At 54.7% G+C, this 57,671-nt stretch carries 50 protein-coding genes and 1 pseudogene (1 of these 51 running past the window's edge); 32 read left to right on the forward strand and 19 right to left on the reverse strand.

The features are described 5' to 3' along the window. Window positions 1-175: 175 nt before the first annotated feature. Both HQL52_08040 and HQL52_08045 read right to left on the reverse strand, forming a co-directional pair. Window positions 176-1,573, reverse strand: coding sequence for a sigma-54-dependent Fis family transcriptional regulator (locus HQL52_08040; GenBank protein ID MBF0369389.1), 1,398 nt, complete (start codon window positions 1,571-1,573; stop codon window positions 176-178). Window positions 1,574-1,600: 27 nt separating this feature from the next. After that, window positions 1,601-3,331 carry a HAMP domain-containing histidine kinase gene (locus HQL52_08045; protein ID MBF0369390.1) on the reverse strand — a complete coding sequence of 577 codons (1,731 nt, stop codon included), beginning with the start codon at window positions 3,329-3,331 and terminating at the stop codon, window positions 1,601-1,603. A gap of 321 nt (window positions 3,332-3,652) precedes the next feature. Here HQL52_08045 and HQL52_08050 point away from each other — a divergent pair, with 321 nt between their 5' ends. The 6 genes from HQL52_08050 to HQL52_08075 all read left to right on the forward strand — a co-directional run bounded on the left by HQL52_08050 (window position 3,653) and on the right by HQL52_08075 (window position 10,082). Beyond that, window positions 3,653-4,057 (forward strand): hypothetical protein, encoded by a 405-nt coding sequence (locus HQL52_08050; GenBank protein MBF0369391.1) that lies wholly within the window; start codon window positions 3,653-3,655, stop codon window positions 4,055-4,057. Then, the gene (locus HQL52_08055; protein MBF0369392.1) at window positions 4,054-5,349 is read left to right on the forward strand and encodes an SDR family oxidoreductase; all 1,296 of its coding nucleotides are present in this window, start codon (window positions 4,054-4,056) and stop codon (window positions 5,347-5,349) included. The genes HQL52_08050 and HQL52_08055 overlap by 4 nt, the downstream gene beginning before the upstream one ends. A 4-nt stretch (window positions 5,350-5,353) precedes the next feature. Beyond that, on the forward strand, window positions 5,354-5,827 hold the full coding sequence (locus HQL52_08060; GenBank protein MBF0369393.1) for a DUF2269 domain-containing protein: 474 nt from the start codon (window positions 5,354-5,356) through the stop codon (window positions 5,825-5,827). Between the two features lie 11 nt (window positions 5,828-5,838). Beyond that, window positions 5,839-6,798 carry an NAD(P)-dependent oxidoreductase gene (locus HQL52_08065; GenBank protein ID MBF0369394.1) on the forward strand — a complete coding sequence of 320 codons (960 nt, stop codon included), beginning with the start codon at window positions 5,839-5,841 and terminating at the stop codon, window positions 6,796-6,798. Window positions 6,799-7,101: 303 nt separating this feature from the next. After that, the gene (gene fdhF, locus HQL52_08070) at window positions 7,102-9,819 is read left to right on the forward strand and encodes a formate dehydrogenase subunit alpha (GenBank protein ID MBF0369395.1); all 2,718 of its coding nucleotides are present in this window, start codon (window positions 7,102-7,104) and stop codon (window positions 9,817-9,819) included. Window positions 9,820-9,839: 20 nt separating this feature from the next. Then, window positions 9,840-10,082, forward strand: a complete 243-nt coding sequence (locus HQL52_08075; protein MBF0369396.1) for a hypothetical protein — start codon at window positions 9,840-9,842, stop codon at window positions 10,080-10,082. Window positions 10,083-10,107: 25 nt separating this feature from the next. On the opposite strand, the gene HQL52_08080 is transcribed toward HQL52_08075, so the two are convergent. The 3 genes from HQL52_08080 to HQL52_08090 all read right to left on the reverse strand — a co-directional run bounded on the left by HQL52_08080 (window position 10,108) and on the right by HQL52_08090 (window position 12,324). After that, window positions 10,108-10,365 carry a type II toxin-antitoxin system RelE/ParE family toxin gene (locus tag HQL52_08080; GenBank protein MBF0369397.1) on the reverse strand — a complete coding sequence of 86 codons (258 nt, stop codon included), beginning with the start codon at window positions 10,363-10,365 and terminating at the stop codon, window positions 10,108-10,110. Next, a complete protein-coding gene (locus HQL52_08085) occupies window positions 10,355-10,594 on the reverse strand; it encodes a hypothetical protein (protein ID MBF0369398.1) in 240 nt (79 codons plus the stop codon). Before HQL52_08085 ends, HQL52_08080 begins: the two co-directional genes overlap by 11 nt. 503 nt (window positions 10,595-11,097) lie before the next feature. Further along, complete coding sequence (locus HQL52_08090) at window positions 11,098-12,324, reverse strand: HlyC/CorC family transporter (GenBank protein ID MBF0369399.1); 1,227 nt, start codon at window positions 12,322-12,324, stop codon at window positions 11,098-11,100. Window positions 12,325-12,582: 258 nt separating this feature from the next. Between HQL52_08090 and HQL52_08095 the strand changes: the two genes are divergently transcribed. Then, the gene (locus HQL52_08095) at window positions 12,583-13,350 is read left to right on the forward strand and encodes a competence/damage-inducible protein A (GenBank protein ID MBF0369400.1); all 768 of its coding nucleotides are present in this window, start codon (window positions 12,583-12,585) and stop codon (window positions 13,348-13,350) included. A gap of 108 nt (window positions 13,351-13,458) precedes the next feature. On the opposite strand, the gene HQL52_08100 is transcribed toward HQL52_08095, so the two are convergent. From HQL52_08100 to HQL52_08110, 3 genes and pseudogenes are all read right to left on the reverse strand, one after another. Then, window positions 13,459-14,946 carry a rubredoxin gene (locus HQL52_08100; GenBank protein ID MBF0369401.1) on the reverse strand — a complete coding sequence of 496 codons (1,488 nt, stop codon included), beginning with the start codon at window positions 14,944-14,946 and terminating at the stop codon, window positions 13,459-13,461. A gap of 84 nt (window positions 14,947-15,030) precedes the next feature. Beyond that, window positions 15,031-15,189 (reverse strand): annotated as a pseudogene (locus tag HQL52_08105) (rubredoxin). 84 nt (window positions 15,190-15,273) lie between these two features. Next, entirely contained in the window at window positions 15,274-15,774 is a 501-nt protein-coding gene (locus HQL52_08110) for a rubrerythrin family protein (GenBank protein ID MBF0369402.1), read from the reverse strand. Window positions 15,775-16,288: 514 nt separating this feature from the next. Here HQL52_08110 and HQL52_08115 point away from each other — a divergent pair. From HQL52_08115 to HQL52_08140, 6 genes are all read left to right on the forward strand, one after another. Then, window positions 16,289-17,755 carry an NADH-quinone oxidoreductase subunit M gene (locus HQL52_08115; GenBank protein MBF0369403.1) on the forward strand — a complete coding sequence of 489 codons (1,467 nt, stop codon included), beginning with the start codon at window positions 16,289-16,291 and terminating at the stop codon, window positions 17,753-17,755. Between the two features lie 3 nt (window positions 17,756-17,758). Further along, window positions 17,759-21,058: a DUF2309 domain-containing protein gene (locus tag HQL52_08120; GenBank protein MBF0369404.1), complete on the forward strand. Its 3,300-nt coding sequence runs from the start codon at window positions 17,759-17,761 to the stop codon at window positions 21,056-21,058. After that, complete coding sequence (locus HQL52_08125) at window positions 21,051-22,616, forward strand: hypothetical protein (protein MBF0369405.1); 1,566 nt, start codon at window positions 21,051-21,053, stop codon at window positions 22,614-22,616. Before HQL52_08120 ends, HQL52_08125 begins: the two co-directional genes overlap by 8 nt. Window positions 22,617-22,626: 10 nt before the next feature. Next, window positions 22,627-24,141 carry an NADH-quinone oxidoreductase subunit M gene (locus HQL52_08130; GenBank protein MBF0369406.1) on the forward strand — a complete coding sequence of 505 codons (1,515 nt, stop codon included), beginning with the start codon at window positions 22,627-22,629 and terminating at the stop codon, window positions 24,139-24,141. A gap of 107 nt (window positions 24,142-24,248) precedes the next feature. After that, on the forward strand, window positions 24,249-25,748 hold the full coding sequence (locus HQL52_08135; GenBank protein ID MBF0369407.1) for an NADH-quinone oxidoreductase subunit M: 1,500 nt from the start codon (window positions 24,249-24,251) through the stop codon (window positions 25,746-25,748). 206 nt (window positions 25,749-25,954) lie between these two features. Further along, the gene (locus HQL52_08140; protein ID MBF0369408.1) at window positions 25,955-27,748 is read left to right on the forward strand and encodes an SUMF1/EgtB/PvdO family nonheme iron enzyme; all 1,794 of its coding nucleotides are present in this window, start codon (window positions 25,955-25,957) and stop codon (window positions 27,746-27,748) included. A 72-nt stretch (window positions 27,749-27,820) separates the two neighbouring features. Here HQL52_08140 and HQL52_08145 read toward each other — a convergent pair whose 3' ends face one another. Beyond that, window positions 27,821-28,051, reverse strand: a complete 231-nt coding sequence (locus tag HQL52_08145) for a DUF4351 domain-containing protein (GenBank protein ID MBF0369409.1) — start codon at window positions 28,049-28,051, stop codon at window positions 27,821-27,823. A gap of 61 nt (window positions 28,052-28,112) precedes the next feature. After that, complete coding sequence (locus tag HQL52_08150) at window positions 28,113-29,096, reverse strand: Rpn family recombination-promoting nuclease/putative transposase (GenBank protein ID MBF0369410.1); 984 nt, start codon at window positions 29,094-29,096, stop codon at window positions 28,113-28,115. Between the two features lie 434 nt (window positions 29,097-29,530). On the opposite strand from HQL52_08150, the gene HQL52_08155 reads away from it, so the two are divergent. Continuing rightward, window positions 29,531-30,580 carry an agmatine deiminase family protein gene (locus HQL52_08155; protein MBF0369411.1) on the forward strand — a complete coding sequence of 350 codons (1,050 nt, stop codon included), beginning with the start codon at window positions 29,531-29,533 and terminating at the stop codon, window positions 30,578-30,580. Between the two features lie 33 nt (window positions 30,581-30,613). On the opposite strand, the gene HQL52_08160 is transcribed toward HQL52_08155, so the two are convergent. Further along, the gene (locus tag HQL52_08160) at window positions 30,614-30,838 is read right to left on the reverse strand and encodes a type II toxin-antitoxin system prevent-host-death family antitoxin (protein ID MBF0369412.1); all 225 of its coding nucleotides are present in this window, start codon (window positions 30,836-30,838) and stop codon (window positions 30,614-30,616) included. Window positions 30,839-31,043: 205 nt separating this feature from the next. Between HQL52_08160 and HQL52_08165 the strand changes: the two genes are divergently transcribed. Both HQL52_08165 and HQL52_08170 read left to right on the forward strand, forming a co-directional pair. Next, entirely contained in the window at window positions 31,044-31,547 is a 504-nt protein-coding gene (locus HQL52_08165; GenBank protein MBF0369413.1) for a hypothetical protein, read from the forward strand. Window positions 31,548-31,895: 348 nt separating this feature from the next. Next, on the forward strand, window positions 31,896-32,138 hold the full coding sequence (locus tag HQL52_08170; GenBank protein ID MBF0369414.1) for a hypothetical protein: 243 nt from the start codon (window positions 31,896-31,898) through the stop codon (window positions 32,136-32,138). Window positions 32,139-32,220: 82 nt separating this feature from the next. Here the strand turns inward: HQL52_08170 and HQL52_08175 are convergent, their stop codons facing one another. Further along, on the reverse strand, window positions 32,221-33,483 hold the full coding sequence (locus HQL52_08175) for an outer membrane protein transport protein (protein ID MBF0369415.1): 1,263 nt from the start codon (window positions 33,481-33,483) through the stop codon (window positions 32,221-32,223). 361 nt (window positions 33,484-33,844) lie between these two features. Between HQL52_08175 and HQL52_08180 the strand changes: the two genes are divergently transcribed. The 5 genes from HQL52_08180 (at window position 33,845) to HQL52_08200 (ending at window position 38,744) form a co-directional block, all read left to right on the forward strand. After that, window positions 33,845-35,203, forward strand: coding sequence for a sensor histidine kinase (locus HQL52_08180; GenBank protein MBF0369416.1), 1,359 nt, complete (start codon window positions 33,845-33,847; stop codon window positions 35,201-35,203). Beyond that, the gene (locus tag HQL52_08185) at window positions 35,200-35,835 is read left to right on the forward strand and encodes a response regulator transcription factor (protein MBF0369417.1); all 636 of its coding nucleotides are present in this window, start codon (window positions 35,200-35,202) and stop codon (window positions 35,833-35,835) included. Before HQL52_08180 ends, HQL52_08185 begins: the two co-directional genes overlap by 4 nt. Window positions 35,836-36,477: 642 nt before the next feature. Continuing rightward, entirely contained in the window at window positions 36,478-36,666 is a 189-nt protein-coding gene (locus HQL52_08190; GenBank protein ID MBF0369418.1) for a hypothetical protein, read from the forward strand. A 188-nt stretch (window positions 36,667-36,854) separates the two neighbouring features. After that, window positions 36,855-37,163, forward strand: coding sequence for a hypothetical protein (locus HQL52_08195; GenBank protein ID MBF0369419.1), 309 nt, complete (start codon window positions 36,855-36,857; stop codon window positions 37,161-37,163). A gap of 63 nt (window positions 37,164-37,226) precedes the next feature. Then, window positions 37,227-38,744: a hypothetical protein gene (locus tag HQL52_08200; protein ID MBF0369420.1), complete on the forward strand. Its 1,518-nt coding sequence runs from the start codon at window positions 37,227-37,229 to the stop codon at window positions 38,742-38,744. 224 nt (window positions 38,745-38,968) lie between these two features. On the opposite strand, the gene HQL52_08205 is transcribed toward HQL52_08200, so the two are convergent. Together HQL52_08205 and HQL52_08210 are read right to left on the reverse strand one after the other, a co-directional pair. Beyond that, window positions 38,969-39,637 carry a hypothetical protein gene (locus HQL52_08205; protein ID MBF0369421.1) on the reverse strand — a complete coding sequence of 223 codons (669 nt, stop codon included), beginning with the start codon at window positions 39,635-39,637 and terminating at the stop codon, window positions 38,969-38,971. A gap of 542 nt (window positions 39,638-40,179) precedes the next feature. Next, window positions 40,180-42,219, reverse strand: coding sequence for a PAS domain S-box protein (locus HQL52_08210; GenBank protein ID MBF0369422.1), 2,040 nt, complete (start codon window positions 42,217-42,219; stop codon window positions 40,180-40,182). An 862-nt stretch (window positions 42,220-43,081) separates the two neighbouring features. Here HQL52_08210 and rfbG point away from each other — a divergent pair. Then, on the forward strand, window positions 43,082-44,167 hold the full coding sequence (gene rfbG, locus HQL52_08215) for a CDP-glucose 4,6-dehydratase (GenBank protein ID MBF0369423.1): 1,086 nt from the start codon (window positions 43,082-43,084) through the stop codon (window positions 44,165-44,167). 73 nt (window positions 44,168-44,240) lie between these two features. Here the strand turns inward: rfbG and HQL52_08220 are convergent, their stop codons facing one another. Beyond that, complete coding sequence (locus HQL52_08220; GenBank protein MBF0369424.1) at window positions 44,241-45,251, reverse strand: methyltransferase domain-containing protein; 1,011 nt, start codon at window positions 45,249-45,251, stop codon at window positions 44,241-44,243. Between the two features lie 106 nt (window positions 45,252-45,357). Continuing rightward, complete coding sequence (locus tag HQL52_08225) at window positions 45,358-46,185, reverse strand: class I SAM-dependent methyltransferase (GenBank protein MBF0369425.1); 828 nt, start codon at window positions 46,183-46,185, stop codon at window positions 45,358-45,360. Window positions 46,186-46,806: 621 nt separating this feature from the next. Between HQL52_08225 and HQL52_08230 the strand changes: the two genes are divergently transcribed. The 9 genes from HQL52_08230 (at window position 46,807) to HQL52_08270 (ending at window position 54,361) form a co-directional block, all read left to right on the forward strand. Then, window positions 46,807-48,117 (forward strand): hypothetical protein, encoded by a 1,311-nt coding sequence (locus tag HQL52_08230; GenBank protein MBF0369426.1) that lies wholly within the window; start codon window positions 46,807-46,809, stop codon window positions 48,115-48,117. 70 nt (window positions 48,118-48,187) lie between these two features. Then, on the forward strand, window positions 48,188-49,045 hold the full coding sequence (locus tag HQL52_08235; GenBank protein ID MBF0369427.1) for an N-acetylneuraminate synthase family protein: 858 nt from the start codon (window positions 48,188-48,190) through the stop codon (window positions 49,043-49,045). 13 nt (window positions 49,046-49,058) lie between these two features. Beyond that, entirely contained in the window at window positions 49,059-49,820 is a 762-nt protein-coding gene (locus HQL52_08240; GenBank protein ID MBF0369428.1) for an NTP transferase domain-containing protein, read from the forward strand. A gap of 510 nt (window positions 49,821-50,330) precedes the next feature. Beyond that, entirely contained in the window at window positions 50,331-51,254 is a 924-nt protein-coding gene (locus HQL52_08245; protein ID MBF0369429.1) for an aminotransferase class IV, read from the forward strand. A 6-nt stretch (window positions 51,255-51,260) separates the two neighbouring features. Then, a complete protein-coding gene (locus HQL52_08250) occupies window positions 51,261-52,094 on the forward strand; it encodes a sugar phosphate isomerase/epimerase (GenBank protein MBF0369430.1) in 834 nt (277 codons plus the stop codon). Between the two features lie 2 nt (window positions 52,095-52,096). Continuing rightward, window positions 52,097-52,852, forward strand: a complete 756-nt coding sequence (locus HQL52_08255; GenBank protein ID MBF0369431.1) for an SDR family oxidoreductase — start codon at window positions 52,097-52,099, stop codon at window positions 52,850-52,852. An 8-nt stretch (window positions 52,853-52,860) separates the two neighbouring features. Beyond that, window positions 52,861-53,736, forward strand: a complete 876-nt coding sequence (locus HQL52_08260; GenBank protein MBF0369432.1) for an SDR family oxidoreductase — start codon at window positions 52,861-52,863, stop codon at window positions 53,734-53,736. A 103-nt stretch (window positions 53,737-53,839) separates the two neighbouring features. Continuing rightward, complete coding sequence (locus tag HQL52_08265) at window positions 53,840-54,103, forward strand: type II toxin-antitoxin system RelB/DinJ family antitoxin (GenBank protein ID MBF0369433.1); 264 nt, start codon at window positions 53,840-53,842, stop codon at window positions 54,101-54,103. Window positions 54,104-54,106: 3 nt separating this feature from the next. After that, the gene (locus HQL52_08270) at window positions 54,107-54,361 is read left to right on the forward strand and encodes a type II toxin-antitoxin system YafQ family toxin (GenBank protein MBF0369434.1); all 255 of its coding nucleotides are present in this window, start codon (window positions 54,107-54,109) and stop codon (window positions 54,359-54,361) included. A gap of 124 nt (window positions 54,362-54,485) precedes the next feature. On the opposite strand, the gene HQL52_08275 is transcribed toward HQL52_08270, so the two are convergent. The 3 genes from HQL52_08275 to HQL52_08285 all read right to left on the reverse strand — a co-directional run bounded on the left by HQL52_08275 (window position 54,486) and on the right by HQL52_08285 (window position 56,189). Beyond that, window positions 54,486-55,406 carry a cadmium carbonic anhydrase gene (locus tag HQL52_08275; protein ID MBF0369435.1) on the reverse strand — a complete coding sequence of 307 codons (921 nt, stop codon included), beginning with the start codon at window positions 55,404-55,406 and terminating at the stop codon, window positions 54,486-54,488. Between the two features lie 205 nt (window positions 55,407-55,611). Further along, window positions 55,612-55,821: a hypothetical protein gene (locus HQL52_08280; protein ID MBF0369436.1), complete on the reverse strand. Its 210-nt coding sequence runs from the start codon at window positions 55,819-55,821 to the stop codon at window positions 55,612-55,614. A gap of 155 nt (window positions 55,822-55,976) precedes the next feature. Then, a complete protein-coding gene (locus HQL52_08285) occupies window positions 55,977-56,189 on the reverse strand; it encodes a cold shock domain-containing protein (protein MBF0369437.1) in 213 nt (70 codons plus the stop codon). Between the two features lie 938 nt (window positions 56,190-57,127). Between HQL52_08285 and HQL52_08290 the strand changes: the two genes are divergently transcribed. After that, a protein-coding gene (locus tag HQL52_08290) for a transporter substrate-binding domain-containing protein (protein MBF0369438.1) crosses the window boundary here: on the forward strand, window positions 57,128-57,671 show its 5' portion. Its footprint extends 254 nt past the window's final position; only the first 544 of its 798 coding nucleotides appear in the window; it begins with the start codon at window positions 57,128-57,130; its stop codon lies off the right edge, out of view.

Genomic DNA, 57,671 nt, shown 5'->3' on the forward strand with positions numbered 1-57,671 from the left:
CTCCGGAGCCAAAGGTCAGAGGTTCGAATCCTCTACCGCGCGCCAGTTTTTCCTCTGCAGTTTCAAGACGTTGCTCCCTTGCCAGAAGCTTCATCCATCTGAGTAAACCGCCTGAGCCAACCGCGCTTCTATCTGAAAAAAATGGGCCCGCTTTCCTGACTTGTCATCCACCGCATTATTTGGCGTTAATCTTCAAGCTGGAACCCTCGGGTTTAGCTACCCCCATGCGTTTCATCTTTTTCCACAACCCAACGCGCGAAATGCCCAACACCTTGGCAGCCTGACTCTGATTGTTTCCGGTTTCGGCCAGGGCTGTCAGGATGAGTCGTTTTTCCAAGGCTGCCACTTGCCGGGAAAGATCCATGGAATGGGGCTCGGTGGATGGCTCGGGTAAGCCGGAGTGAGCGAATTGCAGATCTTGGGCCTCAATGGTGATTATGGTTCCCACCCGTGGTGCTAATGCGGCCGCTGCGCGCAACAGGTTTTGCAACTCCCGGACATGGCCATGCCAGGGGCGCGCCATGAGCCAGCCCAAGGAGGCAGAGGAAAGGCGGAAAGTCTCTTTTTTGCCAGAGAGGCGATTGAGAAAGGCTTGAGCCAGTGGCGGGATGTCTTCAATTCGTTCATTGAGACCCGGCGTTCGGACGATGACCCCCTTGATTCGATAATAGAGATCCTCCCGGAACGCTCCCGTTTGGACCATCGCCTCCAGATTCTGATGGGTGGCGCAAACCACCCGCACATCGGCTGATCGTTCGGTTTGCCCACCGACGGGACGAAAACATCCTTCTTGTAGAAACCGCAGTAACTTAACCTGCATGGGTGGACTCATCTCGCCGACCTCATCCAGAAACAGCGTCCCCGCCGCCGCAGCCTCAATAAGCCCCGCCCGATCCTGATTCGCACCCGTAAAGGCCCCTCTCACATGGCCGAACAGTTCATTTTCCAACAGCTCCGCAGGAATGGCTCCGCAATGGACCGCAATAAATGGACGGTCGCGGCGTGGACTGCCATCATGCAGGGCTCGGGCGGTCAACTCCTTTCCGGTTCCGCTGGGTCCGAGGATCAAGATGCTGATGTCGGTGGGGGCGATGCGGCGAATCAACTCCCGTAAATTTTTGATCGCCTCGCTGTTGCCGATAATGCCCATCTCATCATCGCTGTGCGCGCGCTTTCGCAACTGCCGAACCTCCCGCTCCAAGGCGTTTTTTTCCAAGGCGCGACCAATGACGATACGGAGTAAATCCGGGTCCAGGGGCTTGCCGAGAAAATCCCATGCCCCATGCTCAACGGCCAGCAGGGCATTTTCCCGATCCGCGTGGCCGGTGGTCACGATCACCGGGACGCCCGAAAACCGGGGAATAAGCGCCATGCCCGCCGCCACCGAATGATCCGGCGGCATCACCAGATCCAAGACCACCAGGTCTGGCAGCGCTGTTTGATGTTGGCCCAAAGCGGTCTCGGGGTCGCCTGCTTCCATCACTTCATGTCCCAAATCACGCAGCCAGCTCGCGCACAGATTGCGAAAGGCTGAATCATCGTCCACCAATAAAATGCGTCCCTTGTCCGCCATGTTCACCTCTGCATCCCGGTATTCGTTTTAAGCCTCTGGAAAGGAGAGCTTGAAGCAGGTGTTCCATCCCGCCCGCTCCGTCAACTGAATGCGCCCACCATGGGCCTCCATGATGCGGGCCACGATGGCCAAGCCCAACCCGGTTCCACCTTCAAAACGGGAGACAAAAGGCGAAAAAATCCGCTCACGAATGTTGTCGGGGATGGGAGCGCCTTGATTACATAGAAACAGGAGTCGCTCTCCTGCCCGCTCTTGTGCCTCAAGACGTATTCCGGGTTCGTGTCCTGGTTGTGCCTTGAGCGCAGCCGTGGCATTCGTGAGTAAATTGATCATGATTTGTCCAAATCGGCGCGGGTCGGCGTTCAGGGTCATCTCCGGGGGAATGGCACGCTCCACCATTAATCCCGGAAAGGCGGATAAGGCGTTGTCCAAAGCAGGGTTCAACTGGATGAGCCGGGGCGAAACTTGCCAGGATTTGGAATAATCCAACAGGTCGCCGATCAAAATATCCATACGGCCCAGTTGACGTTGAATTTCCCCCTTGGTCGATTCAGGGGCTTGGGCTGCGGCCATGGCCACCACGTTCAAGGGGTTTCTCAACTCATGGGCCACGGTGGCGGCGAGGAGTCCCAGTTCAGTCAAGTGGGCCTCTCTTTCTCGCAACCGCGCCTCCTCAGCGGCTTGGCGCGTCCGTTCCATGTGCCCAACCGATTCGCTGACGATCCGTCCAAACAGCTCCGCTGCCATGCGGGGTCCGGGGGGCGCCTCCTGCCAACCGCTCAAAGTTGACCTCCAGGATTGTCCCTCGGGATGACAGACAATGGCTGGTGTGGTGGGGAGCGAGGCATCCTCACTTGTCGGCGATGGGCTCACAGCAACCATGACAGGCATGCGTAGATGGTTCGATAGGATGCGCTGCGCGGTCGCTTCCAATGATGGGCAGTCGGTGCATTCGGACAGTTCTGTCGTCCAGCGTTGGACTTGCCAATCATCCAGTTGTCCCCCCGGATAGATGATCCGGTTGGCGAGGCGGCGAATGGCGTCTATCAGGAAAAACGCCGCCGTCAGGGAGAGAAATTGAAAGATCCACGCCCGGGGGAGCAGGTCGTTTGTTCCGGCTCCGTTATCCGAGGCGGCAAAAATGGCGAGCAGGGCCATTGTCGCAACCGTGAGGGGAACGCTCAGAAGCAACCATGCCACGGCGCGGCGCGCCCAGATGTTGACCTCCATCACCTGATAGCGCAGTAGACCAAAGGCCAAAAGAATGGGATATCCCGGTAGCAGCAGGACCGGATAGGGGAATAGATTCCAACCCACAGAGGTGAACAATAAACCGGAAATGGCGAAAAATCCCCAGAGGGAGGCCATGATCACCGTTTGAATTTGTCGGCGTTGCCCGGGCGTTGCGTGATACCACACCCTGAACAGTCGGCCTTGCCCCAAGGCTGTCAAACCAATGGTAACCGCCACCATGAACCAACCTGACGAGGAAAGTTCCACTCCCCCTGGCAGCCCGGCCAAAACCATGGGTTTTCCTACCCCCGCAGACCAACTCCACAGGGTTGTGAGCAATCCCGCCCCATAGCCTGCCCCCACAATGAGTTTTTCATTGGCGGCAGGGTTCCGGTTCGTGCAGTAGCGATAGGCAAAATGGTTGAACAGGGCTGCTACGAATGGCGACCCTCCCACCAGCAGAAGCCCCACATGCTGGCTTTTTTCTCCCGGAATGGAGACCAGCCAAAAACCGCAAACGCCCACCAAAGTTCCCACTAAATAGCGCACAAGATGGGGAGCGCTTGGGGTTGATGCCGCTTTACGCCAAACAGCAAATGACAGCAGTGCACACAGCGCCACTGAGCCTGCCAATGCGCCATGGTATGCGACATTCAAAAAGGACATGGGCAGAACCTTTGCAGGAGTTAACCCTGGTTAGCGAACTGGGATTGCAGCATGTTAACAAAGTTAGCCATTTATTGAAACAATGAAGAAAAAACACTGCGAACACAGTCTGTTATCGTTTGGTCTGCGGATTGCCATAATAGATGTCAATGGAAACCACCTTTGGCTGAAGGAGATCACATGAATGTCTGGACGTTTTTTCTGTTGCAGATGGCGATTTCGCTTTTTATCAGTGGCGTTGTTGTTTTCGTTTTGTCTCCGGCGCTTCGACCGATTCTCGCCGATATATGTGGGGCGGATCACCGTGCCCGTTTTTGGGTGACCTATTCAAACGTCATGATGGTTTTGGTCCCGCTTCTCGTGGTCATTTTTATGGGTGAGCTTCAGTATAGTGAAGAGAGAACGCTTATTTTGCTCAAGCGGGCTCTGGGTGGAACAATCGCAGGATTGATTGTCACCCTGATTATCATGAGCCGACAGATTACCCGGTCAATCGCTCCCGATCAGCCAAACGAGCTTCCTGGCTTGTTGCCGCCCACGCCTGCCAAAACGAGCGAAAATACGAACTCGGGCATATCGTCATGAAGGTGCTTATCGTCGGGGCGAGCGGCTTTATCGGTAGTCGATTGGTCAGAAAATTTGCCGCAAAGGGACATCCAGTGATCTGCTGCGGCCGCCATGTGGAGGGTCTGCATCGCCAGTTTCCCCAGTTGTTATCCATCCCGGTGGACTTTGGTCGGGATGGTCTGGATGACTGGCTCTCCCGTTTGGGCGGTGTGGATTTGGTGATCAATGCAGCGGGGGTGATCGGGGATGGTTCTGGCAATCCCATGGACGCTGTCCACACCACCGGCCCCCAGGCTCTGTTTGAAGCGTGTATGAAGGCTGGCGTCAAACAGGTGATCCAGATATCGGCGTTGGGGGCGGATCCAGCCGGAGCCACTCGATATTACCGCTCCAAAGGAAGCGCTGACGCTTTTCTGGCTGGAGTTGACCCCCCCCGCAAGCAACTCAGGTGGACGATCATTCGTCCCTCTGTGGTGGTGGGACGGGGCGGTGGCAGTCATGGCCTTTTTGCTTCCATGGCGGCGTGGCCACTGATGCCGCGTTTGGGTCAAGGGCGCTGGCGGGTTCAACCCATTCATGTGCTCGATTTGGTGGAACTGGTTTATGCCATCGCCTTGGATAATGGCCCAATCCCTCCACAGATTGAAGCAGCGGGTGCCGAACCGTTAACCACCGATGGCCTGACCGCCATTTTTCGGCAATGGCTTGGCCTGAAACCCGGACGGTTTATGACCATCCCGACGAAGTTCTTGATTTTTGCAGGATGGGTTGGTGACCGTCTGCCCTTGGGACCGCTCAACAGCGACGCCCTGGCCATGCTCATGGGCGACAATGTCCGCTCCACCTCAGAACCGGTAAATCCGGATGGCTGCCAACCGCGCTCCCTGGAGCTGGCCATGTTGGAGGAACCCGCCACCGAAGCAGATCTTTGGCAAGCGCGCCTGTTTCATCTGCGACCTTTGCTGCGCTGGGTGCTGGGGCTGTTTTGGATCGCTTCCGGCCTGATTCCCATTCTTATCCATAGTGCCCAATCAGAAGGATATGCCCTGCTTGAACGCCTTGACCTGACGGGAGGGTGGGCGGATGCAACCCTGTACGGAGCGGCGGCGTTGGATGTTCTCCTGGGAGGACTGCTGTTGGCCTCATTCAAAGTTCGTTTGGTTGGCGGTGTTCAGATTTTCGCTACCCTCTTTTTTTCCGCCATCATCATCGCTTCCATGCCGGAATTTTTATGGCATCCCTTTGGCTCCCTGACAAAAAACATCCCCCTCATCGCAGCAACGGCGATCATGATGATTCTGGAGGAGTAGGCCCATGGATTATCTGGTTTTAAAATATATTCACATCATCAGCGCCACACTGCTCTTCGGCACGGGGTTGGGTACGGCCTTTCAGATGGTTCGGGCCTATTTCAGCCACGATGTCCGAGCCATTGCGGCGGTTTCACGGAGTGTGGTTCTGGCCGATTGGATTTTTACCGCCCCTGCGGTGGTTGTCCAACTGGTTACCGGTGGCTGGATGATGTGGCTGATGGACTATCCCCTGATGACTGGATGGCTGATGGCTGCCTTGATTTTGTACGTGATTGTTGGGGTCTGTTGGCTGCCTGTGGTTTGGCTTCAGATCCGAATGGAACGCATGGCTGCCAAGGCGATGACTGCTGGCGAGGCGTTGCCGCCTCTTTACCATCGTTATTTTCGAATCTGGTTTGTTTTGGGATGGCCCGCTTTCCTGTCGGTGCTGGTTATCTTCTATCTGATGGTTTTCAAGCCGGAGATCTCTATTTAGGAGAATAGGCCATGCGCATCCTCATGACGGGTGCTGGGGGCAACCTCGGTTCACTCCTTGCCCGGCATCTGCTCCATCATACCAACCACTCTCTCAACTTGATGGTTCACCGGAACCCTTTGCCAGCAGATTTGGCGAGCAACAACAGAGTTGGCGTCTTCAAATGTGATTTATCCAAACCGAAGACCCTGGAGGCCTCCTGCCGAGGATGTGACGCCATCATTCATTTCGGCAGCGTGTTGTTTGCTCCCCGACCGGAACGACACTTTCCCCTCACCAACACCCAAAACAGTGTCAACATGATTGATGCTGCCATAAGGGCAGGCGTTGAAAGGTTCATCCTTGTCAGTTTTCCTCATGTGGAGGGGGCAACCAGTCAGGATGATCCGTGTATCGGGCGTGTGGACCGAAGACCCGTCAGCATCCACGCAAAAACGCGATTGGAGGCTGAAAAATATCTGCTGCGCAAGGGAGAGGAAACCGGCTTGCGCGCCATCTCCCTACGTCCGGGCATGATCTATGGATCGGAGGTGCTGATGATCGAGTTTGCCCGCAAGTTGGCGCGCTTCGGCCTGCTTGGGGTCTGGAATAATGAGACGCCGGTGCATCTTCTCTCTCTGGCTGACTTTAACGCCTGCTGCCAGGCCGCACTGGAAAAACCGGAAGCTGTTGGCGTCTATCCATTGGGCGATGACGCCCCCACCACGTTACAGGCATTTATGGATGAGTCTTGCCGCCACCTGGGACTTCAAAAGCCTTGGCGACTCCCAGAAGCGGCTTTTTTTGCCGCTGCGTGGGCTTCTGAATCCATGGCAACCCTCTTTGGAACCAAAACGCCGTTGACCACTGATTTTATTCGTATTGGACAGGTGCCCTATTTTTGCGATACCTCCCGCATGCGACGGGACCTAATACCCGTTTTACGCCATGCCTCTTTTCGGGATGCTTTGTTTACTCTGGAGAAAAACTGAACCATCCAGTCTAGCGTGGTGATGTTGGCGCTCTGGGTAAGGTGGGTGAATGCTGGGTGTGGCCGGTTCGAGGTGGGCCATAAAATATCAGGGGTGCTGGGGGATTATCTCCCAGCCGGGTGTGGGCAGCGCCCACGGTTGTGATCTTGAATTTGCTTTTCCCATCCGAATAATGTGGCATCCAATCCCCCATTTTTTCAATTAAATCTTCCTTCTCTCCAAGCTGTTCCCAGTTGTCCTGGGTGATTGGTTATTGCATCCTCAGGCGCCATGGTAAGATGTGCGTCCCCTGTGGAGAAAGAGATGCAAAAAAACCCCACCATAGCAACGACCATCGATGGCACCCCGGTTTCCTTCCCGGCAGGCACCCTTTTGCTTCAAGCAGCCAAGAGCCTGGGCCGGGAAATTCCGACCCTCTGCCACTCCGACCGATTGCAACCCTGCGGCAGCTGTCGGATCTGTCTGGTGGAGGAGGTGGGGGCGGGATATGTGCCTGCTTGCGCCACTGAGATCAGAGAGGGCGCCCGCTATGTGACCACATCGGTGGCGCTTGATCAGATTCGGCGCGGCATCCTGGGGATGATCCTGCGTCGCCATCCCCTCCACTGCCGGGGGTGCAGGGTGGATGGGCGCTGCCAGTTGCAAAGGGTGGCCATTCAGCTGGGCTTTTCTCCGGATGGTCAAGCTGGGGGAAGCTTGTCAGAAATCGATACCCGCCATCCCATGATTCACCGCCATCACGATCTATGCATCCAGTGCGGTGTGTGTGTGAGGGCCTGCCACGAAATTCAGGGGCAGGATGTCCTGGGTATGGCCGGGCGCGGGGAAGGGATGCGGGTGGTGGCGGGTGGGGATCTCTCCCTGGAGGAGGCCGGTTGTGTCTCCTGTGGGCAGTGTCTCTATGAGTGCCCGACAGGGGCTTTGCAGGCAGGGGATCAAACTCGTCCTGGAAGTTTCGACCGGGAGGTGACCACCACCTGTGGCTACTGTGCGGTAGGGTGTCGGCTGCGGGTGCAGGTCAAGGAAAATCGGATTGTGGGAATGGAGCCGGATCTGGACGGTTCTGCCAACCGGGGACACGCTTGTGTGAAGGGGCGGTTTGGATTCCAGTTTGTCGAAGCCCCGGATCGCCTTCGCTTGCCTTTGATCCGTCAGCCGGATGGCACGTTTCGGGAGAGTGGCTGGGAGGAAGCCCTGGATCTGGTTGCCCGGCGTTTTATGGATATTCGGCAGCGGGAGGGGGGGCGTGCATTGGGGGTGGTGAGTTCGGCCCGCTGCACCAATGAAGAAAACTATCTTCTGCAAAAAATGGCTCGGGTGGTGTTTGGCACCAACAATATCGACAACTGCGCCCGGGTTTGCCACTCCCCATCCGCCTTTGCCTTGGGAGAAGCCTTGGGCACGGGAGCGGGCACCAACAGCTTTGAGGATGTGGAACGCTCGGACGTATTGCTGCTTGTCGGGGCTAATCCGACCGAAGCGCACCCGGTGTTTGGAGCCCGCATTAAACAGGCGGTTCGCCAAGGGTGTCGGCTGATCGTCATCGATCCACGCAACACTGAACTGGCACGCCTGGCCGATATCCATATTCCCCTGCGACCAGGATCCAATGTGCCGGTGATCAACGCCATGCAGTCGGTATTGATCGAAGAGGAATTATTCGACGAAGCCTTTATCCGAAAGCATGCCGAGGGCTTTGAAGCGATTCAGGATGGATTGCAGGGGTGTACCCCGGAATGGGCAGGGGAACATGCGGGGGTTGATGGGGCGTTGATCACCCAAGCCGCCCGTCTTTACGCCTCGGGGAAAGCGTCGCAAATATTGTGGGGGTTGGGGATTACGGAGTCGTGTCAGGGCACGGTGGCCGCCTTTGGTTTGATCAATCTGGCCATCATGACCGGCAATCTGGGACGCCCCGGGACCGGGTCCAGCCCCATTCGGGGACAAAACAATGTCCAGGGTGCGTGCGATATGGGGGCGTTGCCCAATGTTTTCAGTGACTATCAATCGGTCACGGATGGCGCCGCACGAAAACGTCATCAAGCCGTGTGGGGGGTGACACCTCCCGATCAGGTCGGGTTGAAAATGCCGGAAATGTTGGCCGCTGCCAGGGAGGGGGCTCTCAAGGGGCTCTATCTGGTGGCCCAGGATCCGGCCCAATCCGACCCGGACACCCAGCAGGTTTTGCAGGCCCTGGAGCAGCTGGAATTTTTGGTGGTTCAGGATCTCTTTTTGACCGAATCCGCCCGGTTTGCCGATGTGGTGCTGCCGGGTGCCGGTTTTTTGGAAAAATCCGGCACTTTCGTCAACAGCGACCGGCGGATTCAGCGCATCGTGCCAGCTGTTGAGCCCCCGGGCGAAGCGCTGCCGGACGGGGAAATCACCCACCGTTTGGCGGGGCGCATGGGCTATGATTTTGGCTTCACAGCTGAAAATGGATCGGGCATCGATCCTGAAAAGGTGATGGTGGAAATCGCCTCCCTCACCCCCAACTGGGGGGGTGTGACCTACCAGAGGCTGGATGCCTTGGGCTTTTTACAGTGGCCATGCCCCGATGTGGATCATCCGGGAACCGATATAGTCCACCGGGCGGGGCGTTTTATTCGAGGCCGCGCCCGATTGACCCCCACCCCCTGGCGCGCTTTAACACAATCGGTGGATAGCCACTACCCCCTGATGCTGACCACCGGTCGCATTCTGTTTCACTATAATTCCGGCTCCATGACCCGCCGCACCCCCATCGCCGCTCTGGATGGGGCTGGGGAGGAGCGGGTCCGGATTCATCCCGTTGATGCCGCTCGGTTGAATATTGTGACCGGGGAGCGGGTTGCGGTGATCTCCCGTCAGGGGCGTGTGACGCTTTTGGCCCAGGTGAGTGACCAGAGCAATCCGGGGTTGCTGTTCATGGCCTTTCATTTTCCCCAAACCCGGACCAACCTGCTGATTGGCAACGCCGCCGACGAACAGACCCTCTGTCCGGAATACAAGGTAACACCGGTTCGGCTGGAAAAAGTGAGTTGACTGGGAGGGAGGATAGCAAGATGGATGTTGTAAAGCATTCCGAAATGATGGCGGAGATCGAGACTATCTTGCGGAAAAAAAAGGAAATTCTCTTGGCTGATCTGGCGATTGAACTGATGCTGGCTCCGGAAGAGGTCCGTGGGATGGTGGCGCCGTTGATGGTGGATGGGCGGGTGGAGTGTCTTTGGCAACCCCGAAAAACCCTGGGTTGCAAGCTTTGTGGCTGTGATAACGAGGAATATTTGCGTTGGGTTGAAGCGTGACCGGGGTGTTTTAGGGGGGAAATGGTTACCGATACACTTCCCGCCGGTGGCCAGCTTTAAGGATAAGCACTACCAACTGGTCGTCCTCAATGGTGTAGAGAAGGCGATAGTTTCCGCTTCGAATGCGCCATCTGTCGATTTGCCCCTTCATCTTGAGGGCTCCTGGTGGTTTGGGATTGGTCTCCAGGCTGTCGATGACATTCCGAATGCGTTGCCATTCTGGTTTGGGAAGGTTGGAAATCTGTTTTTCAACTTTGCTGGGAATAATGATTTTATAGACCATGTTTCAGGTCCATATCTGCTTTGACCTGTTCCCAGGGAATTCCCGGTTCACCACTCTCCATATACTCCCGATAGAGCCGTTCCGACTCTTCAGCATCCTGCTGGTCTTCCCATTCGTGAAGGAAGCGGTCCAGGGCTTCGTGAATCAGCTCCTTGAGGGGACGCCCAGTCTCTTTGGCCAAAGTCTGGAACATCTCTTCCATATCCTGGCTCAGTTGGATGGTTTGCATGTGGTTTTATCTCCGTTGGTGTGGGGCTCAGCCTATCAGGTGGATGCCTGCCTTCTGTATGGTGAGCCTCATCTCAATGATGGTTGAATTTATTCCAATCCAGGACGCCATGTTATCATTTTTGGGAAGATTTTGGATTTTTTTTAACCTGGATCCGGCCATATTACCGGGCCTTGGTTTAAGCGCAGTGGAGGAACTGATACGAATTCTGGTTCAAACGATGAGCTTAAGGCCATCGTTTGAACTTCATCCAAAACCGAAAAATCTGCCACCCAGAACACAGAGGCCACAGAGGAAAAGCACAAAAAAACAGCTGAATATTCCATCCACTACCGGGCACGAGTTTGGCCCAATTTTGGTTTTTCTCTGTGTTCTCTTTGCCCTCTGTGGCTAAACGCTTTTTTGTTCGACTCACCTGTTGAACCAGAATTGGTATGACAGAGATTTAATCAGGAGGCAGGGGGGATGGTTGGGGATTGATTCGGGCGTTTGTGTGGCTTTAGTCAGAGATGTTCGATGCGCACCTCGCGGATGGTGCGGGGGGTGGCTTGGGTGACGCAGACCGAGAGGCCGTCCAGCTCAAAACATTCATCGACTTTGGGGATGCGAGCGGTACGGTCAATGATCCACTGGTTGACCGAATCCGTCGGCTTGCCGGGCAGGTTTTTATCGAAATGATCTTCCACCACCCGCAGCTCTACACTGCCCAGCAACTGCAATCCGCCCCCTTCGGTGCTGGAAATTTCATCGGTGTCACGCTCCTGTTTATCCCGGATCTCCCCCACCAGCTCTTCCAAAATATCTTCGATGGTGAAGAGTCCCTGTAATACCCCGGCGGCATCCACCACCAAAATCAAGCGCCGCTTATCCTCCCGCAGGCGATCCAGGAGATAATCCACCGGTTGGTTGAGGGGGACGAAAATGGGATCATGGCCGCAGTCGAAGAGGGGTTTTTCCATGTTGCCCTGGGCCAGCTCCTCCAGTATCTCCCGGAGATAGACCACCTTGGTGATCTCCTCCTGATCGCCGCCGTGGAGAGGAACCCGGGAGTGGGGCTGTTTGAGCAGTTGGGGCAGGGCATCCTGCAGAGGGGTGTGGCCGTTCATGGAGAACATGAGATTGCGGGGGATCATGATGTCGGCCGCCCGCAGGGTATCCAGGGCAAAGACCGATTGAATCATGCGCTCTTCGTCCGCTTCGATGCTTCCTTCCTGGGCGCCGTGTCGGGCGAGGCTGATCAGCTCTGATTCGGTGACCGTGGGATCGGCCTTGGCGCTGGAGAGGGATTGCAGCCAGCCGGTCAACTGTTCCAAAATCCACACCAGTGGAAAGACGATGTTGGCAAACAGCTCCATTACCGGAGCAGCTATCAGGGCCATGGGGGCGGCATAGCGGGCGGCAAAGGTTTTGGGGGTGATTTCGCCAAAGATCAGGATAAACAGGGTCAGTGCGCCCACTGCCAGACCCGGACCCAGTTCGCCGAAATGTTCGGTAGCCAGCACCGTGGCCATGGCAGAGGCACCGATGTTGACCAGATTGTTGCCGATCAAAATGGCGATGAGCATTCGGTCGGTGTTGCTTTTCAGGCGCAGGAGGGAGGCGGATCCCCGTTTGTTTTGTTGGACCAGGGACTCCACCCGGGCCATGGTGATGCTTGTCATGGCGGTTTCCGAGCCGGAAAAAAAGCCGGAGAGGATCAGCATGACGAAGAGGATGAGCAAGGATTCCATAAGATGGCAGGATACCTGAGGTTGAACCGAACGAAAAGGGCGTGAATAGCAAAAAAAAACGATAAAAAACCCGCCGTTCCAGGCTTATGGTAAAGGGGGTTGGTTTTTATCTGATTGAACTGTTCGATTTAAAATAAACGGGCTGGTTCCTTGATGTCTCCAACGAGAGTCGGTAAGCCCCTGGGAAGTGTTTGCAGCCAGGGCAAAAAGACGAAAAACAGCCCGTCCTGGATTTGAAAAAATGGAAGGAAGCACCGTATGGTAACGGATACCAAACCGATCATTCACCAGGTGGGACTCATCCTCATCGGCGATGAACTCCTGAGCGGTCGTCGAGAGGATCGCCACCTCAGCCAAACGTTGGCCACCCTGGAAGGCTCCGGGATTGCCATCGCCTGGGTACAGATGGTGGGGGATGAGCGGCAACGCCTGGCCCGTTTTTTGGCGTTTTCCCGGGAGGGGAAAGAACCGGTTTTTTGCTTCGGTGGCATCGGAGCTACCCCGGATGATCACACCCGCCAGGCTGCTGGTATTGCCTGGAACAAGCCCCTGGTACGCCATCCGGTAGCCGCCCAAACCCTGGTGGACAAGTTTGGTGAGGAAGCCTTCCCCCACCGCATCCGCATGGGGGAATTTCCACAAGGTGCGGGACTCATTCCCAATCCCATCAACGATATCTCCGGTTTTTATCTGGACGATCATCACTTTTTGCCGGGGTTTCCCGACATGGCCCAGCCCATGTTGAGCTGGGTGATCGGGCACCGTTATCAACAGCCAAACAGCTCGGAAGTGGTTCGGGGGCTCACGGTAAAAAAGGCCCGGGAGGGGGATATGATTCCCATTCTGGCGGAGATCGAAGAGCGCTTCCCCGGGGTGATCAGCTTCAGCCTGCCGGGGGGGCAGGGTAGCCATCGCATTGAGATGGGGGTCAAGGGGCGGGAGGTTTTGCAGGTGGAGAGTGCTTTTCAAATGCTCCAGGAGCGGCTCAGGGAGGTTGGTTTGACGGAGATGGTTCTGGAGCCATGAGATAAACCAAATAGAGGAAAATAGGGCCGGGTTGGGAAAGGGTGAGGGAGGGAGCATCCTCTGCTCTCTCCCTCACCCGCCTTTATTTTTCCTCAATCCTGCTCTTTCTCAACCCCCAGCCAGCCCACAAAACGAAAGTCCCGTCCCTTGGGCAAGCTCCAGGGTCAGGGAAGCAAGATCCTCCACAGCCAGATCTGCCACCCGCCGTTTGCCACAGATCCGGACATAATCTTCCACTTCATGGCTATAGACCTGAAACAGGGAGGTGAGCATGGCCGCTGATTTTTCCACGTCGAAGCGGCTACGCAGATCGGGATTTTGAGTGGCGATTCCCACCGGACAGCTGCCCCGGTGACAGATGCGATATTGCTGGCAGCCGATGCCGATCAGAGCGGCGGTGGCAAGCCCCACGGCGTCGGCTCCCATGGCCAGGCATTTGGCAATATCGGCAGAGGTGCGCACGCCACCTGCCACCAGCAGGGAAACTTCCTCTCTTTTGCCTGAGCGATCCAAAAACTGGCGCGTCCGGGCGAGGGCATAGGGGAGGGGGATGCAGACGTTATCCTTGATGTGATCCGGTGCCGCTCCGGTGGAGCCCCCCCGGGCATCCAGGGTGATAAAATCCACCCCCGCAGCCAGAGCCACTTCCAGATCTCTTTCGATCCAGCCGGTGGATATTTTGACCCCTACCGGCGTGCCTTCCCCCTTCTCTTTGAGCCAGGCCACCTTTTGTGCCAGCTCCCGGGGAGTGGTGATATCCTCATGACGGGCGGGGGAGATGATATCCTGGCCCGGCTTCACCCCACGGGCAGCAACGATTTCGTCGGTCACCTTGGCGGCCAGGAGGTGCCCACCCAGCCCCGCTTTGGCGGCTTGGCCGATTTTGATCTGAATGGCGTGGGATTTTTTCAGATTTTCATCGGTGACCCCAAAGCGGCCTGTGGAATATTCAAAGACATAAAATCGGGCCGCTTGATACTCCTCTTCCAGGAGTCCCCCCTCTCCCCCAAAAATAGCCGTACCGGTGGCAGCGGAACCCTTGGCAAGGGCTATTTTGGCTTCCTTGGAAATGGAGCCAAAGCTCATGTCGGACACATAAAAAGGTAGCCCAATGGTCAGGGGTTTTTTGGCAGCCGGGCCGATGGTGACCGACAGATCCGGGGTGGCCTCCCGATAGTCCAGGGGGCTTCTGGCCAGTTGTGCCGGCAGGAAGACGACATCCTCCAATAAATTTTGCCACCGGGAGGGGCGCATGGCCGAAACCGACTCCTCTCCCGAGAGCGCCTTGGCCAGAATGGTTCTGAACTCCGGCTCCCGCTCATCGAGTTTGCGCTCCCACTGGGAAAGATAAAACCCGGTGGATGGTGCCGGCTTGGCAGGGGTCGCCTCGACTGGTGCCGATTTGGCTTGGGTTGAAGCGGTATTCGAAAAGTTGGCCGGAGCAAAATCAGCCGGGGGAGGAACTTGGCTGAACTCTTCCTGATCGGCCCCACACACCGGACAGACCCAACCGCTGGGCAGATCATGCCATGGGGTGCCGGGGGGAATGTCGTTTTCCGGATCTCCCCGGGTGGCATCATAGAGCCATTCACACAGCCCACACTCATAGAGCGCGGCGGCTTCCTTGGGTGTGGCGTTGGCTGCAGCGGTGGGGGGGGTGAGGGATTCGGGAACTTTCAGGAACTCCTCTTTATCGGCACCGCACACCGGACAGACCCAGTCATGGGGCAGATCTTCCCACCGGGTTCCGGCTGGAATGCCGTTGTCGGGGTCTCCCAAAGCTTCATCGTAGACCCATTCACAGAGGTCGCATTCGTATTGGTTGGTGGCGTTGGCCATGTGGGCATTCCAGAGCGTTTGCCCCATCCCCATCGGATAAGTCTCCGAAGGGGATGAGGGGGGGAGTGAGGGAGGTGTCGTCGATCAGGTGATTTTCAGATATTTTTCTTTCTTCACATTGCAGATGGGGCAGCGGTCGGGGGCCTCGCCGATTTCGGTGTGGCCACACACCGGACAGACATAAATTTCAAGGCTCTCCAGATCTTTGCCGTCCGCCACCGCTGCCAGGGCCTGCTGGAAGAGATCGTGATGGATTTTTTCCACTTCCATGGCGTTGGTCATGGAGTTGACCGCTTTTTTCTGGCCTTCTTCCTGGGCGGTTTTGACAAACTCCGGATACATGGCGCTGAATTCATGTTTTTCCCCGGCGATGGCTTCCTTGAGGTTGTCCCCCGTGCTTTGAACGCCGTCCAACGCCCGCAGGTGGGCATGGGCGTGGATGGTTTCCGCCTCGGCGACCGCGCGAAACAGCTTGGCAACCTGGCCAAAGCCTTCTTTTTCAGCTTTTTGGGCAAAGGCCAGATATTTGCGGTTGGCCTGGCTCTCGCCAGCAAAGGCATCTTGAAGGTTTTGGGTGGTTTTCATGTATTTCTCCTGAGCAAATGGGTGGTGATCTATTGGGTGTGAGCGGGTGGATCGGGTGGCCGCTGGGGCGGGCGGTTGGACAGGCCTGGATTGGGACTTTAAAGAAACTCAAGGCGTGACGATCCTCCCAGCACCAGTTCAGTATATTTTTTCTTGGAGGATGAAACAATAGCCCAACGGGCCTTTTTCCCGATGGCCCGTTGGGGCTTGATTGTGGGCAGTTGGGGCTTGATCATGGCGTGCCAACCATGGCGGTTCCGTGGTGGGGTGGATGTGTGGTTTGGCTCCCGGGAAGAGACGATCGGGTTCCCTGTTGGATAAGTTTTCAAAAGAGCGCCGAGCCTATTTGACACCACCTCTATGTGAATGGTATCCAATAAGTCATACACGTTCATAAGGGGCCTGTTGAAAGGCTTGGTGCCGACAACATCGGGTAGCCATCATCAAGACCAGGTGTGGTCGGTGGACGCATCTCGCACGATCAGCGTAACTCTTGCGTGATTAAGGAAAAAGATTGCTTTATTTAACGCTCCTTCTGGCCATTCCTCTGTTTGGTGCGGCCACCCTCTTTTTTGTTCCCTATCAGTACCGACACCTGATTCGTCCCCTGGCAGTGGCCTTTGCCTCGGTCACCCTGGCTTTGGCGGTGGGGTTGTTGGCCCTTTATGATACCGGGGCCAGTGGCTTGCAGCTGGTGGAAAGTTTTCACTGGAATCCCCGTCTGGGCACCTACTATGCCTTGGGGCTGGACGGCTTTTCCCTGCCCATGGTGCTGTTGACCGCACTGCTCTGCCTGATCGCCATTCTGGCCTCCGGGGGGATCCGCAATCGCATCAAAGCCTATTACATGCTGATGCTGGTGCTGGAGACCGCCATCCTGGGGGTGTTTATGGCTCAGGATTGGGCGCTTTTCTATCTCTTCTGGGAGATGACCCTGATTCCGCTCTTTTTCCTGATTGATCGTTGGGGGGGGAGCGGACGCCATGGGGCGGCGATGAACTTTGTCCTCTACACCCTGGGGGGGTCGGTCTTTATCCTGATCTCCCTGCTGACCCTCTTCGATGCTTCCCCGGATGGCTCTTTCCAGATGGCTTCCATCGCCGCTGGGGCCATGGCGTTGAGCGAACAGCAGCAGTTGTTGGTTTTTTTGGGGCTTTTGATCGGCTTTGGCGTAAAAATGCCGATCTTTCCCATCCACGGTTGGTTGCCCCTGGCCCACGTAGAGGCCCCGGCCCCGGTGAGTATTCTGCTCTCGGGTATTCTGCTTAAAATGGGCGCCTATGGGCTGATTCGGGCGGCGGAAATGTTGCCGGGGGTGGTGGTGACTCTACAACCCTGGCTCATGGCTCTGGCCTTTGTCAGCCTGATTCACGGTGGGCTTCTCGCCTGGTGGCAGCGGGATCTCAAGCGCATGATCGCCTACTCCTCGGTGAGTCACATGGGGGTGGTGCTGTTGGGGATCGCCGCCTGCAACGTGGCGGGTCTGATGGGGGCGGTGATGCAGATGATCGCCCACGGCCTGGTGGCGGGGCTGCTGTTTCTTTTGATCGGCCTGCTCTATGAGCGCACCCGCACCCGGGATATCGATGATTACAGCTCTTTGGTGAGAGTGATGCCCCGATTTGCCTTTTTTGCCGTGTTGGCCTTTGTCGCCGCCATAGGCTTGCCGGGGACGGCGGGCTTTATTGCCGAACTCCACACCCTGATTGGCGGTTTTGAGCGTTGGGGCTGGGGAGTGGTGCCCCTGACTTTTGGCGTTTTGATCAGCGCCACCTATGCCATTCGCACCATCGGTCGTCTTTTCACCGGTCCCCTGCGTCCGGCCATGCAAAATATCGAGGATCTCAAGAGCCATGAATTTATCGCCGCCGGAGCGCTCGCGGTCAGCATTATCTTCATCGGTCTCTTCCCAGCTCCGGTGCTCAATCTCATCTCCGCATCGGTCAATCAGTTCGGCACCCTGTTTGCGGATCGGTTTTAAAAGATGACCACCGAGGACGATACCCCCCAAGCTGCCCCTTTGAGCCCCCGTGAACGGGTGCAAAAGGCGATCGATCATTTTGACCATATCCTGCCCGGGCAAGCCCCGCTCAAGGATTTTGTCCACCACAACACGCTCCACGGCTATGAGACCCAAACCTTCTATGAGGCTGTGGAGGCTGCGGAAAAAAAGACCGGTATCTACGGTTTTTTACCCAAGGAAAAATTTCGGGCGTTTTTCAATGAAGGTCGTATCACCACGGAGGATCTAAGCCGGGTATTGGATGGAGATCCCGAGCTGGAAGCCTCGGAAGAGGTGGTGAGCACGGAGCAGGGGGTACTGGCCAAACGGGATGTCTATCTGTGTGGTCTGCGGCATGATTTTGATCCGCTCACCCCCAGCCAGCTCGGCTGGCAGGTGGAGGAGATGGGCGCGCTGGAGCGGTTTCAGCCCGACCTGCCCCCGGAGGTGCGGGGGCGTCTTCTGCGGGGGGCCGGGGCAAAACCCGAAGCGGAAATTCTCTCGGAACTCTGGTCCGCCTCCCTCAATGCCCTGGGGCTCAAACACTATATTCTCCACCCCGAGGAGCTGTTGGATCTCTCCCCGGATCAGGCCCAGACCATCAACACCGCCATCACCGGTGATGGCGATACCGGGGAAAATGAAGGGCTCAACCGCTGGATCCGCCACGAAGCGGAACGCCTGCTCAAACAGCTCTTAAGCCAAATCGGCAGCCACTACACCGTACGGGGATTGCTCAAAAGCCTGACGGGGATCGATATTCTGGAGGAGATCCGTCCCCACCTGATTCGTCAACTCTCCAGCCATCTGGATCTGGGGGTGGCCGCCTGGCACAACCCCAAGCGCAAGGAGGGGTTTTATGCCAGCTGGCGGGCCAACGCCGCTCAGGATCTTGCCTGGATGTTTGACGACATGCTGGATTGGCACGATCAGCTGACCCTCTTGCCCGATGATCCCCTGGATGCGGTGATCTCAGAGTTGCACCTGCTGGGGGTGCCTGAAGAGAGCTGGACCGACTATCTGGACACCTTGGCCCTGGAGCTTCCCGGCTGGGCCGGGCAGTTTCAGTGGCGGGCTGGCAATCCCGGTTACAGCCATCTCGATATCAATCTGGATATGGCGGGTTTTTTGGCGGTGCGTTTGATCCTGGAGCGACTGTTTGCCCATCGCCTCTGCCGTCGCACCTTTAATGTCACCCCGGATCTGGATCTGCTGCGCTGGTATTTTCGCAACAACCGCCACGAATTTTTGGTGCGCTACAGCCTGTTCCATTTTCGCCTGCCCGAATATGCCCTCCATCGCGCCCAACGTCTGGTCTCCATGGTGGCCTCCCGCACGCCCCCCACCTCAGAGGAGTGGCAGCAGGCGGCCCATCTGATCTGGACCTGGCGTCACAGCCCCATGGCCGACAGCAACAAGCGGGTGACGGTCTATCATCACGGCTGGCGGCTGTTTCGTCTGGTGCAGCTGTTGGGGTTGGATGCTGAAACCGTGGCGGGGCTCTCCTTGAAACAGGTGGAAACCCTCTTCGGCTGTATTGATCGCCTGACCCCCATGAAGAGCGGTTTTCTCTGGTTGCAGGCCTACGAAAACCACTACCGGGATGAAGTGTTCAATGCAGTCGTGCAAAATCATGGCCGGGGCCGCTGGAATAATCGGGAGAAACGCCCCGAAGCCCAGATTGTTTTTTGCATGGATGATCGGGAGGAGTCGATCCGGCGGCAGTTGGAGGAGCTCAATCCCCGCATCGAAACCCTGGGAGCGGCTGGATTTTTTGGTGTCGCCATCAACTGGCAGGCCCTGGACGATGAGGAGCCCACCGCCCTCTGTCCGGTGGTGGTCTCTCCTGCCCATAAGGTGACCGAAACCGTCAGTCCCGAGCATCGTCCCCTGAAAGAGCAGCATCAAAGGGGGCGTAAGCTACGCCTGGCCCTGACTGATTTTCTCCTTAACGGCAGCCGCCACCATCTGCTCTCCACGGCTTTTGTCACCGCTCTGGCCGCCCCAGCCGCCCTGGTGGCTCTGACGAGCCGAATATTGGCTCCCGATCGAAGCAAGCAGATGATCCGCCGCCTCCTGGAAAAATGGGAGCCTAAGGTGCCTACGGGCCTGGCCCTCACTGCTGAGGAGGATGGCTCGGAAGCGACCCCCCTTCACAATCGCCTGGGATTTACCGATACCGAACAGGCTGACCGGGTGATGGGTTTTCTCAAGACCGTCGGTTTGACCAGCGGTTTTGCCCCTCTGTTCGTGGTGATGGGACACGGCTCCATCAGTGAAAACAACCCCCTGTTGGCCGCCTACGATTGTGGGGCCTGCTCCGGTCGTCACGGCGGCCCCAACGCCCGGGTTTTTGCCGCCATGGCCAATCGTCCCCGGGTGCGGGATATCCTGCGCCAGCGGGGCATCGACATTCCTGACGATACCTGGTTCGTCGGCGCCAAGCACAACACCTGTAACGACGGCTTCAGCTGGTACGATATTTCCCTGATGCCGGAATCTTTTACGGCTCCCCTGAAACAACTGGAAGAGGAGCTTGTCACCGCTGCCCGTGGCTCTGCCCACGAGCGTTGTCGCCGGTTTGAGGCCATCTCCCCGGATCTCTCCCCCCAAAGTGCTGCCGGGCATGTGCGGGACCGGGGACACGATATCAGCCAGGCCCGGCCCGAGTTCAATCACGCCACCAACGCCGTGGCCTTTATTGGCCGCCGCGCCATCAGCCAGGGGGCCTTTTTTGATCGGCGGGTGTTTCTCATCTCCTACGATCCCACCATCGATGCCGATGGCAAGATTGTCGAAAACATTCTGCTCAACGCGGGGCCTGTGGGAGCGGGAATCAACCTGGAATATTATTTTTCCACCGTGAGCCCGGATGAGCACGGCTGTAGCTCCAAAATCACCCACAATGTGGCGGGGCATTTTGGCATCATGGATGGCAGTGAATCCGATCTGCGTACCGGTTTGCCCATCCAGACCACGGAAATCCACGAACCCATGCGCCTACAGGTGTTGGTGGAGGCCACCATGGACATTCTCACCGAGATCTATATGCGTCAACCTCCCCTTCAGGAGCTGGTGGGTAACGGCTGGCTGCTGCTTTCAGCCAAGGATCCCCAAACCGACGCCATCCACCTGTTCGACCCCAAAAAAGGTTGGGTTCCCTGGCAGGAGTTGCCTCGTCCATTGCCCACTGTGGAACGCTCCAAAGATTGGTACCAGACCAGTCGAACCTTCCTCTCCCCCGTTTTGATCCGGCAACCCGAGGAGATGGGCCATGGTTGATCCCAGAGTCATTGCAGTGGTTCCCTTGTTGCCGTGGGTGGCTGCCGTTTCCATCGGTGTGGGCCAGATCTTGCGCAGACCCCGGGGGATGGATGTGCCTTCGGAGCGTCCCACCCTGCAAGTCAGCCTGGCGGCCAACGGCATCTCCCTGTTGATCATGCTCCTGGTGGCTGTTGAGGCGCTGTTTGCCGGTGCTCCGGGGGGGGTGCGGCTGGGAGAGTGGTTTGGCAGTGGCGGCTATGGTGTCGATGTCAGCTTTACACTGGATACCCTGGGGCTCGCCATGGGCCTCATGGTCACCTTTGTCCTTTTTCTCACGGTGCGTTTTTCCATGAACTATATGCACCGGGAGAGCGGTTTTCAGCGCTATTTTTTGGTACTGAATCTTTTCGCCGGGGCGATGTCCTTGTTGGTGCTGGCGGGCAATGGGGTGCTTACCTTCGTCGGGTGGGAGCTGGCAGGGGTCAGCTCATATCTGCTGATCGGCTATATGGTGGAGCGGGAGATTGCGACCCGAAATGCCAACCAGGCCTTGATCACCAATCGCTTTGGGGATGCGGCCTTTTTGCTGGCTATTTTTCTGACCTTCAACTACTTCGGGTCGAGCGAGTGGGCCATCTTCAGCAGTGCGGCTCTTTCACCCACCACCCCTGGGATCAACCTCATCGCCATGGCCTTTCTCATCGCGGCTCTGGCCAAATCAGCCCAGATTCCCTTCTCTCCCTGGATCGCCAGAGCCTTGGATGGACCGACGCCATCGAGCGCGGTTTTCTATGGCTCCCTGATGGTCCATGCCGGGGTCTATCTGACCATCCGCCTGGAGCCTCTGCTCCAGAACACCCCGGGGGTGATGATGGTGATCTCGGTGCTGGGGCTGTTGACCGCCCTGTATGGTTGGGTCTGCGGATTGGTGGTGAGCGATGTGAAAAGCTCCCTGATGTTTTCCACGACGGCTCAGGTGGGGTTGATGTTTTTTTGGTGTGGCCAGGGGCTCTTTGATTTGGCTGCCTGGCATCTGGCCCTCCATGCCTTCTGGCGGGCCTGGCAGTTTTTCCATGCCCCGGCGTTGATTTTTATGGTGAGTCGTCCCGCCAAACCCGCTCCGGAATGGATCATCAATCAGAGCTGGCTGCACACGGCGGCCCTGCAACGTTTTTGGTTGGAGCAGATCGGACATATCCTGATCTCACGCCCCACAGCCAGACTGGCCGCAGATGTGGACGCCTTCGAAAAAAATACCGTCAACCCCACCATGGGCATGCCCGGACAGGTGAACGCCATCTCCTCGGTGGTGCAGTGGGAAGAGCGCAAAACCGCCCAGGGAAATCTGACCGAAGATGGCGTGAGTCACGGGAAGGGGATCTTCAGCCAGATGATCCACCTCTTGGCCATGCTGCTAAAAAGATTCGAGGAAAAAATCGTCCTCCGAGGGGGGGGGGAGGGGCTCACCCATACCTTGCGTCGCATCGGTGATCGACTGATTCGTATTGACCAACTGTTGAGCGAGCCCCGTTATCTGCTGCTCCTCATCGCCATCACCTTCGTGATTATCCTCTAGGAGTCGGACCATGCATTATTCTGAAATACATTGGTCGGCCCAAGGGGGAATCCCGATACTGGCCCTGCTGCAGTTTTTGCCCCTGCTCCTCGCGGCTTGGATGGCCTACCGCCAGAATAAAGGCGGGGTGATGGGGGTGGGTGTGGTGGGCTCCTTCGGCCTTTTTTTGGGTAGCCTCTGGCTTTATGCCCACTTTGATCAACAGAGTGGGGCGATGCAGTTTGCCGAGCGGGTGCAAATCCTCGGGGCCTTTCAATATCATGCCGCTGTGGATGGGGTGTCGGTACTCTTTACCATGCTGACGGCCTTTCTTACCTGGCTGATCGTGCTCTATGGCCGGGTGCGCCCGTTGGAGCCCAACTGGCTGTTCCTGATGCTGGTCTTTGTGGTGGAATCGGCCGTCATCAGCCAGTTTGTCACCCTGGATCTTTTGTGGTTTGCCCTGATATCCACCCTGCAGATGGGGGTGTTGGGATATGTGCTCTGGGTTTGGGCCACCTCTGCGGGCAGTGGTGGGGCGATTGGTCGCTATCTGCAATTCATGGGGGTGGGGGCGGTGCTGTTTTTCGCCGGAGTGGTGATCCTGGGATGGAACCACTATACCGCGAGCCACGGTCGCTGGAGCTTTGACCTGATTGATCTGGCGGCCACACCGATTCAGCCGGGCTATCAGTCGGTCATTTTTTTCCTGCTTTTCTATGGTCTTGCCGTTCGCATTCCCCTCTTTCCCTTTCATGGCTGGCTGCCAGCTGTCGCTGAACACGGCATGGTCGCGGTGGCACCGACCTTTTTGCTGGGGCTTAAGACGGGGGTTTTCGGGCTTTTGCGGTTTGTCTTTCCCTTGTTGAGCGAGGCGGTTTGGCAGTGGCACGGGTATATCGTCGCCTTTGCGGTGGCCGGGGTCTTCTATGCGGCGATTTTGGCACTGCGCCAGGATAACCTCCGACGCTTGCTGGCTTTCGCGGTGGTGAGCCATACGGGGATTTTGATCATCGGTCTGTTCAGTCTGGGCCATGCCGCCTTTGAAGGGGGGGTGCTGCTGTCGGTCAACTTTGGTCTGGCCACGGCGGGACTGCTCTTTATGAGCGGCATCATCCACAGCCGCACCGGCACCATGTTGCTCCCCCAGCTGGGGGGGTTGTTTGATCATTTTCCCCTGGTAGGCACCGCCTTTTTGGTGGCTGGGCTCTCCATCATCGGCATGCCGGGCACTCCGGGTTTTGATGCGGTCCATCTGGCGTTGGAAGCCGCTATCAATCGCTTTGGTGCGGTGGTGACGGTGACGACAGCTCTGGGTAACGTGATGGCGGCGGGTTTCCTGCTCTTCGCTTTTCAGCGTGCGTTTCTTGCTCAAAACCGCAAGGGGAGTCAGCTGGAGCTGCCACCGGTACTGTTTTTGGAGCGATTTTTGGCGGTGGTGATCATCGGTGTATTGATCTATACCGGATTTTATACCGAGCCCTGGCTGGAGTTGATCGAACGCTCCCTGGAAGGGGTGAGTTCCCTCTATGGCCACCACGCTTGACGCTTGCCTTAAGCGTGAGGGCGGGGCAGAGGTGTGGTTGGTGGATGTGATCGGTGGATCGGGATGGTTGGTGTGGATCGGGATAAAATGGAAAGGTTGAGACTAACGTGGTGAACAATCCGCCCCTTTTGAGTGCGCTACTGTTGATTCCTCCCTTGGGAGCGCTCCTGATCTGGCTGGTCCGGGATCCTGCCAAGGCCCGCATGGTGGCCCTTTTTACCGGTATCTTGAACCTGGCCATCGCTTTGCGGGTTTTGGTGCTGTTCGATGGGTCGATCAGTGGCTTCCAATTTGTCGAGCGCACCTCCTGGATTCCCACCCTGCATGTGGACTATCACCTGGGGGTGGATGGCATCTCGATCCTCTTTTTGCCCCTGGCAGCACTGCTCTTCGTGGGGGTGATTTTGGCTTCCTGGACCCGGGTCAGGAACATGCCCCGGCTCTTTTTCACCCTGCTGCTGTTTTTGGAGAGCCTGACCCTCGGGGTGTTTTGCGCCATCGATGTGATTCTTTTCTATCTCTTTTGGGAATTGACCCTCATTCCCATCTATTTTCTCATCAGCCTCTGGGGAATCGGCCCCTATCGCCGCCATGCGGCCACCAAATATATTCTTTTCATGCTGGTGGGGGGGGTGCCCCTGCTGGTGGCTTTCGTCTATCTGGCCATCCATCAGGCTGAGGCCGCCAGTGGTGTGGCCCAAGGGTTGACCTTCAGTTATCCGGCGCTTTTTGCCAACCCCATTGCCTCAGAGCTTCAGACCGCGCTGTTTTTTTTGCTGCTGTTGGGTTTTGCTGCCAAAACCCCACTCTTTCCCCTGCACACCTGGCTGCCTACCCTCACCATGGAAGGACACACTTCCCTGGCCACCCTGATGGTAGGGCTCAAAATCGGTGCTTACGGGCTGATGCGCTATCTTCTGCCCCTGGCTCCGGATGCCGCCCGTGAGTATCACTGGCTCTTGGCGGGACTGGGCATCATCGGGCTTTTGTATGGGGCGTTGGCGGCACTCGCCCAGACCAATATACGGCGCATGCTGGCCTACGGCTCCATGAGCCATGTGGGATTGGTGGTGCTGGGGCTGGCCTCGCTGGATCAGGCTGGGGTTCAGGGGGCGCTTTTTCAACTGCTCAACTTTACCGTGGTGGCGGGGGGACTGTTTTTGCTCACCGGCTTTTTGCGCCATCGTACCGGCTCTACCGATCTTTTAAGCCTGGGGGGTGGAGTCAAGACCATGCCGCTGTTGGTGGCCTTCTTTTTTTGGATGGGGATTGCCAGCCTGGGCGTGCCCGGGACCAGTGGTTTTCCGGCTGAATTTTTGATTTTGGTGAGCGCCCTGGGCAGTCACACCGGTGCGGGCTTGGCAGCGCTTGCCGCCATGGTCCTGGGGGCTGCCTATTTTCTCAGCTTTTTCCAGAAAAGTTTTCTGGGGCCGGTCAAGTCAAGCCTGGTGGCCCAAGCGGTGGACCTGCGCCCGAGGGAGCTGGTTGTAGCTGTAACCTTGGGGGGGGTGATTTTGCTTTTCGGACTCTTCCCAAGCCTGGTATTGGATCTCACCCGGGAATCCACCGCCCTTTGGGTCTCCCATATCGGAGCGGTCACCCCCTGACGGAATGGGGTTTGATTCAAGCCGTCAGCGCTTTTCAGGTTTTGGCGAGCCTCCCGGAAATGATCCCGGATCCGGGCGAGCCTGTTTTTTTCAGGAGGCCTGGTCAGAAGCGATGGGGATTGAAGGTTGGGAGGTACATCGCGTCATTGGGGGCTTGACAGGGATCGGCAGGTCTCTTCCACATCTTAACCTGATGGGAGGCCACTGTGGCGCGACCGGCAAAAGAGAGTCTCATGATTGGCTTGGCAGTGGTGGTGCTTCTGCCGCTCTTTTTGCTCAACAGCCGGGCCTTCCAAGAGCCGGAGGTGCGGGTATTGACCAGGCTGGCCGAGGGGCTCCGGGTGGTGGGTGGTGAGCGAATCGCTGTCAGACCCGCATTTGTCGACTGTCCAGAGAGTTTATTCAATCGCTTCAAGCCTTTCCTGGAATCCTTTCGGGAGGGGCTTTTTTATTTCGACAAAACCCTGCTGCAAACAGCTCCCGCCCTTCTGGATGCTCTCTACACCCCTGCTGGGGATTCAGCCCTGCTGGATCGATTGATCACGCCGTCAGCTGGAAGCCATCTGCTTTTGGGACGCTGCACGGGAGGGGATCTCCAGCTCACCCTTTTTTCCAATAAAAAACCTTATCTGACGGCACGAACCCTCTTTACCTGGCTTGAAACCCCTGATGATGCCGGGGTGGTTCAGCTGGCCAGCCGTCCCAGCGGTGCCCAGCTTCGGCTGGATGGGAAGCCGGTAGGAGAGACGCCGTTTTTTTTGAATGATCTCAAAGCTGGCAGCTATTGGATTCGAGCCTCAAAGCTGGGTTTTTTTGAGGAGATTTTTTCAATCTCCATAGGGGATGGGGTGATGAAAAGCGTACGCCTGCAGCTGAAACCAGGTTTGGGGGATCTCATGGTGGATTCCACCCCCGAGGGGGCAAAGGTGACGCTGAACGGTCGGCTGGAGCCGGGCATTACCCCCCTGGTCATTCCCCGGGTCAAGAGCGGCTTGCACACCCTCAAACTGGAACAACCTTCCCTCAAGCCCTTGGAGATTCCGGTGGAGCTGCCTGCGGGAAAATCCATTCGCGTCTCAGGGATTTTTCCCGATGCCCCAGCCAATCCCCATCCAGCCACCTGGCAGGAGCCCATCACCGGGATGAGCTTCACCCGTGTGGCTGGGGGGTGCTATGTGATGGGGTGTGGTGATTGGACCAACTATTGTGACCCGGACGAACACCCCCATCCGGTCTGTGTGGATGATTTTTATATGGGCCGTTATGAAGTCACCCAGGGGGAGTGGCAGCGGCTCATGGGAGAAAATCCCGCTACCGGCCAGCTGGGAGAGCGTCGCCCGGTCAATCAGATCTCCTGGTTCAAGGCCCAGCGTTTTATCGACCGGTTGAATGGCGCCAGCAGCGGTGGCTTTCGACTGCCCACCGAAGCGGAGTGGGAGTATGCCTGCCGCAGTGGGGGAGAGGCTGAAAAATTTCCCGGGGGGACGCTGGCCGAGGAGCAGGGGCAGGGGGCCGAATATCCCCACCGATTTGGCTGGTTGGGGCGGGACTATCGGGATGGGCCATTTCCGGTGGGTGAAAAGCAGGCCAACGGTTTGGGTCTCTACGATATGGGGGGGAACGTCTGGGAGTGGGTGTGGGATGCCTTTGTGATCAACAGCTATCACTTTCACGGTGGCCGCAATCCCCTGATCGCCTCCGATCAGACCCTTTGGCGGGGGGTGCGGGGTGGTTCTTACACCAACTATAAACGCCTCTCCCGCTGCTCACACCGCTACCGCTTTCAAGCGGGGTTTGACAATGAGGATGTCGGGCTGCGTCTGGTGAGAGAGTTGGATCCCGCTGGAATGCAGGCCAAATTTTCTGAGGAGGGTTTTCGCATGGCGGCCACCCCAGAGGAGGCTTCGGCCAATAGAAGCGGAGAGCCCGTCGTTCAGGAAGCCTTCACCCCGGATGTGCCGGATGACTATTGCTCCTGGGCCAGCTTTACCTGCCCGTGAGGTGATCGGCAAGTTGGTTGGGATGGGGGAGGGAGAGTGATCTGATCAGTGTGGGTAGAATGTTTTTTCGGATTATTCGAAAATTTCTTCCAGGGAACGGGCATCCAGCAGGCGTCTGGCGTAGATTTTGATCTCATTCAGGCTTGCACTTTTCAGCTTTTGACTGACCCAAAAGGGAAGAGTGGGGCCAAATTTTTGTTCTAACTGAAGGGACACAATATTAACCCCTCCTTCCTGCCGCCCTTCCTGCCGCCCTTCTTCACGCCACTGTTTGGTCCACTCCTGAACGGATTCCGCCAACATGTTGTTTGGCTCCAATCTGAATCGACATGGCCGGGAATGTCTATCCTGACCAGGAAACGGATTATTTGAAAACCTCTTTCAGGGAACGGGCATCCAGCAGGCGGTCCGTATAGAGTGCGATTCTCTCCAGACTTGCTTCTTCCAGCTTTGAATCCACCCAGGAAGGCAGAGGTGTTCCGAATTTGCGTTTCAGAAGGCGTGTGACGAGAGAGATCCCTTCTTCCTGCCGTCCTTCCTGAACACCTTCTTGCCGCCCTTCTTGCCGCCCTTCCTGCCGCCCTTCTTCACGCCACTGTTTGGTCCATTCCTGAACGGATTCTGCCAACATGTTGTTTACCTCCTGCAGATCTGACATTTCCGGCAGTGTCTGGCCGGGGAGTCGTCGGGGGAGCAGCACTCGGGCGAGCCAGACGGTGAATGCCCGCCTGAGGCTGGTCTGTTCCGGGGATTGCAGCCAGTCGATCAACAGTGCCAGGACTGCCCGGATATCTTCTATGCCACGACTTTTTTCCAGCCGAAAGAGTGCTGCCGCCAGATTTTTTGCACCGATCAGCTCTCCCTCACTATAGCGGATTTCATCAATCAGGAGGTAGCGCATTTTAGGTTGGAAGGGAGCAAGTCCTTTGGGTGGGGAATGAATCAGTTCACCGATATCCTGCTTGGCCTTCCAGGCTGGCTTGCCGTTATAGAGCACCACCGGCAGCACCGGGGGGAGTTGGGTGTTTTTGATTTGACCGCTTTTGATTAAATCCTGATAGAGAAGCGCCACATATGCGGTCATCCGCACCCCCATGAAGGGGTCTGCCGAGGATTGAAATTCCATCAGAATATAAAGATAGATCCACGCCTCCCCCCACCGGACCCGCCAGATGATATCGTCGTGGCGATTTCGCAGATCATCGGTGACATAACTGCCGCTGACCTTTTCCAGGGTGGAAAAATTGGCTTGAGCGACCCAATCTTCCTTCACAAATCCTTGGAAGAGATCCCGAATCATCTCCGGGTGGCTGAAAATCTGTTTATAACCGCTATCGTGGTTGTTCATAAAAATGGTGCCGGATGATTGTCAGCGGGAAAGATGGATGCCATGCCCCAGCTTGGCTGGCTCTTGCCAGGGAATGTCCAGAATGGCTTTTTCGGTAGGCTTGTTCCAGGGTTTGTTATAAAAAAAAACAAGTCATTTCCAATGGATGTCTTGTCTCTGGAGGTTATTGGGAGATGATCTTCCGGGTGTGGAGTGGGGATATCTCAGCTGGTCATCAAAAAACATGATAACCTATCCAACGAAAGCTGCTGGGGAGTGGGTGGAGCGATCATCAGGAGGGAGGTTTGGAATGAGGGGGCTATCCAAAAGAGTGGCTTGGATTTTTGTCGGGATCATTTCAATGGGCCTGGGTGAGGCGCAAGCTTTCACTGATGTCACCAGTGATCGCTGGCTCAACTGAACAAGCGTAAACGGAGCGGGAGGGGATGATGGGGATGACCCAGTGGATTAAAAAGAGGGTGGCGTGGTTTTTATTGGCGGGGGTCTGGCTGATGGCAACGACGGCACAAGCGGAATTGATCGTCCTGGCTGCGCCCCTCAGTGACGACCCCTACTATGCAGAGGTGCGGGAGGGGATTTTTGATTTTCATGTCGCCTTCGCCAATGGGATCGGGGCGGGGGATTCGGTGTTGGTGCTGACCGATGGGGCGAGCTATGAAAAGTATGCCCGGGTTTTAGGGGCTGAGCGGGTCGCCATCGCCCCCATGCCGGACATCTGGATGCGGGATTTCAGTGATGCCAACCCCACCCATCCGGTGATGTTTCGCTATACCGCAGCGGGGCAGGGCGGGGGGCGAGTGGGGCAGCGGGAGGCAGATCAAGTGCAGGATGTTTTGTTTGCTCTGACCCAAAAAGCCCGGCTTGATTTTCAGGAGAGCGATTTATTGAATGATGGCGGCAACTGGGTGACGGATGGTTTTGGCCAGGTGGTGGTGAGTCGAAAATTTTTGCGGGATAACGCTCTCACAGAAGCGGCTGCACGTAAGCGGCTTCGAAAGCTCCCGGGGGTGAATCACATCGCCTTCATCGAAGCGGACGAGCAGGGGGGCTTGGAACATGCGGATGGGGTGGTGAACTTTGTGGGGGAGAATATTTTGATGGTTAACAGCTACCCCGATGATCCAGATTATGCCAGAGAGCTGGAAGCGGATCTCAAACGCGGCCTGCCCGGCGTCCAAATCCACCCCATCACCACCCCCTACGACGGCAGCCAGGTCTACGATGAACGATTTGGCTCCGCCTGCGGCCTCTACACCAACGCCCTGACCACCCCGAATTACATCTATCTTCCGCAGTTCGGCATCCCCCAAGACCAGATCGCCATCAAACAAATCAAAGCCCTCACCAACAAACAAATCATCCCCATCCCCACCGAGCAAGTGTGTTTCATGGGCGGCGGAGTGCGCTGTATGTCGTGGCAGTTGCGGGGAGGGAATGCTTCAAGGCTGCTGGATTATTTCAGGAAAGGTGATGTTGGTAGGTAAGTTGCTGAATGGTGGTGGATTTTTCGAGTGGTTTTATCCAGAATTCCCCAATGTCACAGCTTCTCGATTCCGTAAGCTGATGTCGGAAGGTTCAAAACTCCCATCATCTCTGGGCATGGTGAGGAGGTGGTCATTGAACTTGGAAGGGCGCACGGTCTGAAGCCGCTGGTATTCCTCTACAGATATGACGACCACAACCGGTACACCCTGATTGGTGATGGTCTGCGGGATGCCTTTGCAGGCGGCTTTTCGCTGCATGGAGGGGGTATAGTAGTTTGGGCATGATAGAAATATTTTGTGGCTCAGAGATTCAGATGTCAAAAAAAACATGAATAGATGGTTAGAGGTGGTCAGTCAACCTTGATATACCATGGTCTACGTGGATATAAAAGAAGAGGATAGGTGTCGCAGGAATGTCTGAATAGTAGGCTGTCCCCGGAGTTTCCAGAAAAAAAGGCTGAACATGAGTACCTACGAGATATTTATCTCCCTAACACAAGTCATGTTATTGGTGTTGATTGTCGTGCAGATATTTGTTGCAGTCCAGGCAGTGAAGGCTAATCATGAACGAAAAAGAAAGCAAAGCACAATAGAATATTTGGGTAAGGTATGGAGAGAGTCAAGATTAGAGCTGGAGTCATGCTATGGAACAGATCCTTTGACTAAGGACAAAATTGCTGAATTAGAGGCAGATAATAAAAGAAAGGCAGAGATTGTCAACTTGCTTGGTTCTTTAGAGCATATTGCAGCTGGAGTAAATTGCGGGGTTTATGATAAGGATATTTTATATATTATGTCAGCCACATCAATTAGCAGTATTTATTACAGGTTTAAAGTGTTTATTGACCATCAAAGAGTTACCGCTAATAGTAGTGCATATATTCAGCTTGAAAAACTATCCAATGACTTTCTTGATAGAAAAAGAGGCTCTATGGAAAGTTATCCTGTGAGAGATAGTGTGGTGTAAGTTTAGGAAATGGGATTAGTCCACGTAGGATGCGGTGAGCTTGCGAACCGCATCAATCGCATCGTTCCGCACTGTTTGTTCCTATATTCAGCTTGCATAACCACTCTGCCGGATAGATGCTTTTTGGTTCTTGGACGCTTTTTGCCAGGAGACCGCACGCCCCCCCGCCTTGATCAAAGCCCATTGGGTTTTGTAGTCCGCACCATTTGGCCAGCAGTGTCCAGATACAGTCTCGAACGATGCGGTTCGCAAGCTCACTGTATCCTACGCGAGTTGAAATAAATGACAATAATAGTGTGGAATGACAAGAAGTTGCGTTATTTCCTGGCAAAAATGGGAGATTTGGGAATGACCTCCCATACCTTTGAAGCTGTCGCCAGTGCTGAACTGCCGTCCGAATGGGCCAAGCAGCTTGGTACCCAGTCGGACGACAGGTTTTCGGTGACTCTTCAGAGTGAAGAAGATCGGCAGGTCCAGGTGCAAATGATCCGGAAAGTGATGGATCAATTGGCTGAAGAAGCTGAGCGCAATGGCATGACTCCCGAGGATCTGGAAGAAATATTGGGGGAGGATGTTCGGCCTGTTTTGTAACCATTCCGCCAAGCCGTTGAAGCTCCCAAAAACATCACACCCTCAATATTCCTTCTCCTGGATCCCGTTCCTTCTTCTCTGATTAAAACCGCTTGGACCAGCTGATCTCGATCTCGTTTTGGTTCATCTCCAGATAGCCGGTCTGGAAGGGGGTGTTGGGGTTGGTGCCGTGGATCTCCTCTTCGAAGGCGTGCATGTAGGCAAAGTTGAGCTGGCTGTCGTCGCTCAAACGAGCCGTAAAGCCGAAGGTGAGGTGCTCGGTGACCGTAGCCGGGGCTAGAATGTTGAAGAGGGCCTGGCCGGAAGGAAGTACATCGTCAGCGGTGCTGAAGCCCAAGCGCAGCTCCCAATCTTCATTCACCTTCCAGTCCACCCCAATCTTATAAACCGTCATATCCACCCAACCAAAGCCCAAGCCATCATCGCCACCCAGAGCGCCGGCGGTGAGAACCATGTTGTTGCTGTTGGAGAGGGAATCCACTTCGCCGAACAGAATCTCCTGAACATCAAAAAGAATGGTCAGATTATCCAGGGGCTTGATGGCGATGCCCGCTTGAATGATCGGCGGAATGTCGAACCCACCCTCTTCGGCGAGAAGTCCTTCATATTTATCAAACTTGCTCATCCACAGGCGGCTCTGATAGGAAGCACCCACCGAAAACCAGTCGGTAAACTCCCCCAACCAGCCAACCCGCACACCACCACCGAAGGAATAGTCATAATCCTTGTTGGTGACATTATCCGGATGGATGGAGAGGGCCTCAAACGGCTCCAGACCTTCCACCTTGAGCCATTGCATGGCACCGATGGGCGCAATTCCCAGGGTTTGGCCGGGGAAAATCTCGCGGGCATAGTTGAGGCCGACAAACATTTGGGCCAGATCGATCCCGGTGGGGGAGGAGGTCGTTCCGGTGGAAAAGTTGGCAAAGACGGCGGAATCATATTCGGTGTTCATGCCGCCGTTGCCACCTATGCTGAGGCCGAGAGAGGATTTGGCATCCAGCATGCGGTTGTAGCCGATGTGGGGAATGAAAAAATAGTCGTTATCGCTTTCGTAGGTGCCCGGCGGAATGAAAGGAGCGGCGGTGGAGCTGGGTGTGTTGGCCGTAAAACCCCGGTCCGGGCTCATCACAGCCAAACCCAGATCCAGACGACTGCCCACATGGGCCATCAGGGCTGGATTGATGGCGGTGCCCATGGCATCCGAGGGAAAGGCCACGCCCGCTCCGGCAAGCCCCTTGTTGGCGGTGCCGAATCCATGGGAAAAATAGCCGTTGCTGGCGTGGGCCGACAAGGGCAGCAGAAGTGGCAGGGCCAGTAACATCGCAGTGCGTTGTTTTAACATGATAATCCTCTCATTTTTTTGCAATCGAACGACCGTTTGTCACCATTTTCTAAAAACGGTTGATTCCTGACGGATACCTGAGTCTATAGCGTGTTCAACCCACCACTTTGTAGCGTTGGTCAATGTATCGGTATCGTCAGAAACAGGGGGAAACTTTAGGATTGCCTGGAAGAATCCACCGTCCACACTATACGCGCTTGCTTGGTTTTGTTGGAGTCCGATGTTATTTTTTTATCTTATTGCCCCTTTTTGCCTGATTCCATAGGCCGTTCCAGTTGAAAAAATGATTGAATTTCAAATGATTTCAAAAAATTTATCTCCCGATTCTTTTTGAGCTGTTTTCCGTGGAAGGCCATCCCCCGTGAAATCGATGATCGGCATTCCAAACACATTTCCCACCAAAAGCGACGAAATCAAGCGCCTGATTCTTCTCGGGCTGATCATGACGGTGGTCTCCCTGATCGTGGGCTCCTCCACCATCGGTATTCTCTATGATGCCGCCTTTGATGAGCAGCAGAGCCGCCTGGAAGATACCGTTCATGGCCAGAGGCATCTGATGGAGGCGGTGGCCAAATTCGACCAGACCTACAACCAGAATTATCCTGAAGGGGCCAAATCTGCCACTTTTGCCCAGATTATCGAGGCCCAAAAGCTGTTTAAAGGATTTGGCCGGACCGGAGAGTTAACCGTTGCCCATCGGGAGGGGGAGCGGATCGTGTTTATATCAGAAAGCCGCCACCAAGGGGCGAGGGTGCCTGAATCGTTGCCGGTGGGAGACAAACTGGCCATGCCCATGCAACGGGCGCTCAATGGCGAAGCGGGCTCGATGATCGGTCTGGATTATCGGGGAGAAATGGTCCTGGCGGCCTATCAACCGGTGTCGATTTTGGAAATCGGTATTGTTGTCAAAATCGATCTTTCCGAAATCCGTGAGCCCTTCATTCGAGCCATTTCCCTGGCATTGGGGATCGCCCTGGTGGTGATCTTGGCCGGAACGGCTCTATTCTATGCTGTCAGCAACCCCATCATCCGTCAGATCAAGGGGAGTGAACAGCGCCTGCGCAGCCTCACGGTGCATCTGCAAACCGTGCGGGAAGCGGAACAAAAACGCATCGCCAGTGAACTCCACGACGAGCTTGGCAGCCTGTTGACCCAAATCCGTATGACCCTGGCGGCAGGCCGGGAGAGTCTCGGCCAGGGTGCTGAAGCCTCTCGAAACCATATGGAAAAGGCTTCTTCTCTGACCAAACAGGTGATGGTGGCCATCCGTCGCATCATGGCCTCCCTGCGGCCAAAAATTTTGGATCAACTGGGGGTGCTGGCCGCCCTGGAGTGGCAGGCCCAACAGATTGCAGACTCAAGCGGGATCCACTATGAAATCGATCCAGCTTCCCAAAATTTGCGCCTGGGAGAAGAGCGGGAGACCATCGTTTTTAGGATTGGTCAGGAGGCCCTCACCAACGTGGTCAAACATGCCGATGCGGGTTTGGTCAAAATCTCCCTCACCATGGATGAGCACGATGTTATTCTTGAAATCACCGATGACGGCAAGGGGTTTCCCATGGAACCGATGATCCGAAACGGCCATATGGGGGTACAGAGCATGATGGAGCGGGCCAGGCAGGTGGGGGGAAAAATCAATCTGGTAACTCCCTTGAATGGGGGAGCTTCGGTGATTGCCCGCTTGCCGAGAATGGCGGAAGACAGGATCGAAGAATGACCATCAAAATTTTCATTGCCGACGATCATTTTACCGTGCGGGAGGGGTTGAAAACCTACCTCCACACCCAAGGGGATTTTGTGGTGGCCGGGGAAGCCGCCGATGGCAAACAAGCGCAAAAATTGATCCTCAGTGGAGAGTGGGATTTGGTGCTGTTGGATATCACCTTGCCGGGTCGGGATGGCCTGGAGGTGTTGAAGCGGATTCGTCAATCAAAGCCCAAGCTGCCGGTGATCATCTTCACCATGCACGATGAAGAGGCGATGGCTTTGCGCTGTTTAAAATCAGGTGCAGATGGGTTTGTCTCCAAGGATAGCGACCCTGAAGAGCTGGTGGCCGCCATTCGCACGGTACTGTCCGGTAAAAAACATATCACCCCCAACCTGGCCAATCAGCTTCTCTTGGAGTGGGGAAGGGATCCCGACACCCCCCTGCACGAGCAACTCTCCGAGCGGGAATTTACCGTCATGCGGATGATGGCTTCAGGAGAGACCGTGAGCGGTGTTGCTGAAAAGCTGGCCCTCTCCATTCGTACTGTCAGCACCCACAAGTCCAAAGTGCTGCAAAAACTAAACCTCAGGAACAACTCTGAAATGATCGCTTACGCCATCAAGCACAAGCTGGTGACGTGAGCTGCTTTCACCTCTTTTTTTCTCACCCTTTGCCGAGACAATATCCGCTGATTCCTTGAGCTAACGGTCTGTTTCTGGCTTCTCTTCCTGACCGGCTTTCTCTTTCCGCCTAGTACAATCGGCAATGCCCAGGTAAAAAAACGGCATGGTTGAAATGGCCATTTTTGAGCCTGCATAACTTCCTCCCCTCTGATGTTTATCTTCCTTTCCTAAAGCTACTCTGGATATTGTCCCGACACCCCACCTGAGTTTGGTTGGGGCAGGGACACGTCAAGCTCCAAGGCATCCTCTTGAAAATATTGACGTTTCAATCAAATCCATAATCGGAGTCAAGAGAGGCCAAAATGCAAAGTGATAACACCTGGAAGCCATCGGCGATCAAATCACGCAACCTCTGGCCCCACAAGGATTTACCCTATCTGACAGCCTCGGAATGTCTCAGCGGCATAGCTTAGAACCGATGGATTTCCAGGCTTCTTCCGCTGACTTTGACGAGTCCCTGTTGGTTGGGGTCACCTGGGGCTTACTCCTGGAGATCGATTTTGCAGCCCAGGATGGAAAGTGAAAAGGGAGCTGTCAACTTCCTGCCTGGGGTGGTTTTTAATCGCCAACGGCCGGATTTGGGATAAAGGGAGCGCCTTGATGACCAAGTGGAAATTGACCCGGATCATGGGGATGGGAATCGCTGGGGCTGGAGGGTTTTTGCTGATGCATGTTCCCCAATATGAGGAGGCGATGTTCCTGGCCAATTCAAGCCTGGGGATGATTGCTCTGGGCTTGATCGCCGTCACGCTCTCTTTCCTGCTCAATCAGGCGGGTGGGGAGGATTGATCTTTGGAGAGAATAAAGGTGGGGCGTGAAGAGGGCCTCGCTGGCGTCATGATGGATGCGTTCATGTCAGGTGTAGCATGTCTGGATGTTGGAGTTGTTCACATGAAACAGGGTCGGGCTTGGAAAAGAGGCCAACCAGGCAGGAGTGGAGGGGGTGCACCCATGATGGGCCGTTTGGGAGAAGAAACATGACCGTAAACAATACCTTTATGGCATCCACCGCCTTACCCTCAAAAATCGTTAAATATGAGGGTAAGGCGGAACTCTATATCATTGAGGATCTCAATGGTCAGCATTTGGGCTATACCGGTCAAAGTGAGACGGCACGTCTCTACTATGCCGCGCCTGGCATGCTGGAGGTGATCGAAAGAATGGCTTTTTTGTGCCAGCGTATTTCAGAGTCGGCTGTGGAGAGTGCCATTCGTCAGGAAGCGGTGGAGATCTTGGTGGAGGCCAATACAGTGCTCACTGCCGCCAGTAAAGCCAAAATTGAGTAAGTATCCCAATTAAATGACATCATTATTGATTCGTTTGCCCAATCAATTGGAGTGGTGGAAACAGTGCGTTTTATTTCTATTTTGGCTGCGGGCCTGCTTTTTTTCGGATGGCTTCTTTCAGGGTGTGTCAGTACCACGGAAGTGGATATCCATCAAATCACTTTCGAGCGATTGGAAAAAATTCGCTCGGACAAAAAAGCCGCCATTCTTTTTGAGCTGGTGCGGTTGAGAAAGAAGGCGGATCAGGCCCCTCGGGATCCCACCCTGATGGATGAATTTTTCCGGTTGAGGGATCAAACGCCTGCCAATCATTCCCAACGTTCCAAGGCGTTGGCTGCCATCACTGCTCTGGATCAGCACTTTGTGGCAGAGTATGGAGTGTTTTACGATCTTTTGTTTATCCGCAAGGATGGCTTTGTTTTTCATTCCATCCGCATGGAGTCGGACTTTCGCTCCAATCTGTTTCATGGGCCTCTCTCAGCGACCCATCTGGCCCGAGCCCTTCGGAAATCCCCACAACCCCGGTTTGTGGATTATGATTATTATGGGCCTTCTGCCGAAGCAGCTGCTTTTTTTCTCAACCCCGTCCTCCACCAAAACCAGGTGGTTGGCTGGATGGCCTTGCAGCTGGATATTCACCCCATCAATCGGATCATGACCGACTATGGGGAGCTTGGCCAAACGGGAGAGAGCTATCTGGCCAACGACCAAAACTGGATGCTCACCCAATCCCGTTTTTATCCCCATGAAACCAGCTTGCAGCAACGCATTGAAACCCGGGTGACCGAGGTGGCCCCCCAACAAAACAGCGGCCAGATGGTGATTGAAGATTATCGCCGGGTTCGGGTGTTGAGCGTGTTTGAAAAGGTGGTGTTCGAGGGGGTTTCGTGGGTTTTGATCGTTGAGATGGATGAAGATGAAATCCTCGCCGAGCAGTTTTTACAGAACCCCGATTTTTACCTGAGTAAAATTCTGGAAAAACCGGACCCTGGAGAGCCTTTGGCCGATGGGCGATTATCGGTGGGAAAGTCGCCTGTTCGGGTGGATGTCAATGAATTTGCCCGGGGCAAGCCTGGCAGGCATCTTTTGACCCGAGGGGTGGCTACCTGCACCGGGGTGGTGATCACCTATCCCGATCAGTTCAGTTATCTGGGGCATATCTACCCCCTGGATACGGCCTACCATTCCCCTTGGAAATTACTGGTGACGGAGATGGGGCTTTGGTGGCGGGGGGTGGCGCAGCCGGGAAATACCAACGATCTTTTGGGGCTGATTTTACATCGCATCACCCAATTTGAAATTCCCAAGTCAAAAATCAGGGATCTCAAAGTGGTCTTGGTAGCGGTGCATACCGAAAGCTTCAAGGGGATTGTTCAGAGGCTTCTTGCTGAAGGGATTTATCTCTCCCAAATCACCATCCTCCACGCCCCAAAGATGCGTCACGCCAATATTGTCGTGGAGTCAGCCAACCCGGTGATTGCCGTGGAGTGGGAAGGGGAGGAGGAGGGGGCTTTGTCACGAAGCAACCGATCCAGGAATTTGGGGGAGATGGTGACGCCATTCCTATCCCGTGGGGTATGACTCTTAAACCTAAATCCGGCAGTTGGGCGTGTGTGGCTGGTGCAGAATATTGGTTCGCATAGTGAATTGGGAGAAATCGCCGTCACCTTATTGGTCACAAGACTTTCTCCCGATTTGCTTGGTGGATCAAGAGGCTGGGGCATGTACGTACGCCCAACTGCCGGATTTAGGTTAAAGGGCTGTCTGTTTTGGCGAAAGAGGTCCCAGAGGGTGGGTAGGGATCTCTACTTATAGGGGTTGGCTTCAGGCTGGTCCCCATCCAGATAGGCTTTGCGAATGGATTGGCGGATTTTGTCCCGTCTTTTTTGCCAGGTGTCGAAATCGATTAATTTTGCCTGGGTGGTTTTATCCTTACCCTGAAGACTCTTTTTTCCTCCTGAGCAGATCCAGGCATTGGCAGGCCTCTTTTTAAACATGTGTTCCATGTTTAGAGCCGCCTTCATCACGGCGGTTTTGGTTTCCAGGGGCAGGTTGATGAAAAATTTGTTGATTTTTTCAAATTGCGGTTCGGTATTTTTGATGTGGCTGGCGGCGGCTGTTTTATTCTGACATCGCGCGCCATCGGTACGCATCAAAAGACGGCCATAGATCCACATGAAGCCAGCGGTATCCTGTAATTTTGGATGCTGAAACAGCAAGTGGGAATAGATCAGGGCGTAGCGGGATTCGGCTCCCTCGAAAACCCGTTTTTTCAGCCAATCCAGCGTTTGGGTATATTCATCCTGGGATTTGGGAGAAGAGATGCGTTTGAAGAGTGCCTGTTTATCTGGGTCGCCTTCGAGTTTTTCCAGCTCTTTGATGAACGGGGAGATGGATGGCTCGGCTTGGGCTTGGGGGGTGGGGCCCGTTAACAGGAGAGCTGCGAGTAGGCTGATCCATAAATAACGTACCATGACCATCCTTACATCTGAACGGCGACTGCCGTGATGGATTGTTTGAAATAATGGCTGAAGAGGATAGCAGGTTTGATCGTATCGGGAAAACGGTCATGAGTTCAACAGGCACACGTTGGGATATCCCCTATGGATCGCTTCCCGATGGCGCTGTGAGCTGAACTGAATGTATGGGGAGGTTTTTTCACCTGGAGGAAGGCTGGCTCGCATAACCCATTGTAGATGTAACCCTTAGGATGGGGTGAGCGAAGTGAACCGCATCGATTAAAACCACCTCACACAAAGCCAAATCATTCCTTTTCTTAAATCACATCGGGTTCACATGCCCCATCCCAAGGGATGAACTTGAATGATGCGGTTCGCTTCGCTCACCAGATCCTACGCATATTTTAATGTTTTTTTGTTTCAACCTATTCCGAGTCAGGCCTTCTTTTGAATGGTCAAGGGAGAGGTAACCCGTGTAACCTTTAGGATGGGGTGAGCCAACCGCATCGATCAAAAGCATCAATCAAAACGGCTCTGTTCAGCCTTGGAAAGCCACATCAGACATTCCCAAACCAATCGTAGAGCAGAATCTTCAAACGTAGAATGAGATAAGCCTCACCCATCCGATTATCGACAACCTCCTGGCTGGCCAGATCCAGATCCTGCTGGAGATGCAGGCGGGTATCCCGGAGGATGGAGGAGCAAGGGCCTGTCCAGCCTTTAAAATAACATCCTTCTTCTGATTGACAATTTTCAACACACTCACCAAGAAAATCATAAATATCAATCAGTTGCTTCTGAACGTTGCCACTTTCCCGGCCCAGCATGCACTGTTCGGTTGTTTGCAGGCTTTGCCAAAGTTGGGTATCAATGATCTCTGGGTTATCCGTCAACTGACTAAACCAGATAAACCACTCAGGCAGGGTGTGGGCTTGGGGGGCGTTCAGCTGTCGGATGGCGATGCGGTTAAAATAGCTTTGCAACAGCGGGTCGTGGAGATTGGGGTTTTCACACGCCTTGAGCAACACCAGGGCGCGGTCGATCTCCCCTAAATGAAAGAGGGAAACACCCTGTTCGAATGGCTTCTTTACCTGGGCTTTCCATTCCCGTAACGCTTCCTGATCGTTGTCAAACACTTCAAAAACAAAGGCTGGCACCCGTTTGCCTTTGGGCCTCACCAAGTCGGCAAAGCGGATGGAAAAACGCTCCGGGGTGTGCATTCCCAGCAGGGTATAGTGGGTGATCAAGAGGGGGGAGCTGCAACTCTTGGTCATGGACTCGATACGAAAGGCCAGGTTGACGCTATCGCCGATAGCGGTATTTTCCATCCTTTCGTGGCCACCGATGGTGCCCAGCATCAGGTTGCCGGTATTGATCCCAAAACCACAGCGAATTGCAGGCAGATTTTTAGCTTGGCGCTCCAGATTATGCGCCGCCAAATCCCAGAGCATTTCCACCGCCGCCTCAACTGCAAACATCGGATCTTCAGGAAAGAGGGCCATCACCGCATCACCGATATATTTATCGATGATTCCCCCGTGGGCGCTGATGATGGGCTCCAGGCGCTGGAGGTAGGCGTTGATAAATTTGAACACCTGATCCGGGGAGGTCTGCTCGGAAAAGGAGGTGAAATCCCGAATGTCGGAGACCAACACCGTCATGCGTTTTTTGGTGCTGTCCCCCAAGGCCACATCGGAAATTTCCTTGTGCCCCAAAATGGTGATGAACTCCTTGGGGACGAAACGCTCCATGGCCTGATTCAACAGGAGCAGGGCTTCCTCAGCTTGATGGCGGGCGGTGACATCTTGAACAATCAGGGTCAAAAAACGCAAACCCCGGACATCCACTTCCCCGGCAAACACCTCCAATATCAGCTCGTTGCCGTCAGGCCCTGTCAAACGGGTGGCAACCCCATCAAAATCGTCATTTTTTTTGCCATTGCCGAAAAACAGGCGTTTGTACTTGTCGTAATCCTCAAAGACAAGTTCAGGCAGATAGTGATGGATGAGGGCACCGGTGATTTTGTCGGCATCGACTCCAAAAAGATGGCAGGCGGCTGGGTTGGCGGATTCGATGATCCCTTTGGGATTGACAGTCAGAATACCGTTGTTGACCCCCTCCAGGATGGCCTTCAGCCGGGATTCGCTCTGTTCGAGTTGTCGTGCTTCAGAAATAATTTTATCGGTGGAGGTTTTCAGCCAATCGGAAAAAATGTGCAGCATGTTGATGGCGACCTGGGAAAATTTGGCCAGCATTTCCCAAAAGGCCTTCTCATTGACTTCGATCACCTGGGCCGGGCCATCACTGACCACAAAGGCGGTGGGGGGGGCGTTGCGCAACAGGCCTATTTCACCAACGGATTGGCCCGGCTCCATGCGCCGCACCGGCGGGCTGGTAATTTCTCCAAAGTGAATGGTCAAATAGCCATCCAGCAGCAGATACATTATGTTGGCTTGGTGCTGGTCGGGGGAGAGGAGAATGGTGCCGGCTGGTACTTCCAAGGTGGGCAGGTTGGCCAAAAAGGCCAACAGCGGTGTGGGAGAGACCCCTTTGAAAAAGGCCACCTGGCTTAAAAAATCCTTTTGGATTGCCCCCATACCGACTCCCCTGCCTCTACCGGAATACCGTAAAGGGTGCATAATCTGTTGCAATGTGTGTGGTGGAAAATAAAATCACGTGTGTTTCTTTAAGTTACATTCATTACCTGAATGTGGTGGATAAGGGAAGTAAAATTTGTGCAGGTCATGGGGATGCAGGTTGACTGCTTTGGGATCTTGTTTGTAGTAAAGCTTGTTGATTTTGTTGTTGATTTTTGTTTGGCAGTCGGGTGGCGTCAAAATAAATCCGTCAGAGTGATGATTATTTCGACGCCATGCTGCCAAAGGTCAATTTTTGGTGTTTGTCCAGGCATGCTGTTTTGAAATATCCTGATACTTCTGCTGAGTCTGTATTTTGTTTGCTTAAAGTCGTTTTGTTTTTGTCTTCAGGAAGAAAAACAGCCCTGTTGTGATAACTTTTAAAAACCTTTTGAACTTGGGATAAGGTTCGCTTTATGGAGGAATAGCTCCGATTCAGTCGTGCCAGAATTCCCAGGTTCTGATCGCCATTATACTGGATTCTAGCAATTTACGTTCCTATCCATCCAAATAGCCGGATGGCAACGTCCATCAATGCGCAATCAGGTCATCACCGACCCTTAACACCGTCTCAGTCATGTTTTTTTTGCTCTTTCCCCCCCCCTTTTTTGGCCAGGGAATGAATATAGACTGATGCAACTTCCTCAGATAGAGGCTCTCTGGAGAGGAAACAGGCCTGATGGTTCAAAATATTTGACGCAGGTCTTGGTTCTTGGTCTAAATACAAGCGTTATGGGGGGAAAGTGCATTCAACAAAGGAGGGCTTTCCCAGAGTATAACTGACAGGGTTGATGCTCAACTCCAAAGAGGCTTTTGTTAAATCATGGTGCGTGATGAGGATGGTTCATTCTGGCAGGGTCGTTCGGTAACGATCACCGGCCACACCGGATTCAAGGGGGGGTGGCTGGCGCTGTGGCTCCATCGGTTGGGGGCTCAGGTCCATGGCTATGCCTTGTCTCCCCCCACCGATCCCAACCTCTTTTCAGCTGCTCGGATTCCTTCCCTGCTGGCTTCGGATCAGCGCGCTGATGTGGCGGATGCCGACTGTTTGAAATCGGCTCTCCGGGAAGCCCAGCCGGAGGTGGTGTTTCACCTGGCTGCCCAGCCCCTGGTACGGGAAAGCTATCGGGATCCCGCTGGCACTTTGGCTACCAACGTGATGGGCACGACCCACCTGCTGGAGGCGGTTCGTGAGACGGAGTCGGTGCGGGCTGTGGTGCTCATCACCACTGACAAGGTGTATGAAAACAGGGAGTGGGTTCATCCCTACCGGGAGGTGGATCGACTGGGTGGACGGGATCCCTACAGCGCCAGTAAAGCGGCGGCTGAGTTGGTTGCAGCCAGCTATCGCCAGAGCTTTTTTGATGAAAAGCAGGGGAGTCAGGTTCGGTTGGCCACAGCCAGGGCTGGTAATGTGATCGGTGGGGGGGATTGGGCCCGGGATCGTCTGGTACCGGACTGCTTGAGGGCCTTTGCCAAAGGGGAGCCGGTGGCTTTGCGTTTTCCCGGGGCGGTGCGACCCTGGCAACACGTTTTGGAACCGTTATCGGGCTATCTGCAACTGGCCCGGCAGCTGGTGGAGCCGGAGGGGGGCGCATGGGCCAAAGCGTGGAATTTTGGACCCGATGTGGGGGGGGATGCCCCGGTGGGAGAGGTGGCGGAAAGTTTGGCTCGACTATGGGGGGAGGATGCCCGGGTGAGCTTGGATCCCGCCACTGAAAACCCCCATGAAGCCCACCTGTTGCGCCTGGATCACACCCTGGCTCGCCAGGCGTTGGGCTGGCAACCCCGCTGGTCCTTGCACCAAGCCTTGACCCAAACGGTGGCGTGGCAAAAGGCGTGGTTGGACAACGCCGACATGACCGCTTTCAGTTTGGCCCAGATTGAGGCGTTTGGAAAACCGGATTGAGGCGTTGTAAGAAGAGTTGGCGAAGAGGGGCTGGTTTGGTTTTGAGGGGAGGTGGATGGCCTGGCTGGCAAAATCACTGTTTGGAGCAGATAGCCAGTATGGAGCCGCCATTGGGGTGGATCCGCCAGCTCTGTTTTTTGAATTTCAATGTACGGGAGCCAACTCTGGCTCCATGGGACAATTTTTCTCTGAATTTTTTAAGTTTGGTGATGCCGAACATTTCCGGGATGGGGGAGTTTGTCTCCAGAAGGTGAATCTTCAGACCACATTTTTCCACCAGTTTTTTCAAGGCGCGTATGCTGAAAAACAGGAGATGGGGCTCATGGTTCATCTCCAAAAATCCAGCATGCTTTTTAAAGCTGACATTGGGTACCTCAAGAGATAACACCCCCCTCGGTTTGAGGATCCGCTTGATCTCCCCCATCACCTCCAGGGCTTCATCCGCTTCCAGATGTTCCAGGGATTGGGAAGAAAAAACCATCTCTACCGAGGCGGTTTGGATCTTTTTCAGATCGATTCGCCGGGCACCGATATGGTTGAGATAAGGGGCCATTGTTTCGTCAGGTTCGTGGGCCAACAGGTTGATATCCGGCCAAAAAAAAGTTTTTGCCAAATAGAGGCAGTTACCAAACCCGGTGCCGATATCCAGAAGGGTGGTGGGGGGGGGGTCATGTAGTTGCCGGAAGGTGGCGGCAGCCAGGCAGAGGTGGCGCATCTGCCGGTGAGGCTTGTGCATGTGGTCAAAAGAGTGGGCATATTCAGGCTCTTTGGTTTCAATGAGCCACTTGAGCCAATCCCTGGCAGGGTCTGGGGGGAGATCAATCTTCGGAAAATAGCCGGAGGGGGGCGGTTTTTGGCTTCTTCCGGCAAAGAGAGGATATTCGCGGCTGTAATATTCAACCAGCCTTTCATGGCCGATCTTGTTGACAACCCAGCCAAAATCGCACCCGACACAGTGGGCTGCTTCAAGGGAGATAAAAAGCTCGGACTGGCTCTCCTTCGGATAAGCAAAGGTGGTGCTCTTTGGCTTTCCACAGAGAATGCACGCGCTGATCATGGCCTTGCTATCCACCAAAACGGTCATCGCTGCTCCTTGGAGTCCTGGCACGCTACTATCCCGACAAGGATCGTGGCGTACCTGCTTTTTCATCTGCCCTGTTCAGAGTGAGGGGGGGCTCTGGCTCTCCCAGCTACAGGCTCTCCAGCCACCCATCTCCCAGGCAATGGCGCAGCTGGGCTTCGTTGATATAGCCCAGGGGAAGTTCCCGCAGCTCAAAATAGTGCACATCCCCCTCTTCATCGTGATAATAGTCCCATTCCCGCTGAAAGTTGGCCCATAAAAAACGGGCGTTGGCGGTTCGACCATCCACCACAATCAGGGTGCCTGGCAGAAAAAAATGTTCCATGGCCAATAGATCCGAGGCCATGGGCAGGCGATCCCTGGTGCGGGTGGAGATGCCGTTTATCTCACCCACCACTGAAAACTGGCCCGGTCCATCGAGATAGATAAAATCGGGGCAAATGTTGGGCAGGCGTTCATATTCGGTGCAGATGCGGCCATTGAAACGGGTCATGGCCACCTGGGCGTGATGAAAATGAACGTGTTTGGCCAGCTGCTCAGGGATGCGTTCCCGGGTGAGCTGGATATAGCTCTCTTCATCGTCCACTGCGTGGAGTTCGTGGGGATTGTTGCGGCGGAGATTGGCTTCGACGAAGGCCCCGTGACGTCGTTGATTTTCAGCCAGGGCGTGGGCCATCACCAGGGTGGAATAGCCGCAGCCAAACTCCAAAATGGTGGTCACCTTCCGGGTCAAAACCAAAGAGTGAAGGCGAACAAGGTCCGGCCAGTCGGGATAAAAGGGCTGGTTGTAGTTCGGATCCACCGAGTCGTTGGGGCTCATGTCGCTGGGTTCGCCACTCCAGGGGACCACTTTTTTCAGATCATATTGTTCAATATAGGCCGCTATTTCCTGCTCGCTCAGTATGTTGGGCTGTTCGTCTACCAGGGGAGTGTTCATGTTTTCAGTCACACCTGTGTGGGGGGATTTGTGGAAGGCTTGGGGCATGGTCGGTTCGGCTGGGTGGGGTGGTGTCCCAATGATCTGCACCCCTTTTTTCACCAAAATCAGGATCCGGCAATTCCAGTGCAGCGTCAATTGTTTTTCGGCGGTTGTTGGGGGCGGTTTTTTTTCGAACAGATCGTCAGGTTGATGGCGATATCGGGCTTTGCTTCGGTGCTTTTATGAGCCTGTTGCAACAGGTCGATGATACTCTTCAGGTCAGGCTTGCCGTTTTTGTAATCATGGCCTGATTCAAGCTGTGTGAGGCTTGCTGAAAGCGGTGTAACGTTGCATCAAGGCCAAACGGCTATGGCAACAGGCTTTCGGAGTGGCATCAAATCCCAACCATTATTAACCAGGCAGGGAAATAATGGCGTATGGTATAGTCATGCCCCGGGCATGGGCCAAAATGGATCTGCCCGGGTAGCAGCAGGAAGGCTCTTCAGTCATTGAATGTTATCTTGGAAAATCAGGCCTTTCAGAACACCTTAAGCGGGCTGTAAATGGTCGATTGCCCGCTTGATAAATGGTCGACTGAAAGCAATCCCGACGAGAGAAACGCCAGCAAGAGAGGATTGGGTGGGAGAGATTCAAGATCGCCACTATGTGTTTTGGGCCAGACATTTCAATGATATCGATCACATGGTGCCCATCATTCATGGATTGCTGAAATATGGCGTGCCCGTGGAGCGCATACGCTATGTGATGTCCAACCCCCTGCCTCCGGTTTATCCCAAGAGAGATCAACGACTATCTTTTTTAACTTCCCGGGGAGTCACCCTGGAAACCCCACATTTAAGTAGCGTCAGCTTTTTTTTATACCATTTTTTGCGACAACTGGGTGAGACCAGCCGTCTGTTCAGTGTGCTGTTCAGTCGGATGGAGCGTCTCTACAGCCACTATTTTGTGCCCCACCATTTCCAGCGTTTTCCCAACTGGCGTCACGCCCTCAAAGTAGTGGAAGCAACCCCGCCGGGATCCCTGTTTATCTTTGACCACTCCCCTTCCAAAATGTATCGGGCTTTGGTCAAAAAAGGGCATGAAAAGGGCATTGCCAGCGTTGCAGTCCCCCACGGCCTTTTGACCTTTTGGGAACATCCCAATCCAGACAGCGACACCCCTCTTTATGGCAAGGAGTGTGATTTTTTTGATAAAAAGGTCATGACCGATGCTTTTTTTGCCTCCCAACGCTCCCCGGGACTCTCTCCGGGAAAGGCGGTTACCCTGGGCTCGGCCCGTTTTTGTCCTGAATGGATGGCTGTGATCGAGAAGATCTATGATTCGTCGCTGCCACGGCGTGAAAACCGTCTGCATGTTTTGTTTTTGATGGAAAAAGCCAAAGCCGGAACCAGTGATGTCTATGATATTTCCATGGAGGAACAGTTTGCCCTGGTCTCTCTCTTGGATGAAGATCCGGGTGTGGAGCTTTTCATTAAACGCAATACCCGGGGCATCTCTCCACAACAGTCGCGGTTTTTGGCGGCCAGGCAGAGCCGACAATTTGGCGATGAAGTGACCACCCACGAATTGGTCTCCTGGGCCGATGTGGTGGTGGGCAGCCACTCCAGTGTTATCCTGGACCCCATGATGCGGGGAAAAGTGGTGTTGTTACCTGTCTATATGAGCCGATTTCCCTTTATCTTTGACGAATATAAATTAAGCTGGCTCAGTCACTCCCGGAAAGAATTTGCTGAACAGATGGATGCTTTGAAGAAAAAAATACCGGAAGATCCCTATGGGGATCCGAATTCCAGAAAATTTTTAACCGATTTGATCTTCGCTGGTAACCCGAAGGCCGATATCTTGCATGATTATTTTTTGTTTCTCAGTGGATCTGCCATAGAGCCACAGAGGGTGGAACACCGTTCAGAGCAACAGAAATCCACATGAACAGAAGAAAAAACGCACTCACCATCACAGGGAATGACCTATGACCAATTTCGATTTTGCTCTGAACCGTATGGATGCCTCCTCCGTTCAGCTGGCACGTCACATCTATGTGATTGGAGAGATCGGCATCAATCACAACGGGGATCTCAAGCTTGCCAAAAAGTTGATTGATCTGGCGAAAGTGGCCGGGTGTGATGCGGTTAAATTTCAAAAGCGCACCCTGGATATTGTCTATACCCAAGAGCTGTTGGACAGCCCCCGGGAGAGCCCCTGGGGAACCACCCAGCGGGAGCAGAAGGAAGGGTTGGAGTTTGGTCGGGCCGACTATGATGAAATCCACGACTACTGCCAACAGGTGGGTATCGATTGGTTCGCCTCGGCTTGGGATATCCCCAGCCAGGAATTTTTGCGCCCCTACGATTTAAAGTTCAACAAAATCGCTTCGGCCATGACCACCCATCTGGAGTTTGTCGAGGTTGTCGCAGCGGAAGGCAAGCCGACTTTTCTTTCCACCGGCATGTGCACCCTGGAAGAGATCGAAGCGGCGGTGGCCTTGTTCAAAAAACACAACTGCCCCTTTGTTTTGATGCATACGGTTTCGGAATATCCCTCCCCCGAAGAGACCCTCAACCTGAAATTGATCCCCGAATTGCAAAATCGTTTTGACTGCCCGGTGGGGTATAGCGGCCATGAATCTTCGGTTTCTCCCTCCCTGATGGCCGCCATGATGGGCATCGTCGCCCTGGAGCGGCATATCACCCTGGATCGAGCCATGTATGGCAGCGATCAGGCGGCCTCTTTGGAAGCTGCGGGATTGATCACCCTGGTGGCGCAACTGCGCAAAATTCCGGTGGTGATGGGGGATGGGGTCAAAAAAAGCACCCCTGTGGAAGATAAGGTCGCCGGGAAACTACGCTACTGGCTTTGATGGGGCTCTTGAGATGCGCTCAGAGGGGAGAGCTGCCCATCAGCGGGTTGTGCTGATCATTCAAGCGCGCATGGGCTCCACCCGCTTGCCGGGAAAATCGATGATGCCCCTGGCTGGAGAGCCACTGATCGGACGGCTCCTGGAGCGGGTCAAAGGGTGCCAAGAGGTGGATCAAATCGTCCTGGCTATTCCGGATACCCCTGAAAATGAGGTGTTGGCCGGTGTTGGCCTGGAGTGGGGGGTGGCGGTCTATTCCGGCTCGGAAGGGGATCTGGTGGATCGGTATTACCAGGCCGCCCAAAAATTCAGCGCCGATGTGGTGGTGCGCCTGCCGGGTGACAATCCGGTTCCCGAGCCTGGAGAGATCGATCGGATCATCGCCCACCACCTCAGGGGGCGTGCCGCCTTTTCGACCAATATCACCCAGCTTTTGGGTAACGGCTATCCCGATGGTATTGGTGCGGAAGTGTTTGATTTTAAAAGCCTGGAAGAGGTTTGGCGGCGACAGGACGATCCCCTGAAGCGGGAGCATCTGCATCTTAATTTTTTTGACTATGCCACCGGGCAGGTGGTGGATTCTGAGCAATATCCGGTGGCAACGGTAAGCTGTCCGGCTGGTTTTTCCCGCCCGGATCTGGTGTTGGATGTGAACACGCCTGCCGAATACGCCTATCTCAAAGCCCTCTACAGCGCGCTCTACCCCAAAAATCCCCAGTTCCACATCACGGACATCATCGCCTGGCACGACGGCATTGACGGCAAAGTTCCCCTTTAGAGGTTCATGATGGCGACCTACTGTTTTGATATCGACGGCACCATTTGCACCAATACCGAAGGGGCCTATGAGGATGCCCAGCCCTTTGGGGATGTGGTTGAGGAGATCCAGCGGCTTTATGCCGAAGGGCACAAAATATTGCTCCATACCGCCAGAGGTGCCACCACCGGTATCGATTGGCGGGAGGTGACCGAGGGGCAGATGCAGCGTTGGGGGGTGCCTTTCCATGAGCTCTATCTGGGCAAACCCACGGCAGATATTTATGTAGATGACAAAACAATCAATGCAGTAGCGTGGCGGGGGCGGGGATTCAAGTGGTCACTGCCCGAGGCCCAGGCTCAGATTCAGGCCCAGGCCCAGCCACAGATTCAAGCCCAGGCTCGGACTCAGGACGAAAAGCCAGAACAGAATCCAGGTTCAGACGCGGCTGGAAGTGGCCGGGTGGTTTGCTTCAACGGCGCTTTTGTTCCGGAAAGCCAGGCGCGACTTTCCATCTATGATTCCGCTTTGATGTTTGGGGATATGGTCTTTGAGATGACCCGCTCCTTCAATCAAAAGCAGTTTAAATTGCGTGAGCACATCGATCGTCTATACGCCGGTCTCAAAATTTTGCGCATTCCCCTGGCGCTCTCCCCTGAAGAGATGGAAAAAGCGGTTTATGAAACCATGGAAGCCAATGCCGGGGCTTTTGCAGCGGATGACGAACATCGAATATTGATCGATGTTTCCCGGGGGATGTTGGGGATCTATCAGGGGGTGGTGGGCTCTCACCAGGGGCCCAACTATATCATCGCCGATTTTCCCCTGCGCTGGACCGTGGCGGGGATGGGTGGGTTGTTTAAAACCGGCATCAATGCGGTGATTCCCTCCCAGCGGGCAATTCCCGCCAGCTTTTTAGAGCCCAAAATCAAAAATCGCAGCCGTTTGCACCTGCAAATGGCCAATATTGAGGTTTCCGGCTACAGCGGCGACAACAACTGGGCACTGCTTCTGGACGATGCCGGCTATATCGCTGAAGGGACCGGGGATAATTTTTTTATCGTCAAGGATGGGGTGATTTTGACCCCGGAAGGGCGCAACATTTTGCGGGGTATCAGCCGCCAATATATCCTGGAAGAGCTGGCTCCCCAGCTGGGAATGCGGGTGGTGGAAACCAATATCGAACCCTACGACGTCTACACCGCCGACGAAGCCTTCATGACCGGCACCCCCTTTTGCATGTTGCCGGTCACCTCTCTGATGGGGGTCAAGATTGGTGATGGCCGGGTGGGTGGGATTTTCAGCCGCCTGCTCTCCCAATGGAGCGACAATGTGGGGGTGGATATCCCCAGCCAGATTCAAAGGTGGAATGCCCAGGATGCCGCCTCCCAGCCCACAGCCCCCACTCCTTATGCCTTTACTCCACCCCCTTCCGAAAACGACCCAACTTCCTGAGGTGTGATGAGCAACAACATCGGATTCATGCAGGGGCGTCTTTCTCCCCTGGTAGACGGAAAAATTCAAGCCTTCCCAAAGGATCATTGGCAGGCAGAGTTTCCCCTGGCGGAAAAAATCGGACTTTCCCTCATGGAGTGGACCCTGGATCAGGAGGGTCTGCGGCAAAATCCCCTTTTGACCCCTGACGGACGCCGGGAGATCCAGGGGCTCTGCCAGGCCCATGGGGTGTCCATTGAAACCCTGACGGCGGATTGTTTTATGCAGGCCCCGTTTTTCAAGGTAGCGGGAGAGGAGCGGCAAGCTTTGCTGGATGATCTGCGGGCGGTTTTGCAGGGGGCTGGGGAGGTGGGGGTGCGCCTGGTGGTGCTGCCTTTGGTGGACAATGGTGCCTTGAAGAGACTGGTTGAGGAAAAGGCGCTGCGGGATGGTTTGCTGGCGCTGATTCCGCTGCTGGAGCAAACCGGAGTTCGGATCATCTTCGAATCCGACTTTCCTCCCCCCTGGCTGAGCACTTTCATCGCCACCTTTCCCAAAGACCATTTCGGCATCAACTATGACATCGGCAACAGCGCGGCGTTGGGGTTTGACCCGGAGGAGGAGATGGCAGCGTATGGTTCGCGGATTTGGAACGTCCACGTCAAAGATCGCCTGTTGGGTGGCACAACGGTTCCTCTGGGGCAGGGCAGCGCCGACTTTCCCCGCGTTTTCAGCCTTTTGAAAAAATCAGGTTATGGGGGGCGCTATATTTTGCAAACCGCCAGAGCCAAAGAGGAAGCCCATTGGGAGCTGCTCCAGGGGTATGCCGATCAGGTGAGCCACTGGTTGAAGGAAGGGTAGCCATGGATCTGGGGCTTGCAGGCAAAACCGCTTTGGTGACGGGTGCCAGCCGGGGTATCGGCTTGGCCATCGCCACCGCCCTCCATCGAGAAGGGTGTCGGGTGGCTTTGAATGGCCGAACGGTTGAGCCCCTGCAACAGGCTGTGGCCGCTTTGGGGGAGGGTGCCAGTTATCATCCAGGGGATGTGACGGATCCGAAGGCGTGCGCCAACCTGATCTCTTCGGTGGGGGCGCGTTGGGGTGGATTGGATGTGCTGGTGTGTAATGTCGGCAGTGGCGCATCGGTTCCTCCTGGGCAGGAGACCCCCCCGGAGTGGCAGCGGGTGCTGGAGATGAATTTATATGGCGCAACGCACATGGTGGCGGCTGCCAGAAAATCTTTGGGGGAGAGCCGGGGCGTGGTGTTGTGCCTCTCTTCCATCTGCGGATTGGCCGCTTTGGGGGCACCGATCACTTATAGTGCTGCGAAAGCTGCCTTGAATGCCTATGTGCGGGGCATGGCGCGACCATTGGGCCAGGAGGGGGTGCGGATCAATGCCCTGGCCCCTGGCAATGTCTGGTTTGAAGGGGGCACCTGGGAGCGCAAGCTTGGGGAAGATCGGGCGGGCGTTCAGGAAATGTTGCAGCGGGAAGTGGCCCTGGGGCGTTTGGGCGAGCTGGATGAGATTGCCGATTTTGCGGTATTTCTCACTTCGGCCCGGGCCTCTTTTGCGACGGGGGCGGTTTTTGTGTTGGATGGCGGGCAACTGCGAGGCTAAAGACACTCATGAGCAAATCCGTATCCACTCCCGGCGATCCATCCAACCCCACCCATTCCGTGCGCCAAGCCCTGGATCTTTCCGGGCGGGTGGCGGTGATTACCGGGGGAGGGGGGCTGTTGGGGGTCCAGCATGGGGAAGCCATCGCCGAAATGGGGGGGATCCCGGTGGTGTTGGACCTGGATGGTGAGAGTGCCAGGGGGTGTGCGGAAAATTTGGCAAAATCTTTTGATGTGCCTGCCATGGGCATGGCCTGCGATATCACCCGATCCGAAGAGGTGGAGGGGGCTCTGGTTCGGGTTTTGGAGCGCTATGGCCGGGTGGATATATTGATCAACAATGCCGCCAACAATCCCAAGGTGGAGGATGATGCCTTTGGTCGGCATGGCTCCAGATTGGAAGAGTTTTCCCTGGATACCTGGAATCAGGACTTGAACGTGGGGCTGACCGGGGCCTTTTTGTGCTCCCGGGTGTTCGGTGCTGAAATGGCGCGTCGGGGCAAAGGGGTGATTCTCAACATGGCCTCGGACTTGGCCATCATCGCCCCGGACCAGCGGATTTATCAGCAGGCCGGCAAATCACCGGAGTCCCAGCCGGTCAAGCCGGTGACCTATTCGGTGGTGAAGGCGGGCTTGTTGGGGTTGACCCGATATTTGGCCACTTATTGGGCCGACCAGGGGGTGCGGAGCAACGCTTTGCTGCCGGGTGGGGTTTTTGCGGAGCAGGATCAGGCCTTTTTGGAAAAACTGACCCGACTGATTCCCATGGGCCGCATGGCTGAAAAACAGGAATATAAAGCGGCGGTGGTCTTTTTGGTTTCAGACGCTTCCTCCTACATGAACGGCGCAACCCTCTCCATGGATGGCGGGCGCACCTGCTGGTAATCCCTGCTCTCCACGCCCTCATCTTTCACGAAAAATGGCTTCAATTGTAGTCTTGACAGGACTACAATGGGGGGGTGTTTTTAAATCCATCAGGGAGAGTTCCATCATGGCCAACACCGAGACCTACGTCCGGGCAAGAGTGGACAAAGCCTTGAAAGAGCGCGCATCTGTCGTTTTGGCCTCTATGGGCTTGAATATGTCGGATGCCATACGGCTGATGTTGATGCGGGTTATCGATGAAGAGCGACTGCCCTTTGAGATAAAATCCCCCAATGTGCTGACGACCAAAGCCATTGAGGAGTTGGAGCAGGGAAAGGGTAAAAAGCTGGACTCCAAAGAGGATCTGTTTGAAGATTTGGGGATCTGATGGATGCGGCAACCCATTCGTTCCAGCCAATTCAAACGGGATGTCAAAAAAGCCATCAAGCGTGGCAAAGAGATGCAAAAGTTGCGGACCTTGATCTCTCTTTTGATGGATGGCGAGACGTTACCGGCGGAATATCTGGATCATCCATTAAAATGTAACTGGCAAGGCTATCGAGACGCCCACATTGAGCCGGATTGGCTACTGATCTATTACATTTTAATGGTTGGTTTGTATTGGCTTATTAATAGCAAAATGTAACTTGACAGATTTTCAGGGCGCCAGTCTTGGAGTTAAATTGTGCCAATTTTTGAGCTGACCCCCAAGAAGAGCCTCTCAAGAGACTGTTCGGTGGATTTTGACCCCGTTTTTGTCTGTTCAATCATCAGTCGATTTTGGAAAGCAAATCGGGATTGACCACCAATTGACGTACACCGTGGGCGTGGTCCTCCATGAATGCATTTTTGGCGCACCACTGACTGAGGCTATTGATGTCCAGCTTGGCGCAGTTGGGGCGGACGCTCCAAGAGACCTGCATGGGTGAGCAGCTCTGTTCACTGTAAGCAGGCCCTGTTGTGGAGCCCAAAAATTCCACAGGAGCACCCGTATTGTCAGGAATTGATTTGGCTTGATGTAAACCGTTGGCTTTGTGGCCGTCGTAGTTCATATCGTTAAAATTTAAAGCGGAAGCATCGTTCACCACGGTAAAAACCTGAGTCTCCACACGCAGATTCGGATTGGCACAGCTTTGAGAGAGGCACGATCCAAGGCCTTTGCCCGGAGTGATGTCACAGGAGGAGTGGACCCAATGGACTTCGATGGTGTCTCCAGCCTGAACACCGGCACAGTTGTTGTTTTGGAGGGGGGTCAACTCCGATGGCGTGAGGGATTTGCTGGCCACACATTGATATCCCCCACCGTGCCCATGATCTCCGGCACCGGCAAAAATGGAAAAATCCTTGGCCTTGTGTTCGGCATTGACGTGAAAATGAATGTTGCACAAATTCAATGCCGTAAAATGGGGGGCCAAGGAAAAGGAACGCCTGTTTTTACCGGTTTTTTGATCTATATCTCTCGGTGTCTGGGGGCCATACCCTGTGCAAGCCACAGGAGTGACTGAGGCTGGTTGATCATCCTGGTGCTTTTCCCCTGCCAAGCCAGCCGTTGGGAGGTAGGCCAGGATGGAGAGTAAGGCTGAAATGTTTATTTTTTTTGATTTCACGATCTTTGCCTTCTCAGTCTGAAATTTATGGGAAAAAGGGGTAGGTGCCCACTGAAACGGTGTTTTTTTCAAAGAGATACCCATTCCGGTTCAGCAGGTGAGTCGAACAATAAACGTTTAGCCACAGAAGGGTACACAGAACACAGAGAAAACCAAAGTCGAGCCAAACTCATGCCCGGTAGTGGTCAGAGTCTTCAGCTGTTTTTCTTGCTTTTCCTCTGCGACCTCTGTGTTTTCTGTGTTCTCTGTGGCCGATTTTTCGGTTTTGAATGAAGTTTAAACGATGGCCTTAAGCGCATCGCTTGAACCAGAATTCGTATGGTTGTCCGGCTTTGGTCAGCAGGGGAAAGCTTTTTCCGGTATCGCTGGCTTCTTCATGGGAAAGGCTGAAATGAGGTGCTGCAAATCTGGTTTCGGAGTTTGTGCCGTCGTTTTGGACTCTTCCGATATTGATCCAAAAAAAATAGCGCCAAACCATGCTCTTTTCCAGCTTCGCCATGTTTGGGGCGGCATTTCAAGGGGAAGCTTTTCAGTAGAGGGTTTGAGGAAGGCTGGCGTTGGGTGGGGGTAGGGAGAGTGGGGTGGTGGGAGGACAAAAAAAACCGCCCCTTTCGGGACGGCTTTTTTTTTAAACGACAGGCTTGACGGGTCAGCTTAGAGCGCGACCACGTTTTCGCATGCGGCGCCTTTTTGACCGGCTACGACGGTGAACTCAACCGCTTGCCCTTCTTGCAAGGATTTGAAGCCCTCGCCGGAGATGGCTGAATGGTGAACAAAAGCATCGCCTTTGCCGCCATTACGCTCGATGAAGCCGAAGCCTTTGCTGTCGTTGAACCATTTGACGGTACCAGTTTCACGTTCTGACATGATCTAAAACTCCTTCACGGTAAAAAGATGGGATTTGGCGTAATGTTGAGACAGAACCACGAGGGAGCCATGAATACAATGCATTTTGGATTTGTGAGTCCTGTCTTGGATACCGTTAAGGGGTCCTGGGGACAGCGACTACCAATTGAGGATTGCACGAAGATGGTGACCACGTAGGAGGCTATGTTTTCGATTACTGCCAGACTAAACACAATTTCCCCAACCCTAACATTGCCAACTCATGGCTGTCAATCACCAAATGCATAGGCCTGAAAAAGAGGAGGGGGGCGATGGATGGTCTTTTTTGGGGGAAGCAAAATCAGTCCGTTCCGGCCTCAAAAACTCCAGACACCTGATTGTTTTTATGGAACTTCTTTAGTCTGTTGATATCATCTGTCTTTATTCCCACACACCTTGAAAGATCAGATGACCGATGCCAACCAGGCCCCCTCAATCTTTTTAAATCGAGAAAGAACGATGAGATAGGACCGGGTTGGTTTAGCCAAACCCAATTGGATCGGCTGAGAGTCGATATGGGGCTGCACCATGGTCATCCTCTTTTTCGGTTAAGGGCAAGATCCAAACCATGCGGAGCCTGTTGCAATAGGCCGTTTTTGGTTTTGTTGTAGGGTGATGCAGCTTTCCATGAGTATCGCAACTGATTGGATATGAAGATGTTTTAAAAAAAATTCAGGCTTTCTCTGAAGGCCAAAATCGATGGATTGCAGCAAGCTCTCTGGTCGATGATGTCACCTGGAAAGTGAAATTCGTGATAGGGTGCGGGGGGAGTTTATGATAAAATTTGCCAGCTATGCGGGTTCGAGTTCCAAATTCGCAATGCCCTGATGTTTGAACTGCAAAACAAGCTTGATATTGTTGGAATTATTTTGCCATGAGAGGGTCATGTGATGCCTATAAAACATCAAAAACATGTGCTGATGGGGCTCTTTTTTCTGTCTGCACTCGTTCTGTTTCAAAATATGGCTGCAGCTTGTACGTTGACGATGGGATACCGCACAAACGAACGGCTGCCACTGATCGGTAAACATCCAGATGCCTCGGGTCTCTACTCAGATCTGTATCGTAAGGCCGCCGAAAAGGTGGGTTGCAGTCTGGAGGTGGTGCGGCAGCCAAAAAAAGTGGTCCTTAAAATGTTGAAGGATGGCCGGATCGATTTTTACCCCGGCTTTAACTTTACCGAAAAGCGTGCTGTTTATACTTTTTATATCGAAAATGGCCTGCCAGGGGGGGATATCGGTGTGTCACACGCCGACTTGGCCGAAGTGACCGACCTGTCTCAGTTGCAAGGCAAAACAATGATCAGCGCCCTGGGAGCGCCAGACTTTCTTCAGGGAGTGACAGGGGTCAGGCTTAAGCAGCTTCCTGAGCTGACGACCAAAAAGGCGCTGTTCCTGTTGCAAAAAAAACGGGGTGATTTTTACATCTATAATCGGTCCAGCATTCATTATCTGTTGAAAACAG

It is taken from the genome of Magnetococcales bacterium, from assembly GCA_015232395.1.
Taxonomy (GTDB): domain Bacteria; phylum Pseudomonadota; class Magnetococcia; order Magnetococcales; family JADFZT01; genus JADFZT01.

What these genes read in the sequence shown, in the direction of transcription:
- HQL52_08175 (MBF0369415.1), bottom strand. Translation starts at nt 33,483, where the DNA reads ATGTTAAAACAACGCACTGCGATGTTACTGGCCCTGCCACTTCTGCTG.
- HQL52_08160 (MBF0369412.1), bottom strand. Translation starts at nt 30,838, where the DNA reads ATGCAGCGAAAAGCCGCCTGCAAAGGCATCCCGCAGACCATCACCAAT.
- HQL52_08235 (MBF0369427.1), top strand. Translation starts at nt 48,188, where the DNA reads ATGGATGCCTCCTCCGTTCAGCTGGCACGTCACATCTATGTGATTGGA.
- HQL52_08190 (MBF0369418.1), top strand. Translation starts at nt 36,478, where the DNA reads ATGACCAAGTGGAAATTGACCCGGATCATGGGGATGGGAATCGCTGGG.
- HQL52_08245 (MBF0369429.1), top strand. Translation starts at nt 50,331, where the DNA reads ATGTTTGGGGATATGGTCTTTGAGATGACCCGCTCCTTCAATCAAAAG.
- HQL52_08040 (MBF0369389.1), bottom strand. Translation starts at nt 1,573, where the DNA reads ATGGCGGACAAGGGACGCATTTTATTGGTGGACGATGATTCAGCCTTT.
- HQL52_08275 (MBF0369435.1), bottom strand. Translation starts at nt 55,406, where the DNA reads ATGGGTATCTCTTTGAAAAAAACACCGTTTCAGTGGGCACCTACCCCT.
- HQL52_08285 (MBF0369437.1), bottom strand. Translation starts at nt 56,189, where the DNA reads ATGTCAGAACGTGAAACTGGTACCGTCAAATGGTTCAACGACAGCAAA.
- HQL52_08225 (MBF0369425.1), bottom strand. Translation starts at nt 46,185, where the DNA reads ATGAACACTCCCCTGGTAGACGAACAGCCCAACATACTGAGCGAGCAG.
- HQL52_08270 (MBF0369434.1), top strand. Translation starts at nt 54,107, where the DNA reads ATGCGGCAACCCATTCGTTCCAGCCAATTCAAACGGGATGTCAAAAAA.
- HQL52_08125 (MBF0369405.1), top strand. Translation starts at nt 21,051, where the DNA reads ATGGTTGATCCCAGAGTCATTGCAGTGGTTCCCTTGTTGCCGTGGGTG.
- HQL52_08075 (MBF0369396.1), top strand. Translation starts at nt 9,840, where the DNA reads ATGGATGTTGTAAAGCATTCCGAAATGATGGCGGAGATCGAGACTATC.
- HQL52_08240 (MBF0369428.1), top strand. Translation starts at nt 49,059, where the DNA reads ATGCGCTCAGAGGGGAGAGCTGCCCATCAGCGGGTTGTGCTGATCATT.
- HQL52_08060 (MBF0369393.1), top strand. Translation starts at nt 5,354, where the DNA reads ATGGATTATCTGGTTTTAAAATATATTCACATCATCAGCGCCACACTG.
- HQL52_08195 (MBF0369419.1), top strand. Translation starts at nt 36,855, where the DNA reads ATGACCGTAAACAATACCTTTATGGCATCCACCGCCTTACCCTCAAAA.
- HQL52_08080 (MBF0369397.1), bottom strand. Translation starts at nt 10,365, where the DNA reads ATGGTCTATAAAATCATTATTCCCAGCAAAGTTGAAAAACAGATTTCC.
- HQL52_08145 (MBF0369409.1), bottom strand. Translation starts at nt 28,051, where the DNA reads ATGTTGGCGGAATCCGTTCAGGAGTGGACCAAACAGTGGCGTGAAGAA.
- HQL52_08150 (MBF0369410.1), bottom strand. Translation starts at nt 29,096, where the DNA reads ATGAACAACCACGATAGCGGTTATAAACAGATTTTCAGCCACCCGGAG.
- HQL52_08130 (MBF0369406.1), top strand. Translation starts at nt 22,627, where the DNA reads ATGCATTATTCTGAAATACATTGGTCGGCCCAAGGGGGAATCCCGATA.
- HQL52_08095 (MBF0369400.1), top strand. Translation starts at nt 12,583, where the DNA reads ATGGTAACGGATACCAAACCGATCATTCACCAGGTGGGACTCATCCTC.
- HQL52_08055 (MBF0369392.1), top strand. Translation starts at nt 4,054, where the DNA reads ATGAAGGTGCTTATCGTCGGGGCGAGCGGCTTTATCGGTAGTCGATTG.
- HQL52_08280 (MBF0369436.1), bottom strand. Translation starts at nt 55,821, where the DNA reads ATGGCGAAGCTGGAAAAGAGCATGGTTTGGCGCTATTTTTTTTGGATC.
- HQL52_08065 (MBF0369394.1), top strand. Translation starts at nt 5,839, where the DNA reads ATGCGCATCCTCATGACGGGTGCTGGGGGCAACCTCGGTTCACTCCTT.
- HQL52_08090 (MBF0369399.1), bottom strand. Translation starts at nt 12,324, where the DNA reads ATGGAATCCTTGCTCATCCTCTTCGTCATGCTGATCCTCTCCGGCTTT.
- HQL52_08155 (MBF0369411.1), top strand. Translation starts at nt 29,531, where the DNA reads ATGACCCAGTGGATTAAAAAGAGGGTGGCGTGGTTTTTATTGGCGGGG.
- HQL52_08085 (MBF0369398.1), bottom strand. Translation starts at nt 10,594, where the DNA reads ATGCAAACCATCCAACTGAGCCAGGATATGGAAGAGATGTTCCAGACT.
- HQL52_08255 (MBF0369431.1), top strand. Translation starts at nt 52,097, where the DNA reads ATGGATCTGGGGCTTGCAGGCAAAACCGCTTTGGTGACGGGTGCCAGC.
- HQL52_08110 (MBF0369402.1), bottom strand. Translation starts at nt 15,774, where the DNA reads ATGAAAACCACCCAAAACCTTCAAGATGCCTTTGCTGGCGAGAGCCAG.
- HQL52_08205 (MBF0369421.1), bottom strand. Translation starts at nt 39,637, where the DNA reads ATGGTACGTTATTTATGGATCAGCCTACTCGCAGCTCTCCTGTTAACG.
- HQL52_08220 (MBF0369424.1), bottom strand. Translation starts at nt 45,251, where the DNA reads ATGACCGTTTTGGTGGATAGCAAGGCCATGATCAGCGCGTGCATTCTC.
- fdhF (MBF0369395.1), top strand. Translation starts at nt 7,102, where the DNA reads ATGCAAAAAAACCCCACCATAGCAACGACCATCGATGGCACCCCGGTT.
- HQL52_08260 (MBF0369432.1), top strand. Translation starts at nt 52,861, where the DNA reads ATGAGCAAATCCGTATCCACTCCCGGCGATCCATCCAACCCCACCCAT.
- HQL52_08185 (MBF0369417.1), top strand. Translation starts at nt 35,200, where the DNA reads ATGACCATCAAAATTTTCATTGCCGACGATCATTTTACCGTGCGGGAG.
- HQL52_08120 (MBF0369404.1), top strand. Translation starts at nt 17,759, where the DNA reads ATGACCACCGAGGACGATACCCCCCAAGCTGCCCCTTTGAGCCCCCGT.
- HQL52_08050 (MBF0369391.1), top strand. Translation starts at nt 3,653, where the DNA reads ATGAATGTCTGGACGTTTTTTCTGTTGCAGATGGCGATTTCGCTTTTT.
- HQL52_08250 (MBF0369430.1), top strand. Translation starts at nt 51,261, where the DNA reads ATGAGCAACAACATCGGATTCATGCAGGGGCGTCTTTCTCCCCTGGTA.
- HQL52_08170 (MBF0369414.1), top strand. Translation starts at nt 31,896, where the DNA reads ATGACCTCCCATACCTTTGAAGCTGTCGCCAGTGCTGAACTGCCGTCC.
- rfbG (MBF0369423.1), top strand. Translation starts at nt 43,082, where the DNA reads ATGGTGCGTGATGAGGATGGTTCATTCTGGCAGGGTCGTTCGGTAACG.
- HQL52_08210 (MBF0369422.1), bottom strand. Translation starts at nt 42,219, where the DNA reads ATGGGGGCAATCCAAAAGGATTTTTTAAGCCAGGTGGCCTTTTTCAAA.
- HQL52_08165 (MBF0369413.1), top strand. Translation starts at nt 31,044, where the DNA reads ATGAGTACCTACGAGATATTTATCTCCCTAACACAAGTCATGTTATTG.